General features: G+C 57.3%; 45 protein-coding genes (2 of these 45 cut by a window edge). 23 read left to right on the forward strand and 22 right to left on the reverse strand.

Going from position 1 to position 57671, the window contains the following annotated elements; all coding sequences use genetic code 11:
- Together M0412_RS19975 and M0412_RS19980 are read right to left on the reverse strand one after the other, a co-directional pair.
- Nucleotides 1–771, reverse strand: partial view of a proline/glycine betaine ABC transporter permease gene (locus M0412_RS19975; protein ID WP_142842558.1) — the 5' portion only. It extends 87 nt beyond the left edge of the window; the window shows 771 of its 858 coding nt (coding positions 1–771); it begins with the start codon at nucleotides 769–771; its stop codon lies beyond the left edge, outside the window.
- Between the two features lie 104 nt (nucleotides 772–875).
- Nucleotides 876–1913 (reverse strand): ABC transporter substrate-binding protein, encoded by a 1038-nt coding sequence (locus M0412_RS19980; RefSeq protein WP_269701430.1) that lies wholly within the window; start codon nucleotides 1911–1913, stop codon nucleotides 876–878.
- A gap of 636 nt (nucleotides 1914–2549) precedes the next feature.
- Between M0412_RS19980 and hutC the strand changes: the two genes are divergently transcribed.
- From hutC to M0412_RS20005, 5 genes are all read left to right on the forward strand, one after another.
- A complete protein-coding gene (hutC, locus tag M0412_RS19985) occupies nucleotides 2550–3290 on the forward strand; it encodes a histidine utilization repressor (RefSeq protein WP_142842560.1) in 741 nt (246 codons plus the stop codon).
- Between the two features lie 329 nt (nucleotides 3291–3619).
- Nucleotides 3620–4117, forward strand: a complete 498-nt coding sequence (locus M0412_RS19990) for a spore coat U domain-containing protein (protein ID WP_269701429.1) — start codon at nucleotides 3620–3622, stop codon at nucleotides 4115–4117.
- A gap of 21 nt (nucleotides 4118–4138) precedes the next feature.
- Nucleotides 4139–4858 carry a molecular chaperone gene (locus M0412_RS19995; protein ID WP_142842562.1) on the forward strand — a complete coding sequence of 240 codons (720 nt, stop codon included), beginning with the start codon at nucleotides 4139–4141 and terminating at the stop codon, nucleotides 4856–4858.
- Nucleotides 4830–7268 carry a fimbria/pilus outer membrane usher protein gene (locus M0412_RS20000; protein WP_305765277.1) on the forward strand — a complete coding sequence of 813 codons (2439 nt, stop codon included), beginning with the start codon at nucleotides 4830–4832 and terminating at the stop codon, nucleotides 7266–7268. Before M0412_RS19995 ends, M0412_RS20000 begins: the two co-directional genes overlap by 29 nt.
- Nucleotides 7265–8215: a spore coat U domain-containing protein gene (locus M0412_RS20005; RefSeq protein ID WP_269701427.1), complete on the forward strand. Its 951-nt coding sequence runs from the start codon at nucleotides 7265–7267 to the stop codon at nucleotides 8213–8215. The genes M0412_RS20000 and M0412_RS20005 overlap by 4 nt, the downstream gene beginning before the upstream one ends.
- 17 nt (nucleotides 8216–8232) lie before the next feature.
- Here M0412_RS20005 and M0412_RS20010 read toward each other — a convergent pair whose 3' ends face one another.
- The gene (locus tag M0412_RS20010) at nucleotides 8233–8556 is read right to left on the reverse strand and encodes a hypothetical protein (RefSeq protein ID WP_237681436.1); all 324 of its coding nucleotides are present in this window, start codon (nucleotides 8554–8556) and stop codon (nucleotides 8233–8235) included.
- 91 nt (nucleotides 8557–8647) lie between these two features.
- Here M0412_RS20010 and M0412_RS20015 point away from each other — a divergent pair, with 91 nt between their 5' ends.
- From M0412_RS20015 to M0412_RS20045, 7 genes are all read left to right on the forward strand, one after another.
- The gene (locus tag M0412_RS20015) at nucleotides 8648–9916 is read left to right on the forward strand and encodes an extracellular solute-binding protein (RefSeq protein WP_269701426.1); all 1269 of its coding nucleotides are present in this window, start codon (nucleotides 8648–8650) and stop codon (nucleotides 9914–9916) included.
- A gap of 12 nt (nucleotides 9917–9928) precedes the next feature.
- Nucleotides 9929–11017, forward strand: a complete 1089-nt coding sequence (locus tag M0412_RS20020; RefSeq protein ID WP_269701425.1) for a carbohydrate ABC transporter permease — start codon at nucleotides 9929–9931, stop codon at nucleotides 11015–11017.
- Nucleotides 11014–11895 (forward strand): carbohydrate ABC transporter permease, encoded by an 882-nt coding sequence (locus M0412_RS20025; RefSeq protein WP_269701424.1) that lies wholly within the window; start codon nucleotides 11014–11016, stop codon nucleotides 11893–11895. The genes M0412_RS20020 and M0412_RS20025 overlap by 4 nt, the downstream gene beginning before the upstream one ends.
- Before the next feature lie 239 nt (nucleotides 11896–12134).
- A complete protein-coding gene (locus M0412_RS20030; protein ID WP_142842569.1) occupies nucleotides 12135–13730 on the forward strand; it encodes a peptide ABC transporter substrate-binding protein in 1596 nt (531 codons plus the stop codon).
- Nucleotides 13731–13784: 54 nt separating this feature from the next.
- Nucleotides 13785–14708 (forward strand): oligopeptide ABC transporter permease OppB, encoded by a 924-nt coding sequence (oppB, locus tag M0412_RS20035; protein ID WP_035265000.1) that lies wholly within the window; start codon nucleotides 13785–13787, stop codon nucleotides 14706–14708.
- Nucleotides 14701–15831 carry an ABC transporter permease gene (locus M0412_RS20040; RefSeq protein ID WP_142842571.1) on the forward strand — a complete coding sequence of 377 codons (1131 nt, stop codon included), beginning with the start codon at nucleotides 14701–14703 and terminating at the stop codon, nucleotides 15829–15831. The genes oppB and M0412_RS20040 overlap by 8 nt, the downstream gene beginning before the upstream one ends.
- 1 nt (nucleotide 15832) lies before the next feature.
- Complete coding sequence (locus tag M0412_RS20045) at nucleotides 15833–17443, forward strand: ABC transporter ATP-binding protein (protein WP_269701423.1); 1611 nt, start codon at nucleotides 15833–15835, stop codon at nucleotides 17441–17443.
- Between the two features lie 236 nt (nucleotides 17444–17679).
- Here M0412_RS20045 and M0412_RS20050 read toward each other — a convergent pair whose 3' ends face one another.
- From M0412_RS20050 to M0412_RS20060, 3 genes are read right to left on the reverse strand one after another with little or no spacing between them, the layout of a single operon-like run.
- Nucleotides 17680–20835, reverse strand: a complete 3156-nt coding sequence (locus M0412_RS20050) for an efflux RND transporter permease subunit (protein WP_269701422.1) — start codon at nucleotides 20833–20835, stop codon at nucleotides 17680–17682.
- Between the two features lie 4 nt (nucleotides 20836–20839).
- On the reverse strand, nucleotides 20840–22039 hold the full coding sequence (locus M0412_RS20055; protein WP_269701421.1) for an efflux RND transporter periplasmic adaptor subunit: 1200 nt from the start codon (nucleotides 22037–22039) through the stop codon (nucleotides 20840–20842).
- A 44-nt stretch (nucleotides 22040–22083) separates the two neighbouring features.
- The gene (locus tag M0412_RS20060; RefSeq protein WP_269701420.1) at nucleotides 22084–22638 is read right to left on the reverse strand and encodes a TetR/AcrR family transcriptional regulator; all 555 of its coding nucleotides are present in this window, start codon (nucleotides 22636–22638) and stop codon (nucleotides 22084–22086) included.
- A 103-nt stretch (nucleotides 22639–22741) separates the two neighbouring features.
- On the opposite strand from M0412_RS20060, the gene M0412_RS20065 reads away from it, so the two are divergent.
- Both M0412_RS20065 and M0412_RS20070 read left to right on the forward strand, forming a co-directional pair.
- Nucleotides 22742–24235 (forward strand): MFS transporter, encoded by a 1494-nt coding sequence (locus M0412_RS20065; RefSeq protein ID WP_269701419.1) that lies wholly within the window; start codon nucleotides 22742–22744, stop codon nucleotides 24233–24235.
- Between the two features lie 197 nt (nucleotides 24236–24432).
- Complete coding sequence (locus tag M0412_RS20070; protein ID WP_142842576.1) at nucleotides 24433–24894, forward strand: ribonuclease H; 462 nt, start codon at nucleotides 24433–24435, stop codon at nucleotides 24892–24894.
- A gap of 258 nt (nucleotides 24895–25152) precedes the next feature.
- Here the strand turns inward: M0412_RS20070 and hutH are convergent, their stop codons facing one another.
- From hutH to M0412_RS20100, 6 genes are all read right to left on the reverse strand, one after another.
- Nucleotides 25153–26817, reverse strand: a complete 1665-nt coding sequence (hutH, locus tag M0412_RS20075; RefSeq protein WP_269701418.1) for a histidine ammonia-lyase — start codon at nucleotides 26815–26817, stop codon at nucleotides 25153–25155.
- A gap of 140 nt (nucleotides 26818–26957) precedes the next feature.
- Nucleotides 26958–28265 (reverse strand): MFS transporter, encoded by a 1308-nt coding sequence (locus tag M0412_RS20080; RefSeq protein ID WP_142842578.1) that lies wholly within the window; start codon nucleotides 28263–28265, stop codon nucleotides 26958–26960.
- A gap of 107 nt (nucleotides 28266–28372) precedes the next feature.
- Nucleotides 28373–30031 carry a urocanate hydratase gene (locus M0412_RS20085; RefSeq protein ID WP_142842579.1) on the reverse strand — a complete coding sequence of 553 codons (1659 nt, stop codon included), beginning with the start codon at nucleotides 30029–30031 and terminating at the stop codon, nucleotides 28373–28375.
- Nucleotides 30032–30033: 2 nt separating this feature from the next.
- The gene (locus M0412_RS20090) at nucleotides 30034–31125 is read right to left on the reverse strand and encodes a DUF917 family protein (protein ID WP_142842580.1); all 1092 of its coding nucleotides are present in this window, start codon (nucleotides 31123–31125) and stop codon (nucleotides 30034–30036) included.
- A gap of 2 nt (nucleotides 31126–31127) precedes the next feature.
- Nucleotides 31128–32366 (reverse strand): Zn-dependent hydrolase, encoded by a 1239-nt coding sequence (locus tag M0412_RS20095; protein ID WP_142842581.1) that lies wholly within the window; start codon nucleotides 32364–32366, stop codon nucleotides 31128–31130.
- Nucleotides 32366–33748, reverse strand: coding sequence for a dihydroorotase family protein (locus M0412_RS20100; RefSeq protein ID WP_142842582.1), 1383 nt, complete (start codon nucleotides 33746–33748; stop codon nucleotides 32366–32368). The genes M0412_RS20095 and M0412_RS20100 overlap by 1 nt, the downstream gene beginning before the upstream one ends.
- Nucleotides 33749–33889: 141 nt before the next feature.
- Between M0412_RS20100 and M0412_RS20105 the strand changes: the two genes are divergently transcribed.
- The 5 genes from M0412_RS20105 (at nucleotide 33890) to mctP (ending at nucleotide 39292) form a co-directional block, all read left to right on the forward strand.
- Complete coding sequence (locus tag M0412_RS20105) at nucleotides 33890–35041, forward strand: LysR family transcriptional regulator (RefSeq protein ID WP_161991412.1); 1152 nt, start codon at nucleotides 33890–33892, stop codon at nucleotides 35039–35041.
- Nucleotides 35042–35499: 458 nt separating this feature from the next.
- A complete protein-coding gene (locus M0412_RS20110; protein WP_142842584.1) occupies nucleotides 35500–36870 on the forward strand; it encodes a cache domain-containing protein in 1371 nt (456 codons plus the stop codon).
- Nucleotides 36867–37511: a response regulator transcription factor gene (locus M0412_RS20115; RefSeq protein WP_142842585.1), complete on the forward strand. Its 645-nt coding sequence runs from the start codon at nucleotides 36867–36869 to the stop codon at nucleotides 37509–37511. The genes M0412_RS20110 and M0412_RS20115 overlap by 4 nt, the downstream gene beginning before the upstream one ends.
- 112 nt (nucleotides 37512–37623) lie before the next feature.
- Complete coding sequence (locus tag M0412_RS20120) at nucleotides 37624–37827, forward strand: DUF3311 domain-containing protein (RefSeq protein WP_161991413.1); 204 nt, start codon at nucleotides 37624–37626, stop codon at nucleotides 37825–37827.
- Nucleotides 37817–39292, forward strand: a complete 1476-nt coding sequence (gene mctP, locus M0412_RS20125; RefSeq protein WP_269701413.1) for a monocarboxylate uptake permease MctP — start codon at nucleotides 37817–37819, stop codon at nucleotides 39290–39292. The genes M0412_RS20120 and mctP overlap by 11 nt, the downstream gene beginning before the upstream one ends.
- Before the next feature lie 409 nt (nucleotides 39293–39701).
- On the opposite strand, the gene M0412_RS20130 is transcribed toward mctP, so the two are convergent.
- The 3 genes from M0412_RS20130 to M0412_RS20140 all read right to left on the reverse strand — a co-directional run bounded on the left by M0412_RS20130 (nucleotide 39702) and on the right by M0412_RS20140 (nucleotide 43201).
- A complete protein-coding gene (locus M0412_RS20130) occupies nucleotides 39702–41456 on the reverse strand; it encodes a lipopolysaccharide assembly protein LapB (protein WP_269701411.1) in 1755 nt (584 codons plus the stop codon).
- 190 nt (nucleotides 41457–41646) lie between these two features.
- Entirely contained in the window at nucleotides 41647–42024 is a 378-nt protein-coding gene (locus M0412_RS20135) for a hypothetical protein (RefSeq protein WP_142842589.1), read from the reverse strand.
- A 301-nt stretch (nucleotides 42025–42325) separates the two neighbouring features.
- On the reverse strand, nucleotides 42326–43201 hold the full coding sequence (locus M0412_RS20140) for an ArdC family protein (RefSeq protein WP_142842590.1): 876 nt from the start codon (nucleotides 43199–43201) through the stop codon (nucleotides 42326–42328).
- 1005 nt (nucleotides 43202–44206) lie between these two features.
- Between M0412_RS20140 and M0412_RS20145 the strand changes: the two genes are divergently transcribed.
- Nucleotides 44207–44458: a hypothetical protein gene (locus tag M0412_RS20145; protein WP_142842591.1), complete on the forward strand. Its 252-nt coding sequence runs from the start codon at nucleotides 44207–44209 to the stop codon at nucleotides 44456–44458.
- A gap of 338 nt (nucleotides 44459–44796) precedes the next feature.
- Nucleotides 44797–44961, forward strand: a complete 165-nt coding sequence (locus tag M0412_RS20150) for a POTRA domain-containing protein (RefSeq protein ID WP_142842592.1) — start codon at nucleotides 44797–44799, stop codon at nucleotides 44959–44961.
- Nucleotides 44962–45218: 257 nt separating this feature from the next.
- On the opposite strand, the gene M0412_RS20155 is transcribed toward M0412_RS20150, so the two are convergent.
- Nucleotides 45219–45728 (reverse strand): hypothetical protein, encoded by a 510-nt coding sequence (locus M0412_RS20155; RefSeq protein WP_269701406.1) that lies wholly within the window; start codon nucleotides 45726–45728, stop codon nucleotides 45219–45221.
- An 811-nt stretch (nucleotides 45729–46539) separates the two neighbouring features.
- Here M0412_RS20155 and M0412_RS20160 point away from each other — a divergent pair.
- Nucleotides 46540–47664: a hypothetical protein gene (locus tag M0412_RS20160; protein WP_269701404.1), complete on the forward strand. Its 1125-nt coding sequence runs from the start codon at nucleotides 46540–46542 to the stop codon at nucleotides 47662–47664.
- Between the two features lie 146 nt (nucleotides 47665–47810).
- Here M0412_RS20160 and M0412_RS20165 read toward each other — a convergent pair whose 3' ends face one another.
- From M0412_RS20165 to M0412_RS20190, 6 genes are all read right to left on the reverse strand, one after another.
- Nucleotides 47811–49535, reverse strand: a complete 1725-nt coding sequence (locus M0412_RS20165; RefSeq protein WP_269701402.1) for a M48 family metallopeptidase — start codon at nucleotides 49533–49535, stop codon at nucleotides 47811–47813.
- Between the two features lie 1122 nt (nucleotides 49536–50657).
- A complete protein-coding gene (locus tag M0412_RS20170) occupies nucleotides 50658–52058 on the reverse strand; it encodes a CehA/McbA family metallohydrolase (protein ID WP_142842595.1) in 1401 nt (466 codons plus the stop codon).
- Nucleotides 52059–52071: 13 nt separating this feature from the next.
- Nucleotides 52072–53172 (reverse strand): ABC transporter ATP-binding protein, encoded by a 1101-nt coding sequence (locus M0412_RS20175; protein WP_142842596.1) that lies wholly within the window; start codon nucleotides 53170–53172, stop codon nucleotides 52072–52074.
- A gap of 15 nt (nucleotides 53173–53187) precedes the next feature.
- The gene (locus tag M0412_RS20180; RefSeq protein ID WP_142842597.1) at nucleotides 53188–54018 is read right to left on the reverse strand and encodes a carbohydrate ABC transporter permease; all 831 of its coding nucleotides are present in this window, start codon (nucleotides 54016–54018) and stop codon (nucleotides 53188–53190) included.
- Nucleotides 54018–54926, reverse strand: a complete 909-nt coding sequence (locus M0412_RS20185) for a carbohydrate ABC transporter permease (RefSeq protein ID WP_269701397.1) — start codon at nucleotides 54924–54926, stop codon at nucleotides 54018–54020. Before M0412_RS20185 ends, M0412_RS20180 begins: the two co-directional genes overlap by 1 nt.
- Before the next feature lie 83 nt (nucleotides 54927–55009).
- Nucleotides 55010–56374, reverse strand: coding sequence for an extracellular solute-binding protein (locus M0412_RS20190; protein WP_269701395.1), 1365 nt, complete (start codon nucleotides 56372–56374; stop codon nucleotides 55010–55012).
- A gap of 286 nt (nucleotides 56375–56660) precedes the next feature.
- On the opposite strand from M0412_RS20190, the gene M0412_RS20195 reads away from it, so the two are divergent.
- Nucleotides 56661–57671: the 5' portion of a LacI family DNA-binding transcriptional regulator gene (locus M0412_RS20195; protein WP_153793600.1), read on the forward strand. The gene runs 30 nt beyond the window's last position; only the first 1011 of its 1041 coding nucleotides appear in the window; it begins with the start codon at nucleotides 56661–56663; the stop codon falls past the right edge of the window.

A 57671-nucleotide genomic window follows, 5' to 3' on the forward strand; every position in this document is an offset into this window, starting at 1 on the left:
ACCTGCCTCGAGACCCTTTCCGACATCCAGTGTCTGAATCCCGTTCAGGACCTGTTCGCCCAGACCACGCGCGCCGATCATCGAAGCGACCACCACCATGGAAAGAGCCATCATGATCGTCTGGTTCAGGCCGGCCATGATCGTGGGTGTGGCCAGCGGTAGTTCGACGCCGAACAGGATCTGCGACGGGCTGCTGCCGAAAGCGGTTGCCGCCTCCACCACTTCGCGATCCACCTGGCGGATGCCGAGATCGGTCAGGCGGATCAGCGGTGGTACGGCGTAGATGATGGTCGCGAGCACCGCCGGCACCTTGCCGAGGCCGAAAAGCATAATTGCCGGGATCAGATAAACGAAACTCGGCATCGTCTGCATGACGTCGAGGACAGGCAGCGTGATACGCCGCATGATTTGGCTCTTGGCGAGCCAGATGCCGACCGGAACACCGATGATGATGGAAATCAGGCTGGCGATGAGCATCAGCGCCAGCGTCTGCATCGTCAGGTCCCAAAGCCCGAGGGCGCCGACGACGAGCAGCATGACCCCGACCATGACGACAAGCGAGATCTTGCGCGCGGCAAACCATGCGAGCACCAGGAAGGCAAGCAGGACCAGCCACCATGGCAGGCCGCGCAATATCCATTCCATGAACAGGATAACCTGCAGAATGGTCTGCGAAATAGCCTTGAAGACGAAGCCGTAATTGACCACCAGCGACTGGACGAAGTCGTTGATCGGGCCACGAATGGAAATATGAAGAGTTTCAGGAAACATCGGGTGGCGTCCTCGCACTTTGCCGTCTTCCGTCCCCGACGGTCACGGCTCTGACGGGAAAAGAGAAAAGCCGCATGCCAATCCGGCATGCGGCCCCGTGATTACTACTTGATCGCGGCTTCGATACGGGTCTTGGCCTCTGGCGACACCCATGCGCCCCAGATGTCGCCCTTGGTCTTCAGGAAGCGCGTCGCTGCGGCCACTGCATCGGCCTTTTCGTCAACCATATAAGCGAGGCTGGAATTGACCTCTTCGAGCGGGAAGGTCGCCTTGCCGAGGATTTCGATGATATCCGGCGCGGCCTTCGCGAAGTCGCTGTTGACGCCATAGGCGACCTCAACCGCCGGGAAAGCGCATCCGGCCTCCCGCTTGCCATCGGCGCTTGTCAGGTCCTTCCAGCAGGCTTCGGTGTAGGCCGGCTCGGAAAGCTGCACGAGCTTGTATTTGCCCATGATTGCGGTCGGGCTCCAGTAATAGAACAGCAGCGGCTCACCCTGAAGATAGGCGGCGCTGATCCCCGCATCCAGCGCTGTACCAGTGCCCGGGCGGAAGTTCACGTAGGTCGTGTCGAGCTTGTAGGCCTGAAGCTTGGCGGTATTGACACCCTCACAGGTCCAGCCCGAAGGGCAATTGAGAAAACGTCCCTTGGACGGCTCTTCAGGATCCTGAAAAAGGGCGGCGATCTTCGGATCGGAAAGCTGCTCGACACTTTTCAGGTCGGGGGCCTTTGCCTCTATGCCCTTTGTCGCGTCACCCTTGATCAGATATTCAGGAACGAACCAGCCTTCGGAAGCGCCGACGAAGGTCTTGCCGACCGAGGTAACCTGTCCTGCGGCAGCAGCCTTGTTCCAGACGTCAGACCGGCCGATCCATTCCTCGGCAAAAATCTGGACGTCGTTATTGGCCGTGGCCTGTTCCAGGGTCACCGAATTGCCGGGAATGGAATCGACCTTGCAATCATATCCCTTCGACAGGATGGCCTTCATGACTTCGGTGATGAAGGCGCCGCTTTCCCAGTCGATGCCAGCGAAAGTGACAGTCTTTCCCTCGCCGCAATAGCTGGCTGCATGGGCCGAGCCCAAGGGCAGCGCCGCAAACAGGGCCGTGGCGGCGAGCGCGAATTTAAATTTTACATTCAACATCTTATTCCCCTTTTTGATTGATGGTTGGCATGTTGTCGGCACAAATTCATGCGGTGCCGGCGCAGGATCTCCCTGAAAATATAATGAAGGAATGTCGACCTTTCGCCCGGTCAGCGAGACTGTTTGGCGCAGGTCCGATCAAGACACCTACCCCCTGCCGGCAACGAAAATAGCTCTCCTTAAGTTCACTATACAACTTTACGAAATCGGCTTTGATGGCGGAGAATGGCGGCAAGCAGGAAGGGCGATGAAAGAGCGCCTGGAGAACCGGCACCGCTCGAACCCTGAACGCGGCCAATCCAGCTGTCTCGCGCCGAAACATATGCGGCCGCCTGCAAACCAATAAAGCCGTAAACGGTTCATAACCACGCATTCACAGCCCTTTCTCCCGATATCGGCGAGCCAGACTGCATTCCCCTTTCGGAGCGGGTCGGCACGCAAACATCCTCACTTCAGCCACTTACGAGAAAAATGCGCCTGCAAAAGATCGACTTTTCAAGTCCCATCGATGTTTCACAAGTTGTATATGTAACTTTGCATGGTTTTAGGAGACAAGCAAGCGCAAAGATGATATTTTGCATGCGTCCGAAATGCTGGTTATATTTTAGGCAGCATGCCGATTTTCAGGGAGTTTAAATGCCGTCCGTGATCGAAAGCGACCTCGCAACATCCAGCGAGTATCCTTCTCTGCCGCTCTATGAGCGTGTGAAAACGCAAATCAAGGCAAAGATCGCAAGCGGCGAATGGCCCCTTCACCACCGGGTTCCTTCCGAGAACGAGATGGTGGAGATGCTGGGCGTCAGCCGGATGACGGCAAACCGTGCCCTGCGGGAGCTTGCGACCGAAGGTGTCATCGTGCGTGTTCAGGGACGCGGCTCATTCGTCGCATCAAAAAAGAGAAGCGCCGCGATGATGGGTGTGCGCAACATCGCCGACGAGATCAAGGAACGGGGCTCCTCCCACCAGGCCAGCCTGATCCTGGCGCAGACCGAAGTATGCGGTCCCGATCTTGCTTCCGCGCTGGAGATCGACGTTGGCGCTACGATTTTCCATTCGATCATCGTTCATCACGAAGACGACGTGCCGATCCAGCTGGAAGATCGTTTCGTGAATGCCGCGGTCGCCCCGGACTATCTGCGACAGGACTTCAGCTTGACGACGCCAAATGCCTATCTGACGGCATTGGCGCCAATTTCCCGGACCGAACAGTTCATCGAGGCAGCAGCGCCCCAGCCATGGGAATGCAAGTTGCTGGCGATCGGCCGTCACGAACCCTGCCTGCAGGTTCGGCGACGGACATGGTCTTCAAGCCGTGCGGTAACATCGGTACGGTTATTATATCCCGGAAGCCGTTATCGACTCGAAAGTCAGGAATAAGGGCTCCCTATATGGCCATCGGCCAAAGGTCACAATCTGGCGTCTTCATCCAAGTGTGCACCATCACATCCAACCTCACTGCGAGGAAATGGACAAGCCACTGATTATCTAAATTTTTTCGAGGATTTATCTACTCTCTCATCCGCGAATACCACAGAATTTACGGTTGTACTTTATGCTGTATTTCATCCTGTAGTTTTCTAGGCCCCGCCGTTAAGGATTTGTTAACCAAATCGAAGCGAGTATTAGATTATTCTAATTACCCGCTATTGGGGTGATCCTGCGTTGTGACCGAGGAAATCTGCAGCGCAGCCGCTTGGGGAGAGAGCATGAAGTTCGCAACATCAGGCTACCTATTATCACTTGCGGCGTTCGCCCTTGCGCCGTCATCAGGCATGGCGCAGGTCGCCACTTCAAACTTCACGGTACAGATCACCATTCAGGCGGCATGCCAGATCAACTCGGCCGGCAATCTGAATTTCGGCACCAATGGTGTCATCAGCAACAATATCGACGCGACCAGTCAGGTCGTCGTTCAATGCACCTCCAGCACACCCTTCAGCCTTGGCCTGAGCGCCGGCGCCGGTTCGGGCGCCACTGTCGCCAGCCGCCTGATGACGTCCCCGGCGGGTGCCACCATTGCATATTCACTCTATACGACTGCGGCACATACCACGGTGTGGGGCAACACCGTGGGGACGGATCGCCAGACAGGAACGGGAACCGGAGCGCCGCAAACATTCACGGTCTATGGGCGCGTACCTGCCCAGACGACACCTGCGGTCGGCGTCTATACCGATACGGTGACGGCCACGCTCAATTACTGATCGCCATAGGGAGGATCGCGCATGCGTCTTTTTACCTTAGCGGCTGCGTTTATTGCCGGTTTGAGTGTCTCACCTTCACACGCCGCATCTTTGCGGGTTTCACCAGTCATTCTGGATTTAAGGGCGCCGGCGGCGGCGTCCAGCCTGCGCATATGGAATGATGCGAAAACGCCGATCAACGTTCAGGTCAGGATATTCCGCTGGACCCAGCAAAACGGCTCGGACGTCTACACCGCGGCGGAGGACGTCGTCGCCAGCCCGCCGATGACGCAGCTGAAGCCGGGCGCCGAGAACCTTATCCGGATCGTCCGGCTTTCCAAAACACCCATCAGGGCGGAAGAGAGCTACCGCGTCATCGTGGATGAATTGCCCGCTGCGGGAAGACCCCAGTCCGGCACGGTCAGTCTGGTCGTTCGCCACTCCATCCCGGTTTTCTTTTCGCCCGCTTCCACAGGCGATGCCGAGCCGGTCTGGTCGATAACGCCACAGGGCAAAGGTTACAGGGTATCCGTTTCCAACAATGGTCAGAAACGGATACGGATCGCCAACCTGAAAGTTCTGGGTGGCAACGGGCAAGCAATTGCCCAGCAACAGGGCCTGGTGGGCTATGTGCTTGGCAAATCCGGCGCAAGCTTTCTTGTTCCGGCAACCGGCAGCAAAAAAGCTGGTGGCACACTGAAGATTTCGGCTGAGAGCGAAGGCGGCCCCGTCAATGCGACGGCGCGCGTCAACGGCGGCTGACCTTGCCGTTTTGACGATTGCAGGTTTGACGATCTTTTCATCGAGCAGTTTATCCGTGGCGCAGGATTTGCCCCCTGCGACGCCGCCCACTTCTTTTGCTGCAAAAGAAGCCGGGCAATTGCAGCTCGAAGTCTACATCAATGATGTTTCAACGGAACTGATCGCCACATTTCGTCAAAACGACGCCGGGTCGCTTCTTATCGAACCGGAACAGCTGAAAAACATCGGGATTTCTCCGGTTGAGAGCGCGGCAGGCGATGATGGCTGGATCGATGTCTCCAGGCTGCCGGATGTGGTGACCCGTTATGATGAAAGCACGCAGTCGGTCCATTTCACCCTGCCCACGGCGGCACGGGCGAGCAAGGTCATTGACGCATCCGGCAGGAGCGTCGAGGAGGAAAACGAGGATGTGCAGGACAAGGCCACTGGCGATTTTGGAGGTCTGGTGAACTACACGATCTACGGCTCGTCCGGCGGCAACAAATGGTCGGATCTGACCGACTTCAACGGTGTCTCCGCCCTTTTGGAAAGCCGGGTGTTTGGCCCGCTGGGCGTGCTGTCTTCGTCTCAGGTCCTGAGCACATCACGCCTGTCGCAATTCGACACTCAGCGCCTCGACACCACCTGGAGCTACTCCGATGAGGACAGCCTGACGACATACCGGGCCGGAGACCTGATTACCGGGGGGCTGAGCTGGACACGTCCAACGCGGTTGGGCGGCGTGCAGATCCGCCGAAACTTCGATCTGCGGCCGGATATCGTCACCATGCCGATGCCGGAATTCGCAGGCTCCGCTGCGGTGCCCTCCACCGTCGATGTCTATGTCAACAATATCCGCCGCCTGTCGCAGGATGTTCCCGAGGGACCATTCTCCATCACCAATCTTCCGGTCATCAGCGGCGCGGGCAATGCAAGACTGGTAGTGCGGGATGCGCTGGGGCGTGAAACCGTGTCCGAAACGCCTTTTTACACCTCGCCGGATCTGCTCGCGAAGGGTCTCATCGATTTTTCGGCCGAGCTTGGCTTTGCCCGGAGCAATTACGGCACCTCGTCTTTCGATTATGATGACAGGCCACTCGGCTCGGCGACGGTGCGCTATGGATTGTCGGACGGGTTGACGCTGGAGGGCCACGCCGAAGGCGGCGAGGATTTCTACAATATCGGCTTCGGCGGCGTCTTCACGCTTGGAGCCCATGGACTGGCGGCGATTTCGGGCGCATCGAGCCGGTTTGGCGCAGAAAGCGGTTATCAGCTTTCCGCAAATGTCGAAGCCGAATTGCTTGGAGTACGGTTAAACGCCCGCTCGCAACGGACATTCGGCGACTATAACGACATGGCATCCGTTTCCGCCGATACATCAAAAGTCCGCACGATAGCCGGCCTGCTCAGTGCGCGGCCACCGCGCGCGCTCGACCAGATTTCCGTGTCCACGCAACTCGGCTTCGATGAGACGAGCCTTAACTTCTCCTACACACAGCTGGAAACCTTCGATGAAAGAAAATCCCGGCTGCTTGGCCTTTCCGCCACGCGGCCCTTCGGCGAAAACGGCAATATCTTCATCACCGCTTATAAGGACCTCGAGGACAGCAATTCCTATGGCATCTATGCCGGCCTCTCCTGGTCGTTTGGCGGCGGCGTCTCCGGTTCAGCCGGCATGTCCTCCGATGCGGACGGATATTCCATGACGGCCGAAGTCGGAAAATCCGAGGAGCAGGCGGAAGGAAGTTATGGCTGGCGCCTGCGCGGTTCGATGGGCGGCAACGATATCGCCTCCGCCTCCGGCAGTTATCGCGGCAGCGTCGCGCGTGTGTCGGCCGGCGTCGATCAATTCAACCGCACGACACAGGCCTATGCCCAGATCGACGGATCAATAGCGCTGGCCGGTGGCGATGTCTTTATTGGAAACCGGATCGATGACGCCTTCGCCGTCGTGGATGCGGGCGCACCCGGTGTCGATATTCTGCTGGAAAACCGCCCGATCGGCCAGACGAACCGACGCGGAAAGATACTGCTTCCGAACCTGCGATCCTATGACGTCAACAACATCACGCTGGACCCCAGCAATCTTCCCGTCGATGCCCGCATCGACACGACAAAACAAACCGTCAAACCGACAGAACGCGCCGGAGCAGTCGTCAACTTCAAGGTGGAAACCGAGGGGCAGGTGGCGCTGGTGACGCTGAAGGATGAAAGCGGCCAGTTTATCGAAACCGGATCGACCGGCAAGATCGACGGTGAGCGTGACTTCATCGTTGGTTATGACGGACAGGCCTATCTCGATAATATCGGCGAAACACATCGGCTTTCCATCACGCAACCCACAAAGGGAGAGTGCGAAGCGCAGATTACCGTCTCCCCTGCCGCCAAGACACGCGCCACCCTTGAAGCCACATGCAGGAGCGTTCAATGAAGGATCTGACCCGCGCTGCCCTTGCCATCGCCGCTTTCCTGTCCGGGACACCGGTTCTGGCGCAAAGCTGTAGCTTCAGCATGTCGGACATGAGTTTCGGCTTCGTCAACCTTACAAGCGGCAGCGCCGTGGATACCACCGCCACATTGTCGGTGACCTGCTCCAACCCTTTGTCGCTGGCGCTTTCCATCCGCATTTGCCCCAACATCAATGCCGGTAGTGGCGGGCAATCGGGCGGCATCCGACGGATGCTGCAAGGTAGCAACGTCCTCAATTATCAGCTGTACCAGAACTCCGGGCGCACAACGCCATGGGGATCGGTCACCCAGCCCGCGCTTGGATCACCTCCGCCCATCGATATGGCGCTGCCCCTCCTTCTCAACAGCACAACCCGTACCGTTTACGGCAGGATTACCGCCGGTCAGGCCGCTGCCGCCCGTGGCCCTTATCTCTCCAGCTTTGCCGGTGCCGAGACCAGCTTCACCTATACGTCATTTCTTTTATTGGCACCGAACTGCTCCGACATAACCCAGAACCCGACACAGGTGCCCTTCAATGTTACAGCTGCGGTCTCGCCGACCTGCATTGTCTCGGCACAGAACATCAATTTCGGTAGTCATGGCGTTCTCAACACCGCAGTCGACGCAACGGGGGCCATCGGGCTAACCTGCACCAGCAACCTGAATTACAGCGTCGCGCTCAACGGCGGCCTGAGCAACAGCCCGCCGGCGTCGCGCCGGATGGTGCTGGCTGGCGGATCGATAACCTACGGGCTCTATCGCGACGTCAACCGCACGAATGTCTGGGGAAGTGCGGCCGGCCAAATCACCACGGGCACCGGAACCGGTACCCTGCAAACACTGACCGTCTATGGGCGCGTCCCGGCGCAGAATACACCGGCACCGGGAGTTTACAGCGATACTGTCGTTGTGACGGTCAGTTACTGAGCGATGTATCCCGCCGTTTACCCATGCAGCGCCGCAGTAAGCCAGGCCGCCGCGCGGTCGATCGCCATTGTCCTTCGCGATTTGATCGGCAGGACAATGTTGTAACGGGCGCCGGAAGGCATGCGGGTGTCATCAAAGGGCACCAGCGTCCCGTCGTCCAGGAAGGTCTTGACCAGAAGCCCCCAGCCAAGCGCCAGCCCCTGCCCTTCACGTGCGGCAAAGATGGTTTCGGTATAGTGATTGAAGCGCAGCGTCGGCTTTATTTCGAACCTGACATCGAGGTTGGAAAGCCATGACCTGTCCTCAACGTCCGTTTCTATAAGATCATCCGATGCGACCAAGGGTCCCATCCCGCGCTTGTCTTTGCAGCTGATTTTCTTCGGAACAATCTCTGGATGGTGAAGTTACCCTTCTTCAGGAGGAGGACCACCCATGAGCACCAAAGCCATTTTTGCGGGCGCATTCACCGCCCTGTCGATGTTTTTTTCCACTGCAGCACTGGCGCAGACCGACCTGACGATGTGGTATCACGGCGCGGGCAATGTTGAAGAACGCAAGATTTTGGCCGGCATCATCGAGGACTTCAATTCGTCCCAGTCAGACTGGCGAGTCTCGCTTCAGGAGTTTCCGCAGAGTGCCTATAACGAATCCGTCACCGCCGCCGCACTTTCCAACAAGCTGCCCGACATTCTGGATGTCGATGGGCCGAACATGCCGAACTGGGCGTGGTCGGGTTATTTGCAGCCACTGCGGATCGATGAGGCAAAGCTTGAAAATTTCCTGCCCGGCGCCGTGGGCAAGTGGGGAGACAAGCTCTATTCCGTCGGCCTGTGGGATGCGGCCGTTGCGGTCTTCGCCCGCAAATCGGTTCTCGATGAAAACGGCATTCGCATTCCCACACTGGAACAGCCGTGGACCGGCGAGGAGTTCAATGCGGCGCTCGAGAAAATCGCGGCCGGCGGCAAGTTCGAATATGCGATAGACCTTGGCATGGCCGATAAAACCGAATGGTACAGCTATGCCTTCAGCCCGTTTCTGGAGAGCTTCGGCGGCAGCCTGATTGACAAGAAAGATTATCAAACCGCCGAGAACTTCCTCAACGGCGACAGTGCCGTCAAGTTCGGAGAATGGTGGCAGTCTCTGTTTGAGAAGAAGCTGGCACCCGGAACGTCACAATCGCCTGCCGATCATGAAACCGGTTTTCTGGAAGGTCGCCACGCCTTGCAATGGATGGGCAACTGGGTTGCGGTGAAGGCGCTGGAGAAATATGGCGACGACCTGCTGTTCCTGCCAGCGCCTGATTTCGGGCAGGGACCGAAGATCGGTGCCGGATCCTGGCAGTTTGGTGTGTCGGCCACCAGCAAGCATCCGCAAGGCGCGTCCGCCTTCATCGAATTCGCCATCCAGGACAAATATCTCGCGCAGTTCTCCGATGCGGTCGGCCTCATCCCGGCCACCTCCTCGGCTGCCCAGATGACGAAGAATTACAAGCAGGGTGGCCCGCTCGAGGTTTTCTTCGAACTGTCCAAGCGCCAGGGAACGTTGCGTCCGGTCACTCCGGCTTACGCCTTCATCTCGCCGGTCTTTTCCAAGGCTCTTTCCGATATTGCCAACGGTGCGGATGTTGCCGATACGCTGGACAATGCAACGGATGAGATAAACAACAACATTGAGCGCAATTCCGGTTACCAACCCAAATAGGGGTCGTGATCGATGGCGTTCTTTTCTTCAAAGGGAAAACTCACCCGGGACGGCGTCACGGGCTGGCTCATGGCTGCACCGGCGATGGTGCTGATCGGGCTGTTCCTGATCACGCCCTTTCTGCTGGGGCTCGGTTTTTCCTTCACCAACCAGCGGCTGACGTCTCCCAATCCGACCGAGTTTGTCGGCCTTGAAAATTACACCCGGCTGCTGGGTATCGGCGTGCTAACGCTCGAACCGGAGAAAGAGGCGGACGGCAGCATCAGCCGGGATGCGGATGGTTCCGTCTCCTATCCGAGAATTCGCAGTTTCACCCGCAACAATCCCGACTATCCCCATCTGGAAGGGATGCGGGAATATAAGAGTTTCAGCTGGGGCGAGGACCAGATCGTCATTCTGGCCAGCGACGTCGTATTCCTGACAGCCCTTGTCAACACGCTTTCCTTCGTGGCCGTCGTCGCGCCGATTCAGGCTGCACTGGCGCTGTTTCTTGCCCTGTTGGTGAACCAGAAGATCCCCGGCATCACGATTTTCCGGGCGATCTACTTCATGCCTGTCGTGCTGTCGGTGGTGGTGGTGGCGCTGCTCTGGCGGTTTATCTATGCAGCCGATAACGGGCTCCTGAACAGCCTCCTGAGTTACATGAGCTTCGGGCTCTTCCAGCCCATCGACTGGCTGGGCAGAACTGATACCGCCTTATGGGCCATTCTGGTGATGTCGGTCTGGCAGGGCGTTGGGTTCCACATGGTCATATGGCTCTCCGGCCTGCAAACCATCTCTCCGGATCTTTACGAGGCAGCCGACATTGAAGGCGCGAGCCGCTGGCAGAGGTTCAGCATGATAACCTGGCCGCTGCTGCGCAACACAGCCGTGCTGATTGTCATCGTCATCACCATGCAGGCTTTTGCGCTTTTTGCGCAGATCGATGTGATGACCAAGGGCGGACCGCGCGATTCCACGCAGAGCATCGTCTACCAGGCCGTTGAGCGAGGATATCGACAGCAGGACATCGCAGCAGGCTCCGCAATCTCCGTCGTCCTGTTCCTGCTCGTTCTGTGCATTTCCTTGACCCAGCGATACCTGACAAGGGAGAAGCAATGATGCAGGCCGGACAACGTAAAAGCCTCGCTTTTCTCATCGGCAACTATGTGCTCATGCTCGCCTTCGCGGCGATCTTCATTTTGCCGCTGTTGTTCATGGGGTTCTCGTCGCTGAAACCAAATGACCAATTGCTGAGTGACGCGACGTCGATACGAGCCTTCCTGCCGGTGGGATATCTCTCGCTTGAAAACTACACGGCAGCTTTCGCCCGGGCGCCGATTGCGACCTTCATATTCAATTCGGTTCTGGTCACGGTCGTTACCGTGTTTCTCGCCCTGCTTTTTGGCTCGCTTGCCGCCTTCGCCTTCACCTTTTTGAACTGGCGCGGAAAGGATGTTTTATTCTCGATCATCCTCGCCACGCTCATCATTCCCTTTGAAACAATTGCCGTGCCACTCCTGCTGGAAGTCAACAATCTGCCATGGATAAGCAGCGGTGGATTTACCTGGGGCTGGCTCAACTCCTGGCATGTGCAGATCATTCCGTGGATCGCAGACGGGCTGACGATTTTCCTATTCGTGCAATATTTCAAGGATCTGCCGAAGGAATTGCTGGAGGCGGCGCGCATCGACGGCGCCAGCTGGCTGCGGATTTACGCGCAGGTAGTGATGCCGCTCAGCGGCCCGGTCATCGCGACGGCGGCAATCCTCAAGTTCCTCGTCATGTACAGCCAGCAATACCTATGGCCGCTTCTCGTTACCCAATCCGAGACATACAGACCCGTAATGGTGGGGCTACAATATTTCTTCCAGCTCAATACGCCCTGGGGTGAAGTCATGGCCTATCTCACTATCATCACCCTGCCGGTGCTGATCTTTTATCTCTGCCTGCAGAGGTTGTTCATCTCCAGTATCGCGGCAAGCGGGATAAAGGGATAGTGCGTCGACGAGGTTTCGGCATGAACCGCTCGGTCGTCGGAGGGCAGTTCCCTGCGGGACAACCTGGCGCAGGATGGCTTCAGCCAAAGTGTTTTATAAGAAACCACTGGGTCTACCGCGAAGATGTCAAGTTAAGTGAAACTTGTGGCTTTCGCATCAACTCACAATTTATTGTGGTTGCACTTCGGAGAAATTTGGCCTTGTTTGTGCACTCAAAATACTCACGGGGAAAGAAAACAATGTCGATAAAAACAACAGCTCTCACCACTCTGCTGGTAGGATCGCTTCTGATTGGCGCCAGTTCCGCGCTTGCGGAAACAGTTCTGCATCGCGGCAACTCCGGCGAACCGCAGACGCTCGATCAGGCACAGACCTCCATCAACATCGAAGCCTTTATCCTGAAAGACCTTTATGAAGGTCTCACCATTTACGATGCCGCCGGCAAGATCATTCCCGGTACGGCGGAAAGCTGGACACTGTCTGAGGATGGTACCGTCTACACCTTCAAACTGCGTGCGGATGCGAAGTGGTCGGATGGCACGCCGGTAACGGCCGGAGATTTTGTTTTCTCCTACCAGCGCGTCGAAGATCCGAAGACCGCCGCAAAATATGCAAATATTCTTTACCCGATCAAGAACGCCGAAAAGATCAACAAGGGCGATGTTCCGGTTGACCAGCTTGGCGTCAAGGCGGTGGACGACAAGACCCTTGAGATCACACTCGAGCGCTCAACACCTTTCTTCCTTGAGCTTCTTGCTCACCAGACGGCGCTGCCGATTTCCAAGGCGAGCTACGAAAAGAACGGCACGAACTTCGTAAAGCCGGGCGTCATGGTTTCGAACGGTGCTTACAAGCTCGAAGCGCATGTTCCCAATGACAGCCTGACGGTCGTCAAGAACACCAGTTTCTGGGATGCATCCAACACCAAGATCGACAAGGTCATCTTCTACCCGATCGATGACCAGGCCGCATCCGTTCGTCGTTTCGAAGCAAAGGAAATGGACCTCGCATACAACTTTTCCGCGGATCAGATCGACCGTCTGCGCAAGGCCTATGGCGAACAGGTTCACGTTTCGCCGACGCTTGCGACCTATTATTATACCTTCGATACCCGCGAAGCGCCGTATAATGACGTGCGTGTCCGCCAGGCGCTTTCCATGGCAGTGGACCGCGATTTCCTCGCCAAGGAGATCTACAGCGGCTCTCAGGTTCCGGCCTACTCCATGGTTCCGCCGGGCATGGATTCCTACGGCGAGCCGGCAAAGGCCGATTTTGCCACACTGTCGCAGCTCGACCGGGAAGACGAAGCCCTCAAGCTCATGAAGGAGGCTGGTTACGGTGAGGGCGGCAAGCCGCTTTCCATCGAAATCCGTTACAACACCAACCCGAACCATGAACGCGTCGCGACGGCTATCGCTGATATGTGGAAGAACACCTTCGGCGCGAAGGTGTCACTGGTGAACCTCGACGTCGCCTCGCACTATGGCTACCTTCAGGAAGGCGGCAAATTCAACGTGGCGCGCGCCGGTTGGGTTGCCGACTATGCCGATGCCGAAAACTTCCTGGCGCTTTCGGTATCTTCCAACAAGACCTTCAACTATTCCAAGTTCAACAACGCCGAATATGACGCGCTGATGCAGAAGTCCTACGACGAGAAGGATCCTGCTGCCCGTTCCAAGCTGCTGCATGAGGCAGAAACCATCCTCATGAAGGAGCAGCCGGTCGCTCCGCTGCTGACACAGGCCGATCTCTGGCTGGTTTCCAACCGTGTCAAGGGTTGGGCCGACAACGCTGCCAACGAACACCTCAGCCGCTTCCTGAGCGTTTCCGAATAAGCAGCGTCGGCACGGTGGCTCACACCACCGTGCCATGCCGGAGCCCGAAAAAGCATGATCTCGTTTATCCTGCGCCGTTTGGCGAGTGCGGTGCCGACGTTGTTTATCGTCGTCACGATTTCGTTTTTCCTGATGCGTTTCGCACCGGGTGGTCCGTTCAATCTTGAACGTCCCCTGCCGCCGCAGACGATGGAAAACCTGATGAGAACCTATCATCTGGATGAACCATTGTGGCGCCAGTATCTCATCTATCTCGGCAATGCCGTCACCGGCGATTTTGGCCCGAGCTACGTCTACAAGGACAATACCGTCGCTCAATTGATCGGCAAAGGTCTGCCTTATTCGCTGGAACTCGGCAGCTATGCTCTTTTGCTGGCGCTGGTAGGCGGCGTTCTTGCCGGCACTCTGGCCGCACTCAGACAGAATAGTGCCTTCGATTTTTCGATCATGTCGATTTCGACGGTTGGCGTTACCGTGCCGAACTTCGTCGTGGCGCCCGTTCTCACTCTTGTCTTTGCCGTCATACTCGGGCTTCTGCCCGCCGGCAGCTGGGGCGACGGATCGCTGCGATATCTCATCCTTCCGATGATCGCGCTTGCTTTGCCGCAGCTCGCGGTCATCGCGCGCCTGACACGCGGCGCAATGATCGAGGCTTTGCGGATGGACCACATTCGCACCGCCAAGGCTTATGGCCTTCCGGCGCGCAACGTGGTGGTATTCCACGCCATGCGTGCGGCGATGCTTCCGGTCGTTTCCTATCTGGCTCCGTGCGCCGCGGCGCTGTTGACGGGTTCGGCGGTCATCGAGACGATCTTCACTATTCCGGGTGTCGGCCGCTACTTCGTTCTCGGCGCGATCAATCGTGACTATACCTTGGTGATGGGAACCGTCGTTCTCGTCGCCATTTTTGTCATCCTGTTCAATCTCGTGGTCGATATTCTCTACGGCCTGCTCGATCCGAGGGTCAGACATGACTGATATCCCCGGCAATATTGCCCCTCAACCATTGGTAAAAAGCCGAAGCCTGTTCCAGCTGGCAGCCCTGCGTTTCAAACGAAACAAAGCCGCCATGGCAGGCTCCGTCATGCTGCTGCTGATCACGCTTTTCTCGTTCATCGGTCCGCATTTCCTCACGCACACCTATGATCAGGTGTTTTCGTCCTATGTCTCCGTCCCGCCGAGCCTTGAGCCACGCCCGGATGTGAACAACCTGCAGGACGTGATGGAGGGCGTTGCCAACCGGGCGCGCGTCGAGCTGAAGGAATTTTCAGTCGAAGGGCAGACCTTCACGGCAACCGTCACCTCCAGCAGCCCGATTGACCCGCGCACCACACGCTATTTCGACCGCGCCAACGAATTCGAAAACACAAAGGTCGTCGCCACCGAAGATGAGGGCCGAACGCTGAAGCTGGAAGGCGACGTCAACCGCGAGTACTTCTTCTTCGGCACCGATTCCAACGGTCGCGACATGCTGGCGCGCGTGATGCTGGGTGGGCAAATCTCGATCGCCGTCGGCGTTCTGGCCAGCCTCGTTTCACTCGGGATCGGCGTGCTTTACGGCGCAACCGCGGGGTATATCGGTGGGCGTGTCGACAATGTGATGATGCGTTTCGTCGAAATCCTCTATTCGCTGCCCTTCGTCTTTCTGGTGGTCGTCCTGGTGGTGTTTTTCGGCCGCAGCTTCATCCTGATCTTCCTGGTCATCGGTGCCGTGGAATGGCTGGATATGGCGCGTATCGTTCGTGGCCAGACGCTTGCCCTGAAGCGGCGGGAATTTGTGGGCGCCGCACAGGCCTTGGGTTTGAGCGACTGGCAGATCATCCGCCGCCATATCATTCCCAATACGATCGGGCCCGTCGTCGTGTTCGTAACGGTCGTCGTACCCAAGGTCATTCTTCTGGAAAGCTTCCTCTCTTTCCTCGGCCTTGGCGTGCAGGCGCCTCTTACGAGCTGGGGCGCGCTGATTTCCGAAGGCGCCAACAATATCCAATCAGCCCCGTGGCTCCTGATATTCCCGGCGATCTTCTTCGTGCTGACCCTGTTTTCGCTGAATTTCGTGGGTGACGGGTTGCGTGATGCACTCGATCCCAAGGATCGTTGACATGAATACGACATCTGAAACCATCCTCACCGTCCGCAATCTCAAAGTTGACTTCACGACGCCTGACGGCACGGTGAGTGCCGTCAAGGGCATCGATCTCGACGTCAAACAGGGGGAAACGCTTGCCGTCGTCGGAGAATCCGGTTCCGGCAAAAGCCAGACCATGATGGGCATCATGGGACTGCTTGCATCCAACGGCATTATCGAGGGTTCGGCAAAATATCGTGGACGCGAGTTGATCGGCCTGCCGGTCAACGAGCTCAACAATATCCGGGGTGCGAAAATCACCATGATTTTCCAGGAACCGATGACTTCGCTCGATCCTCTCTACAGGATCGGCGCGCAAATCGCCGAACCGATCATTCACCACAGGGGTGGCAGCAAAAAGGAGGCGCGTGCCCGCGTTCTCGAACTCCTGAAGCTCGTGGGAATTCCTGAGCCGGAGCGGCGCATAGACAGCTACCCGCATGAACTTTCCGGCGGTCAGCGCCAGCGCGCCATGATTGCCATGGCTCTCGCAAACGAGCCGGACATCTTGATTGCGGATGAACCGACCACGGCGCTCGACGTGACGATCCAGGCACAGATCCTCGACCTTCTGAAGTCATTGCAGAAACGCTTCGGCATGGCCGTCGTCCTGATCACGCATGATCTCGGCGTTGTCCGCCATTTTGCCGATCGCGTCGCGGTTATGCGCCGCGGGGAAATCGTCGAATCCGGCACGACGGAAGATATCTTCGATCGCCCGCAGGCTGACTACACCAGGATGCTTCTCGATGCAGAACCCAGCGGGCACAAGTCGCCAGTCGGCAAAGAGGCGCCTGTCGTTCTCTCCGGGCGGAACGTGACGGTCGATTATAAAATTCCGGGTGGTTTCCTGTCGAAGTCGAGCAAGTTTCGGGCTGTCGACGACGTCAATCTCAGCCTTCGCCAGGGACAAACCATCGGCATCGTCGGTGAGTCCGGATCAGGCAAATCCACCCTCGGTCGCGCGCTTCTACGCCTTGCCCATTCCAAGGGCCGCATTTTCTTTGGCGAGACGGAAATCAGTGACCTTGACCGAAAGGCCATGCGGCCATTGCGGCGGCATTTGCAGCTTGTGTTTCAGGATCCCTATGGTTCGCTTTCGCCAAGACAGACGGTCGGAGAGATAATCACTGAAGGTCTGTTCGTGCATGAGCAACGCTTGAGCCGTGCGGAGCGGGACAAAAGGGCTATCGAAGCACTGAAAGAAGTCGGTCTCGATCCAGCCACCCGCAACCGCTACCCGCACGAGTTTTCAGGCGGGCAACGCCAGCGTATCGCAATTGCCCGTGCGATCATCCTCAAGCCGGATGTCGTCATTCTCGATGAACCTACCTCTGCGCTGGACCGGTCCGTTCAAGGACAGGTTATCGACCTGCTACGTGATTTGCAGAAGACGCACAGCCTTTCCTACATCTTCATCAGCCACGATCTCTCTGTCATCAAGGCCATTTCGGACTACGTCATTGTCATGAAAAACGGGACGATCGTGGAAGAGGGAGAAACCGACGACATATTCAACAGGCCAGCCGCTGAATATACCGAAACACTCATCAAATCGGCGTTTTCGGCGGAACTGGCACCCTAGATTATCGCCCGGCCGGCCGAGCGATCTCTGGCTCTTTCAGGAAAAGCTGCCTGCCGTATATGTGACCGCTCATCAACGCGCTTGGTGATTGGTTCACTGAAAAAACGTGCCTGCTGTTTTGTGTCGAATGCGCATCCGATCACCTAGGACTGGATTGGAACAATGGCTCCCCCCCTTGGGGAAAGGGGTGGAGCCTTGCGGTGCAGAGGAGGATACATCTCGAACTGCGATTGAGGTTATGTGCGCGAACCATGCGTGCCTGGCATAATCTCGGAACTCGCGGCTGCATCGTCCGCCTCCGGCCGCTTCGTCCTGAACAGTTTCAGCACGAAGACGAAGAAGGCCGGGACGAAGAACACACCTAGGATTGTCGCCGAAATCATGCCACCAAGAACGGCGGTGCCGATGGCGTTCTGGCTGGCGGCACTGGCACCGGAGGCGATTGCCAATGGTACGACACCGAGCGTGAATGCAAGCGAGGTCATGATGATCGGGCGGAAGCGAAGTTTTGCGGCCTCGATCGCTGATTCCAGCAACGGCTTGCCCTCAGCGTAATTATCCTTGGCAAATTCGATGATCAGGATCGCGTTCTTTGCCGACAGGCCGATGATCGCGATCAGGCCCACCTTGAAATAGATATCATTCGGCATTCCGGCAAGCATGACCGCAAGTACACAACCGATGACACCGAGCGGCACCACGAGCATGACCGAGAACGGGATCGACCAGCTTTCGTAAAGACCTGCAAGAAGCAGGAACACGAAGAGAAGGCTGATGCCGAACAGGAAGGGCGCCTGCGAACCGGACTTGATTTCTTCCAACGACTGACCTGTCCACTCAAATCCGATGCCTTCAGGCATTTCGCCCGCCAGACGTTCCATCTCGGCGATGGCCGCGCCGGACGAGTTGCCGGGAGCAGGTTCACCCGAGATGCGTATCGTCGGATAGCCATTGTAACCAACGATCTGCGGTGAACCTTTCTGCCACTGTGCAATTGCAAAGGACGACAGCGGAACCATGCCGCCGCTGGCATTGCGGACGTTCAGCTTGAGTAAATCCTCGACCTGAAGACGGCTCTGGTCCTTGGCCTGCACGATGACGCGCTGCATGCGGCCGGCATTCGGAAAGTCGTTGATATAGGACGATCCGAGGTTAGCGGTGATCGTGTTGTTGATGTCGGAGAAGGTCACACCAAATGTGTTCGCTTTTTCGCGGTCGATCACCAGCAGAACCTGCGCCGCATCCGGAAGACCTTCCACACGCATGCCGGTCAGCACCGGACTTTGCCCGGCCTTTTGCATCAATTCGGCTCCCGCAGCAGACAGGGCGGCCTGGCCGACACCGTTGCGGTCCTGAAGGCGGAATGCGAAACCGCCCGTCGCACCGAAACCTTCGATAGCCGGAGGGGAAAGCGCAAAGCTGGTCGCATCCTTAAGGCCGAACAGCGACATGTTCACGCGGTCTGCAATGGCTTGCGCCGAGTTTTCCGCATCGCGTTCACTCCAGTCCTTGAGAGTGACGAACATCAGCGCGGCGTTGGCGCCGCTACCGGAAAAGCTAAAGCCCTGGATCGCAATGACATCCTTGACGCCGGACTCTGCTTTCAGGATTTCTTCGATCTGCCTGACCGACGCCTGCGTGCGATTGGCGCTGGCTTCCGGTGGTCCCTGAATGTCGACCAGCAATGTTCCCTGGTCTTCCGCGGGCACGAATGCCGAGGGGAGATTGATGAACAGGTAGCCAAGACCAACGACGAGGGCGAGGTAGATCACCATCATCCGGCCGGCGCGCTTTGCCATGCCGTTGGTCACCTTGACGTAGCGGTTTGTCAGCCCGTCGAAATTGCGGTTGAACCAGCCTGCCAACCCCTTTTTGTCGTGATGCCCCTTGGCAATTGGCTTGAGGAAAGTGGCGCAGAGCGCCGGGGTAAGCGACAGCGCCAGAAAAGCGGAGAAGCCGATCGACACGACCATCGTCAGCGAAAATTGCCGATAGATGATGCCGGTCGAACCCGGAAAGAAAGCCATCGGGATGAATACGCATGCGAGTACAAGGGTGATCCCGAGGATCGCGCCGGTAATCTGCCCCATCGCCTTGCGGGTTGCGGCCTTGGGTGAGAGGCCCTCCTCAGCCATGATGCGTTCGACGTTCTCCACTACGACGATAGCGTCGTCGACGAGAATGCCGATGGCGAGGACCATGGCGAACATGGTCAGCACGTTGATGGAGAACCCGGTCGCGAACATGATGGCGCATGTGCCCAACAGCGCAACGGGCACGACCAGGGTCGGGATGACGGTGTAACGGAAATTCTGCAGGAACACGAACATCACGACGAAGACGAGCACGACGGCTTCGATCAACGTGCTCAGCACCTTCTCGATGGAGGCCGACACGAATGGGCTGGTGTCGTATGGCGTGGCGTATTCAACCCCTTTGGGGAAGAATTGCGACAGCTCGTCCATCTTCGCCTTGACGGCGTTCGAAGTCGCCACCGCGTTGCCCGTCGAGGAAAGCTGAATACCGACCGCAGCACTCGGTTGCCCGTTCAGGCGGCTGGTAAAGTTGTAGTTCTCCGCGCCAAGTTCGATCCTGGCTACATCCTTCAGAAGCACCGCGCTACCATCGGGGTTTGCGCGGAGAATGATCTCGCCGAACGCCCTGGGATCAGACAACTGGCCCTGTACAAGAACCGTGGCGGTCAGATCCTGCGAGACAGGGTTTGGGGCAGCGCCGATCTGGCCGGCGGCCACCTGGGCGTTCTGGGCGGTGATGGCGGCATTGATGTCTGCCGCCGTCAGGTTCAGGCCGACCATCTTGTCCGGGTCGATCCAGACGCGCATGGCGCGCTGGGCCGCGAACATCTGGGCGCGACCGACGCCGTCAATACGGCGAATTTCACCAAGAACGTTTCGGTTTAGATAATCGCCAAGTGCGACTTCGTCCATGCGACCATCGGTGGAGGTCAGCGTGATCATCATCAGGAAGCCCGATGCGGCTTCTTCGACGTTTACACCCTGCGAAGTGACCGCAGACGGAAGACGGGACTCCACGCGCCGGATGGCGTTCTGTACGTTGACCGATGCCTGATCGATGTTGGTGCCAGCCTCGAAGGTGGCGTTGATGCTGACGGCGCCTGATGTGTCCGACGTCGATTCGAAATACATCATGTTGGCGACGCCGTTCAGCTCCTCCTCGATCAGGCGCGTCACACCCTGATAGATTTCCTGCGGGGAAGCGCCGGGATAGGAGGTGGAAATGGTGAGCTGCGGCGGCGCAACCTTGGGGTATTGCGCAATCGGCAGAAAGGGCAAGGCGATGATGCCCGCTATGGAAATGAACAGGGCGAAGACCCAGGCAAGGATCGGCCTGCTGATAAAGAACTGTGCCATTATATTACCTTGAATTTCCCGAGTTGGCGGGAATTACGCCGCCAGATTGCTTGTGTTCTTCCGCCGACCAGGATTCGGCGGCGACCCTGGTGTCCGGCTGAACCTTCTGCACACCGTCGACCACGACTTTCTCGCCCTCCTTTAGGCCGCTCTCGACCACCCATTCCTGGCCAAGCGCCTGTCCAAGCTGGACATCCCGCAGCGTTGCAATGTCGTCAGCCTCGACAACGTAGACCTGTGCCTTGCCGTCCTGGGTTCTCAGCACGGAACGCTGAGGAATGGTGATTGCGTCCTGACGGACGGCCTGCTCGATGCGCACGCGCACATACATGCCGGGCAAGAGATCGCCATTCGGGTTGGGAAACTCGGCGCGCAATGTCACCTGACCGGTCGTGGAATCCACGTTGGCGCTGGAAAACAGCAGCTTGCCTTTCCCGCCGTAGACATCACCGCCATCAAAAACCAGTTCTACGCTTGCCTGCCCGGGAGCGGGGCTTGCCAGCTTGCCGTCGGTAACGGCGCGGCGTAGCGCCAGAAGATCCTGCGCGGACTGGGTGAAGTCGGCATAGACAGGGTTGATCTGCTGAATGAGCGCAAGGCTCGATGTACCATCCGCGGTAACAAGCGCACCTTCGGTGACGAGCGCGCCGCCGATGATGCCGGTGATCGGAGCACGAACCTCGGTATATTCGAGATTGATCTTTGCTTCCTCGAGAGAAGCCTGCTGGAGCGCTACATCGGCCTCTGCCTGAGCAAGATTAACGGCCGCGGTGTCATAGTCGATGCCGCTCGCAACATTGCGTTCACGCAGCATCCTCTGCCGTTCCAGCTGAACCTTGGCATTGTCGCGCGTGGCTTCCGCCCGGCGAAGGGTTGCCTGTGCGCTGGCAACCCGGACTTTGAAGAGACGGGGATCGATCCGATAAAGGACGTCACCTTCCTTCACGAGCGCGCCCTGTTCGAAAACGCGCTCCTGCAAGATACCGGAAACGCGGGCACGCACTTCGGAGACCCGAGTGGCGGCCACGCGGCCCGGAAGCTCACTGATAACCGGGATCGCATGGGCCTTGAGATCGATGACACCGACGGCGGCGGGCGGCATCTCTCCGCCCTCCTGCGCAAGGGCAGTCGTCGCCGTCAGAGCGAGAATAGAGGTTGCAATAAGGCACGCCCTTAGGCGCGGCAGTTGGCTGCAGCGGTACATGTTTCTTCCTTGAATCGGCTGTTATTGGCCCCTACGGGCGATGATTACTTCTCGGGATAGGATGTGTAGATCGTTCGTACACCTTCGAGAATTCTGGCTTGATCATCCTCGCTCCACTGGTGGAAGCCGAAAAGTTCGGTAAAATAGAAGCCCGAAAGGGTAAGATAAGCCATCAGCGCCGCTTCGGGACGGGCACCCTCGCCCATGGCCTTGAGGTCTGCCAACGTCCAGTCACGCATCTGCTGCTGGAGCTTCTCCTCGGACGAAAGGGAGGCGCTGATCGCCATGGCAACCGCGCGTTCGGTATCATCCACGACACGTTCGGCAAGCTTGATCCGCCCGAAAAGCTCGGGATGAGGGGTATCGGCAGCATCTTCGACTGATTTTGCCTGCCGCTCCAGTTCCTGCGATATACGGCGGTCGATCAGAGCCTCAAGCAATGCGCTCTTCGACTTGTGATCGTAAACGACTGTCGACTTGCTGACACCCGCCTCCTGGGCGACGGCATCGATTGAAAGCCCGGCGGCGCCGAGCTTCAATACCACGCGCTCGGCGGCATCCAAGATGTCATCTTTCTGAATCCTGCGAATACGACCCACATCATTCTCCAATTTGTCACTTGATTGTTTTACGAACGATCGTGTATTAATGCAATAGTGAAACGATCGTTCTGATAAAAAATTCGCATTGCAGGTGTCTCGCATGTCCTCCGCCAATCGTTGGCTTATTCTCTCTGCCGTCATGATGGCCTTTCTGCCCGTCGTGCTCGACCTCACCATTCTCCATATTGCGGTGCCTTCACTGACAATCGCACTTGGTGCTTCCGGTACCGAGGTGCTCTGGATCATCGATATCTATGCGCTTGTCATGGCCGGCCTGCTGGTGCCGATGGGAACGCTTGCAGACCGCATGGGCTACCGGCGGATGCTTTTGACCGGACTTGTCGTGTTCGGCATAGCATCGGCTGCGGCCGCTTTCTCGACCTCGCCCGCGATGCTGATCGGTTCCCGTGCCATCCTTGGCGTTGGCGCTTCGATGATCATGCCCTGTGTCCTTGCCATCATTCGCACGACATTCGAGGATGATGGCGAGCGGGCACGGGCACTCGGTTTGTGGAGTGTGGTCGGCATGGCGGGCGCCGCCATCGGTCCGCTTGTCGGGGGCATCCTGCTCGAGCACTTCTGGTGGGGATCGGTCTTCCTCGTCAATCTTCCGGTGTTGGCTGTCGTCATCGCCCTTGTCTGGTTCCTTGTTCCGAAGAAGGTTGGTACCGGTCTCGGGGCCTGGAACATCGGGCAGGCGGCATTGCTGGTCGCGGGTCTGGTTCTGACCGTTTACGGCATCAAGACCGGGATGAAAGGCGGCATCAACGGTACGGTCGCGGCATCACTGTCTTCGGGTATAATTCTGCTCGGCTGGTTTGGCAGGCTGCAGGTCTCGTCGCGCAATCCGATGCTCGACCTGTCGCTCTTCCTCAAACCAGCGATTGCTGCCGGCATGCTGATGGCGTTCGTCGCCTCCGGCGCATTGGCAGGATTTGAGCTGGTGCTTGCGCAGGAACTCCAGTACGTGCTCGGCATGTCCCCGCTCGATGCCGGCCTGTTCATGCTGCCACTGGTCATCGCGGCCGCCGTGGGTGGCCCACTCGGTGGCAATCTGGCGAACCGCTTCGGCCTTCGGCCGATCGCAACGCTGTCGATGACGGGAGCCGCCGCGGCGCTGTTCGGTCTTGCATCCATCGATCTGATCGCTTCGCAGCCGATAACCGCAGCGCTTCTGGCGATGCTTGGTATTTGCCTCGGCATCGGTCTTTTGGCATCGTCCATCGCCATCATGGGAAGCGCGCCAGCCGATAAGGCAGGTGCTGCAGGTGCATTGGAAGGTACTGGCTACGAACTCGGCGGCGGCATCGGGATCACCTTCTTCGGAGTACTTGTGAACTCAATCTATTTCTCCGCAGTTTCACGCTCGTTTTCCCCAGCAGCCGACGCAGGCGGATCCATCGGTGAAGCGATGACGGCGGCGGCGCGGTTGGGTGGAGATGAAGCTGAGGCAATACGGACAGCGGCGCGCAGCGCCTTCACTCAGGCGCATGGATCGGTTCTGATTATTACGGGCACGATGATTGCCGTGCTGGCAGCGGCCGTATTCGTCGCGCTTCGCGACGTGAAGCGCGGAGGCTATGTCTCTCATTGAAGCTGTGGAGTGAAGGTTACCGCGCTGGAGACCTCTCTATCTGGTGCAATCTACTCTGTGAAAGCGAGACGTTTTCTGCCCCGATACAAAGAACAGCAGGTTCTGATTCGAAGAGGACATGGTAAACGCCATCTGGAGAAGTGACTCAAAGGCATTGCCATTTTTTCAGGCGGTTTTGACACGGGAAAACGAGTTCGATGACTGCGCCACTCACAATCTACACGGACGGCTCGTACGACCCCGTTGAAGTGTCGGGAAGCTGGGCATTCGTCGTGCTGGAGACGGGGCAGCAGCTCCATGCTGCGCGTGGGACGGAAATCGGACTTACAAATAATTCTTTTGAAATAATGGCAGTCATGAACGCACTTTTATGGCTGGATGCTCACGCTCCAGGCCGGACAACCGTCCTTTGGACCGACTCCGCTCATGTCGTCGAGGGTTGCCATCGCCATCGCAAAATCTGGCGGACCAACGGTTGGAAACGCATCAACCCCAATTCGCGAGCTCGGAAACGACAAATACCGGATGAAGCTCTTTGGCGGAGTGTGGATAGCTTGCTCCTTCGCAATCCGAACGTGGACATAGAGTGGTGCAAGGGACATTCCGGTATAGCGGGAAATGATTTCGCGGATGCTTTGGCTCGTAACCTCATAGCTTAAGCCAGCGCGATCAGTGGTGGATGTCGAGCCATTCGATCCTGATCTGTCCGATACGGGAAAATGAAAAAGCCGCTCGCCAGGTGACAGAGGCCACATCCAGGCTGATCTAAAAAATGGCGACGCCCCATCCTATCCAAGGCTCCTCATGGATCGAATGGCCGAGGTCTTCGAGTCGTGCCGCGCGTCGCGTATTTGCTTTGCGAAACGGCCCAAAGACGTCGGTCCTCTCATTTGGTTCAACGCCAACACAACAACCGCTCAACGGGCCTTCAGAAAACGATAACCCGTATTGAAATCATTGCTGTATATTCGGTCCGTCGCCACAAAGGGCACATCCCGGCGATAGTCTTCAAACAGTGCTTTTGTTTCCGCTCCCAATTGCCCGGGCTTGCGCAGATCAACAGCTTGCGCCGCATGTAGCAGCTGGATTGACGACATCCAGTAAAGGTTATCCAGAATCCGGCCGAGATTGGCGACCGAAAGCGGGGCGTGGCTGTCCAGATCCTCGATATTTCCTGCCATTGCGATCGAACCGACGGGGGCTTGCGCGCCGATCTGCTGATTTTCGGCCAGAAGCGCAACAAGTGGCTTCTGGATCGCACCAAACGCGTGTCCTTGATTGGTTTCAGCAGCGAGGAACCGCGAAAGATGCGTCAAATCCGGGTTCTCGAAGCGGATCGTCTGCATCGTAATGGCCTGTGACAGGCGCACCAGTGCCGTGTTCAGTGCTTCAACCCTTGAAGCCACCGGCAGCATCTCAAAACCTGCACTCGGATAGATCGCTCCAGATACCTCTCCTTCGATAAAATACTGGGAGACCTGCATGGAAGCCTTGTCGTCCGAGGCACCCGCAACCACGACAGGATTATCATCACTGTGATTGATCTGGATTTCCAACGCCTTGGTCAGATCCCGCATCGCAGTTTCGGCTCCGCCAAGCACATAGGCCATGGTGCGATAAGACAGAGGGTCCTGCAGCGCCCGATCTTTCGAGGGTGACCAGAGATAGCTGCCGCCAAGGGCAGAGCGAACCATCTGTGCCCCGGATGTATTTTCAGCGAAGGGGCGCAGATCGTTCGTCGCTTCGAGGAAAGGGGCGACATTGCCGTTAAAGCCTTCCAGTGCCAAACCGAAGACGACAGCTTCCTTTTCGAGATATCCCGCCGTATCACGCGCAAGCAGCGCAGCTTGCCCGGCGGTCAGTGCATTCGTGCTGAGGATCGAAAGAAAATCCTTGCCGACCGGCTCAAGCGGAGTGATGCCGGCGTCAGTCAGCGCGCGCGCTGCGGGAATGCGGTTGCCGTTCATGAAGACCTCACCCTCACCAACCATCGCCAGACCGATATGGGAGGCAAGGGTGATGTCCGCCTCTCCAACAGAACCACGCGAAGGAACCACCGGGGTGATCCCCTGCTCCAGGAACTGTCGATACATTTCCGCGACGGCGCTCTGAACGCCGGTTCGACCGGTGGCAATCTGATTTAGACGGATCGCCATGCCCGCCCTCACCGTTTCGATCGCCATCGGTTCACCCACGCCTGCGCCATGAGCGCGAAGAGACGTCGAATTGAAAGCGCGTGACAGTTTCAGCAGATCGTCGTCCAGAACGCGCTTGCCGTCCTTCATCGCAAAAACAGGGCGATCCTTGTTCCAGCCAACGCCGACCGTGAGACCGTAGACCGCCTTGCCTTGCAGGGCAGCCTCCATCACCAGATCAAAGCCTTCGGCGATCCGTTTGTCCGCACTCTCGGTGAGAGTGATTTTGGCGTTATTGTCCCGCGCCAGGCCGACAACCTGTTCCACGGTCAGGTTTTGACCGTCGATGGACCAGTGTTCCGCCCGCGCATTTGAAGCAGTAAGCCCGACAATCGCCAAAGCTGCGGCAATGGAGAGGCAAGATATAGTCCCGGTTTGAGCAGACATGATGTTCCCTTGAGTTGGTTGTTATTATGCAGTTGTCTTTGCAGCAGTGTCCGGCCATCGAAGCGGCTTCGCTTCGACTGTAATTTTCCAGACATGGTGGGTTGAGCTATGTGGGAGCTGGGCCTTTGGCGGCCCATCTCTTAGTTCGTGGAATATGGTTTTGGCAGGATCAGAACCGCTATCAGCGATATGAATGCGGCGGCCATGACGTAAAATCCCGGTGCGTGATAACCGATTTCCGTGCTGCCGAGCCAGGTCAGCGTCGCCGGGGCAAATCCTCCGAAGATCGTGACAGCGGCGTTATAGGCCAATGACATGCCGGTGGTGCGGATATTCGTCGGGAAAAGCTCGGACAGGGTAGCGGGCGCAACCCCGACATATCCCGAGACCATGATGCAGAACAGGCTTTGCACGATGATGAGCGTCGTCAGCGTCGGCGAAGATTGCAGCCACCAGATCAGGGGGTAGACGGCAACCAGCATTGCGCCGGCCGCAATAGCAAGCATCAAGCGCCGACCGATCCTGTCCGAAATACTTCCAGCGCTGACGCAACCCACCGCAAGGAAGACGTTTCCAATCAGCGATGCCGTAAACGCCTCCGAAGCACTGAAACCGAAAGCCCGCTGAACGAAGATCGGCATGTAGATGATCAGCACGTAAACGCAAACGGCCCACAGGATCGAGAAAGCAAAACCTTTGATCAGATGGCCGAAATAGTCAGAGAAGACGAGCTTCAGGGGTGTTTTGGCGGACTGGTTCTCGAGACTTGCCTGTTCCGCCTGAAAAGCCGGTGTTTCGTCCAGCGTCTTGCGCAGCCAAAGGCCCACCGGCGCGATCAAGACCCCGATGAAGAACGGAATCCGCCAGCCCCAGTCTCCAATCTCCTGCTCCGTCAGGAGCGAGGTAACAGCAAAGGCGACGAGTGCACCCATGATATTGGAAATCGCCATGCTTGCCTGGAGCCAGGAAGCATATTTGCCTTTTTTGTCGGCTGGCGCATGTTCAACAAGAAAGGCGGCTGCTCCGCCGATTTCTCCGCCCGCGGAGAAGCCCTGAAGGACTCGTCCGGCAAGGATCATGAGTGGCGCTCCCACACCAATCGCGGCATAGGTCGGGGCCACCGCAATCAGCAGGGTGCCCACCGCCATGATCATGATGGTCAGGAACAGTGCGGCCTTTCGACCGGCCTTGTCGCCATAGACCCCGATCACGATGGCTCCCAGGGGGCGGATGACAAAGCCCAGCCCGAAGGCAAGAAAGGCTTTCACGAGTTCGACCGTGTGATCGCCGCCGGGAAAGAAATTATGGGCGATATAGATGGCAAACAGCGCATAGACGGTGAAGTCATACCATTCGAGGGCGTTGCCTATCGATGCTGCAGCAACGGCGCGCTCCGGTGATGACCGTCTGGCCGGTGTCACTGACAAATTTTGATATGTTTTTTCCATTATTGTCCCCTCTTGGCCTGCCGACAACGGCAGGCAGTGTTGATTGGTGATCGTAATTTTCCGCCGCTCGTGGCGATTGATGGCCTCTCCTCGCTGCTTTGATCTCGTCAGATCTTCACGTGATGTATGCCCTTGCTGGCAATTTCATCCTGTGCTTCGGCATAGCCCGCATCCGCGTAACGGATGACGCCAAGCCCGGTATCATTGTCGAGCGATTGCGAAAGCCGGTCGTCGGCCGCGTTGGTTCCATCAGCGACGATCGTGACCCCTGCCGAGGTCATGAAGCCCGCATAACCCCCGCCGCCGGAATGAAGTGCGACAAGGTCGGCGCGCGAAGCGCAGAGCAACATCGCGTCGAGAAGCGGCCAGTCGGCGATGGCGTCCGAACCGTCGAGCATGTTCTCCGTCATGATGTTTGGATGCGCCATGCCCGCTGAATCGAGGTGATCGCGAGAGAAGGCAACCGGCCCCTTCAATTCGCCCGAAGCGACCAGACCGTTGACCCGCCGTGCGAGCGCGCTTCTTTCGCCATGGCCAAGCCATGCGATACGTGCCGGCAGCCCCTCGAACGGAACATGCTTGCGCGCCAGCGAAATCCAGTTGGTGACGATCTTGTTGTCCGGAAACATCTCCAGCACCAGCTCGTCTATCCGCGCAATATCAGAGGCGTCGCCGGAGAGGGCCATCCAGCGGAAGGGACCAATCGCCCGGCAGAACAGCGGGCGCAGATAGGCTTCGGTGAAGACCGGAATATCGAAGGCGTCGGCAACCCCACCGGCCTGCGCCTGCGTTCGGATCAAATTGCCATTGTCGAAAACCTCCGAGCCGGCCCGCTGGAATTCCAGCATGGCTGTTACCTGTTTGGCAATCGACGCCCTGCCGGCCTCGATTAGCTCATCCGGGTTCTGGCTGCGCAGGCGGCGTACCCGTTCCAGATCGTAACCGATTGGAATATAGCCATAAACAAGATCATGGGCGGAGGTCTGATCGGTCACGATATCCGGGATGATCCCGCGCGCGGCTATTTCGGGATAGATTTCCGCTGCATTGCCGACAAGCCCGACGGACAGCGCCTCACCCTTGGCGCGGGCCTCTTCAATTCGCGCCAGTGCGCTATCGAGGTCATCGGCAATCTCGTCGAGATAGCCGATATCCTTGCGAGTGCGGGCCCGTTCCGGATTGATCTCTATGCACAGGATGGCCGCGCCTGCCATGCGACCGGCAAGCGGCTGCGCTCCTCCCATACCACCAAGGCCCGCGGTCAGTACGAAACGCCCATTGAGCGTGCCACCGAAGCGGCGTTCGGCAATGCGCATGAAGATTTCGTAGGTACCCTGAATGACGCCCTGCGAGCCGATATATTGCCATGCCCCCGCAGTCAGGCCGCCCCAGCATATGAGGCCCTTGCGTTCGAGAGCATAAAAATTCTCGGCCTTGGCCCATTGGCCGACCATGTTGCAATTGGCCATGATGACCATCGGGGCCTCGGTCGAAGTCTTCATCAAGCCGACCGGCTTTCCCGACTGGATGACGAGTGTCTGATCCTCATCCATGGTGGTCAATGCACGCACGATGGCATCATATGCGGCCTTGCTGCGCGCCGCCTTCCCGAGTGCTGCGTAGACGACGAGGTTCTCGGGGTCTTCACCAACAGCCAGCACGTTTTCCATGAGGCGCAGCAGGGCTTCCTGCCGCCAGCCCTTGGCTCGAAGGTCCGGGCCTGAAGGGATCGGGAAGCCCGGATTACGGGGATTTTCTCTCGGCATCTTCAGGCCTCCAATGCGTAGTCGGTCAGGTTGATGCCCATGACCTTTTCGGGGTGGACATAAATCGCCGGGTCCATCAGGCCCGCGCCGATCGGAATGAGGGTCTTTGGGACATGTAGCAGATGGATCTTCATGCCGACCTTCAGCTCGCCGACCGACAGTGGCTCGATCTCCTGCGACAATGTGGTGATGACATCCGGAAAGGTCGCAAGGCGACGACCATCGACCGCATCAACAGCCATGTATTCGTTCATCACATGCAGGGTCAGCGCCCTCTCGCCCCTGCCGATGGTGACGGTACCGACGTCGAAAGCCTCATTCGTATAATGGACATCCTTAGCGGTGATCTCTCCCTCGATCATGATCCTGCCGCCCGTGGTCGCAAGGATCGCATCGAGGACTGCCGCATGCCCTCGAGGCTCGGCAGCGAGGATTGCATGGCCAAGTTCCAGCGCCTTGGAAATTCCGCCGAGTGCCGCATTCTTCGCGACGTAACCGGCACGAACCGGGTTGCGAGCCGAGGCAATGAAACCGCCCGACATGTCGGAGGCGGTGCGCAGGATAGGAGAGATCCGGCCGGTTGCGCCGCGCGTTACAAGCTCGATATAGCGGTTCTGATCGCGATTTCCGCCAACGGCCGTCTGGATCGACTGGTCCGGTTTTCCAGCCATACCGATCGCGCCCATATCGCCGGTCGGATGGGCGCGCATGTCACCCACCGCGTCCAGTACCTTGCAGCCGAGGATAGCGGAAGGCAGCCATGCATTGAGGGTCGAGGACTTGCCGTTCTGCCCGATCATCAGGGCCGCGACCTTCGCACCAAGCTCATCCTGCAAAAGCTGCACGGCCTTGACATAATCAACGCCCCGCATTTCCCAGGGCGTGGTGGAGGCAGGCGCGCCGATGGCGGCAGCCGTCGCCACCCATTCGTCTTCGTTCAATTCGTTAATCGAGACGAGTTCCGGCGCACCGGCGTTCACCGCGGCGTAGCCCAGCATCCGTCCATGGTGGACCCAGCCGCCGCCGCCGGCCGCATAGACCGCGCCTCCCCGCACTGCGGGTTCCACATCTTTTTCCGTCAGAATTCTGGCCACCTTCAGCCCTCCCTTTTTCTGTCCAATTCCATAATCGTGTTTGCCAGAACTTCAGCCGCCAGAGCGAGGTCGGCCGCATCGGCCCACTCTTCCGGGCAATGGGAACGGCCGTCGCGGCATGGAACGAAGAGCATCGCCGAAGGGCACAGCCGTGCCATGAACGCCGCATCATGGCCCGCACCCGACACCATCTTGCGATAGGGCGTGTCCAGCCGGTCTGCGGCCTTTGCCAGCATCTCCTGCAATCCATCATCCATCTGCACGCCGGGATTGCCGGAAATCAGCCGCGCTTCGATCGTATTTTCACCGTCCGCGTCAAGTCCGGTCAGCCAGGACACGAACGCCTCCTTGTCCTCGGCCCGTTCGGCGCGGATATCGACCAGCATGCGGACCCGCCCCGGCACCACATTGGCGGCGTTGGGGGAGATTTCGAACTCACCCACGGTTGCGGTAAAATGCCCGGGACCACCGGAAAGCTCCGTCGCGTACCGCTCGATCTCACTTACGATCCGCGCCGCAGCGACGAGGGCATCGGCGCGCAACCCCATCGGAGTCGTACCGGCATGATCGGGACGACCCTTAACCTCGATCTCGACGCGATTGATGCCGACAATGGTTGTCACCACCCCAAGCGCAATTTTTTCCCGTTCGAGAACCGGCCCCTGCTCGATGTGCAGTTCCAGAAAGGCCTTCAGGTCATCAGCCAAGGGAGCTCCAAGACTTTCCGGCTTGCCGCCCACATCACGCATGGCCGTCGCCAGATCGCGCCCGTCGCTGATGCGCCTCAGCCAGTCCTGCGGCAGAACACCCGCCATCGCCCGCGAACCGATGCAGGAAACGCCGAAAATGGAGACTTCTTCAGCAAGAAAATCGACGACGGCCAGGTTGTGCCGCAAGGCAACTCCGCGCCGTGAAAGAATGCGTGCGACCTCCAATGCAACGACAACACCGGCAACACCATCAAAACGGCCGCCATCCGGCACGGTGTCGGAATGTGAACCCAGCATGATCGTTCCGGCCTGCGGCTCGGTGCCTTCGCGTCGACCAATCAGGTTCCCGCCCGTATCGATCGAGACGTTTAATCCTTCACTCAGGAAACGTCGCCGAAGATAGTCGCGCCCTTCATCAAAACGGGGTGAGAAGGCGCGGCGGGTCCAGGGGCGTTCCGGATCGGTAATCTGCGCCAGTGCGTCGAGATCCGCTTCTATGTCCTTTATTGACGCGTCGAGATTGCGGCGCATCACAACAGCACCTCGCGCAGACCAAGTGTTTCGGGCGGCCGCACAAAAATACCTGTTCCCGGCGCAGCAAGCACGTTTTCCCCGTCGAAGACCATCTCGCCTCGCCGCCAGGTGGCTGCAACCGTCCAGGGCAGCTCCATGCCGTGATAAGGTGACCACCCCGCAATCGAGTGAGGGCTGGTGGCTGCGTCATACACCACGGGCCGATCGACAAGCACCATGACGTCGGCATCACGCCCAACCTGCAACCCGCCTTTCTGGTGGTCCAGACGAAAATGCCGGGCCGGATTTTCGGCCATCAGCCGGGCCGCCCACACCAGCGGCACGCCGCGCGCGATCGCGCCCTTGACGAAAAGCGGCACCATCACCTCCAGCCCGGGCACGCCAGAGGCATTTTTCAGCATATCGGGGTTGGTCTTGCGATCTTCGCTCCAGCTCACATGATCGGTAGACACCATCGACACCCGCCCTTCGGCCAGATGTCGCCAGATCGCCTCCACTTCTCGTCGGGCGCGTATCGGCGGGTTGATCTTGGCCTTGCCGCCAAGCCGTGCAACATCATTCTCCTCATCCAGAACAAGGTAGTGAATGCAGCATTCGATGGAAGAATACCGGCCATTCCTGCGATACATCTCGGCGATCTCGTAGCCGCGGCTGACGGAGCAATGGACGACATGCGCCGGGCAATCTGTCTCGGCGCCGGTTTCATAAATCTGCAGCGTCGCCAGCGTCTCGGCCAGTTCAGGACGTGACAGGCCGTGCGCTCGCCAGTCGGTGATGCCGGATGCCTCCACCTCGGCAATCGCGGCGCGGACATAGGCATCGTCCTCATTGTGCACGCCTGCCGCAAGCCCGGTCTTTGCAACCTCGGCGAAGCAGGCCCGCAGCAGCGCTGGCGGGATGCGCGGAAAGCGGTGGGGATCCGTGCCGAAGGTCGAGAATTTATAGGCGCAAACTCCCGCCGCCGCCTGTTCAGCAATGCGGGCAGGACCCTCTTGCGGATCGACGGTACCGTAAAGTGCCACGTCGATGCGCGCCTCATCGTCGATCATCGCGACCTTACGCGCCACGGCCTCGGCGGAACATACAAGATTGCCCTCGTCGTAGGGCATGTCCACGATTGTCGTAACGCCGCCTGCCGCCGCCGCACGGGTCGAGGCGGCAAATCCTTCAGCCCCCTTTTGCGACAGCGAATGTACCTGAGCGTCGATGGCACCAGGCAATAAAAGGCCGGTGCCAAAATCATGATTTTCTCTTCCAGCCGGTGCCGGGCCTTCTCCGATGAGTGCCGTTTTCCCATCGCGAATGGCCACGAAACCTCGCGAAATCTCGCGGTCCGTCAGAATGACACGCCCCGCCAAAACCGTATCGAAATCCGCCATATCGTCCTCCTGTCATATTTCGACTATGAGGCACAATGGAATTAGTGGTATATCCCAAAATCCGGACGGCTGATGCCGGAATGGGAAGGTCAAAACGAGACGCGGTAAGTGAAGGTTTCGACAATTCTTTTATGTGATCAGGTGGTTCGCCTCGGCGGCATCCATCTTGCGTCCAGCGCGACGGGCATTCCAGTTTCGACCGTATCGGATGCCGTCAGTCGTCTGGAGAACGCCCTCTCGGTCAAGTTTTTCGTTCACGGCGCAAAAGGTCTGATACTGACGGCGGAAGGGGGCAGGCTCAGCCCATATCTCGCGCGGGCCGCCGATGAAATCTTCGCGATCCACGGCAAGTGCGGTGATGACCATGCGAAGGGTATTTATCAGAAAAGCGTATCGCTAATTGCGCTTTTCCGCTTCGTGGACATTCTCGAATCGGGCTCGATCCGCAAATCCGCGTTGAGACTGCAAATCGGACAACCACAGCTTACACGGATGATCGCCATGCTGGAGGAAAATCTCGGCGTCCGACTTTTTGAACGGACCCGCGACGGTTCGCGCGCATCGCCCGAGGGGCTTCGCATATCACCTCACGTCAGCAAATTACGCGATATCTGGGCTACGCTGGATTCCACATCGGCGCTGCGTTTCAAGCGGCATCTACGGCATTGGTCATTCGGCGGCATTCCTCCAGCAACAACGGACAGCCCGTCGGCAATCATTCTTGCGCGAATTGCCGCCAACTGGGCACGCCGTTTCGACACACCGCTGCTGATGCAGCCGGGGCTTGCAGACAGCCTGCTGGAAGGGCTTGAACAGCAGCGGTACGATGCAGTGCTTGTCGACATGCCGCTAAACAATTCCAGGCTCCGCAGCCGCGAGGTTCTGCGCAGCCACCTTTCCTGTTTCCTGCAGCATGACGCGGCTGATCCGGCGGACCAGGATTCGCCGGCACAGATGCGCGAGGCGATCCTCAAGCACCGCCTGGTACTGCCTTCCCGCGCCTCCGGACTGCGCCAGACCGCCGAAAGCTTCCTCGAGCATCTGCTTGGACCAACCTGGCTGTCAAAGGTGCAGTTAATCGAGATCGACAGCATACCGGTGGCAGTGCAGCTGATTGTCGGCCACGGCTACTGTTCGATATTACCTTCAGCCGTGGGGATAACCTCTCCCAAGGTGACAAAAATTCCATTGCCGCTGACATTTTCGGTTCCATTGCTGTTGGCATGGCGCAACGACGACAGAGGCACAGATATGGCTCGGCGCGTTCTTCAGCTGCTTGATATGACGAACTAATGGCGGCGGGACGAGTTTCGCTTCTGCGACTCGGGTTCAAGTATATCTATCGCCAGACAAGAGGGTGGTCGTCTATACGAGCGATGCACAACCGGAATGTTTCGGGGGCGATCTTCTTGAAATCTCGCTCATCTATGTGAACACCTGCATGCTGCAAACGTTGCTCTCTAAACCAGCCTGACACGGCCGTATTTCACCGGAAGATTATCGCGGCCTCACATCACGAAAATCACTACGGCCGGTTCGACCTCGATCTGGACAGCCATATAGATTTCGGCAAAATCGCCGCATGAACAGCGCTGCCAAAATGCGCCTTGCAAAACTTAGGCGCAAAATTCTAACCTTTGTCGGGATTAAAGCGACATTGCAGAAACTGGCAGCATTTCCTGAATGCCGTAAAAATATGCGCTGATCTTACTGTTAAAAACAACGTGCCGGTGAAAAGGGCCTTCATTTCCATGAATTTTCGGCAGCAGATCATCGCCCTTTCCATCTTACCGCTGGTCTTGGCGGTGCTCGCCATCTCGGCCTTCATCACATGGCAGTCCAGGACGTTGGCCGAGAGCAGCATATCCACGTTCGAGCGGAATATGCTGAAAGCCAAAGAGAGCGAAATCGTTCATCTCACCTATGTGGCCATGTCAGCCGTCCGCGGGATCATGGCGCAGAGCGGCCTCTCGGACGATGAGAAGCAGAAAAGGGCGATCGAACTTATCAAGAGCCTGGACTATGGAGAGGACGGATATTTCTTCGTTTACGATTATGCCGGCAACAGCATCGTCCATCCCCGACAAAACGAGTTCCCCGGCCGTAACTGGCTGGATCTCATCGACGCAGATGGCAAGAAGGTCATCGCAAGCCTAATCGACACCGCGAAGGCGGGCGGCGGTTTCGTCCAATACAAATGGGAGCGGCCGGCGACGGACCAGGTCGGCGACAAACTTTCCTACGTGGCCAAACTTGACGACTGGCGCTGGATTCTGGGAACGGGCATCTACCTTGATGAAATCCATGTACAGACCAAGACAGCACAATTGGACTTTCGCAACACCATCGGCTGGACATTCAAAGTCGTCGCATTGGTGACAGTACCGGCGGTCCTGCTGGTATTTGCGACGGGCATGGTCCTCACGGTCAGCGAGCGACGACTTGCCGATCGCAAGCTGCGACAGTTGACGCAGCGAGTAATCGATACACAGGAGCAGGAACGTACAAGGCTTGCCCGCGACCTACACGACGGTATCTCGCAAAGTCTGGTCGGTGTTCGTTATGCGATGAATTTGGCCGAACGCATGGTCAAGGCAGGCGACAATGACGTCTTGGGAGCGATCGAAGGTGGCATCAAGACACTCAACGATGCGATCCGTGACGTACGCCAACTGTCACATGCACTGAGGCCGCCTCTGCTCGATGATCTTGGGCTTATCGCGGCGCTGCGGGCCTTGTGTGAGGGTTTTCGCGTCAGGACAGGCCTGCAGGCAACGCTGGACGCCAGCTTTTTTGCGGACGGCCTGAAAGCGGAGGCCAGTACGGCCCTCTACCGCATCGCGCAGGAAGCACTCACCAATGTCGAGCGGCATGCCGGTGCGACCACGGTTTTCATCCGCCTGCGCAGCGAGCGTGGCCGCAGCCGAATGACGATCGGCGACAATGGCACGGGATTTAATAGCGAGAGCAACACGTCGCCGGGCCTCGGTTTGCGCAACATGCAGGAACGGGTGGCACATTTCCACGGTATTCTGCTGATCAAAAGCGACGATAAGGGAACCGTACTGACCATCTTGATGCCGCGCTCGGCGCATCGTGTTCTGACGGAGTCAGTGGCATGAATAAACCCCATACCATCCGGGTCTTGCTTGTCGATAATCATCCAGTGGTTCTGGATGGGCTCCGGGCCATCCTTCAGACCTATGCGCATTTGAACGTCGTGGGGATCGCCGCCGATGCGCAGGCGGGGTTGGACCTGGCAGCCGGGCTTCATCCGGACGTCATCCTGCTGGATATCAACATGCCAAGGATCAGCGGCATAGACGCGATAGGCCTGTTCAAGAACGCTCTGCCCGCATGCGGCATCATCATGCTCTCGATGCACCATGACAAAGAATACATCTCGTCGTCCGTGCTGCGTGGCGCTTCCGGCTACATCCTTAAGGATGTCTCGACCGACGAGATCGCAGCCGCCATCGAAGCGGTCGCGAAAGGCGGCACCTATTTCTCGTCCGGTGTAGCAGACGCCATATTGGAGGCGGCACGTATAGATGAATCCGAGCTTTTGACCACCCGGGAGCGTGACGTGCTGCGCGAGCTGGTTGCGGGGAAGAATAATCGCGAAATTGCCGATGCTCTCGGAATCACCATCGCGACAGCCGAAACCCATCGAAAGCACCTGAAAAAGAAGCTGGCGCTGAAATCAACAGCGGAATTGGTACGCTACGCACTCGATCGGGGCATTGGCGTTTTGGCTCCGTGACCCATACCCACTTCTGGGTATTCGCGTCCAAGTTTGCCGGCGGCGCGATTGTAACCATAAATCAATGACCCTACGACCTTCAGGCGTACACGCCAAGTTGGGAGGAAATACCATGGCGCAAAAGTCTCTGCGCAAGAAGGCGGCTTTGTCGCTTCTTGCTCTTCCGTATATCGGTCTTCTCTGGGTTCCCTTCTACAATATCGAGGAGCCGGCCCTTTTCGGTTTCCCGTTCTTTTATTGGTATCAGCTGGCCTGGGTACCGTTGACGGCCTTCCTCACCTATGTCGCCTATCGGAGTGTGCGCAATGACGACTGAGATCGACGTCACGGCACTGTCCGTTTTCACCTTCTTCTTCGTTCTGGTCACCGTGCTCGGCTTTGTCGCCTCCCGCTGGCGCAAGCCCAAAGACCTCGACAATATCGACGAATGGGGCCTGGGAGGGCGCTCTTTCGGCACCTGGATCACCTGGTTCCTGGTTGGCGGCGACTTCTACACCGCCTATACGATCATCGCAGTACCGGCGCTTGTCTATGTCGTCGGCGCATACGGTTTTTTCGCCCTGCCTTACACGATTATCGTCTACCCCTTTGTTTTCGCGGTCATGCCATTGCTCTGGAAGCGCGCCCGTGATGCAGGTTACGTGACCGCTGGCGACATCGTCCACGGCCAGTTCGGCTCACGGGCCCTCGAATTGGCCGTCGCGGCAACCGGCGTTATTGCCACCATGCCCTACATCGCCCTGCAGCTGATCGGCATGACGGCCGCGCTCAAGGCGCTCGGACTTCACGGCGAAATCCCGCTGTCGATCGCCTTCATCATCCTGGCGCTTTACACCTATTCGGCAGGGCTGCGCGCACCGGCTCTGATCGCCTTCGTCAAGGACATCATGATCTATATCGTGGTGATCGTCGCCGTCCTGCTTATTCCTTCAAAGCTTGGTGGATATGACAACGTCTTCGCATCCGCCAAGGCTGCATTCGATGCCAAGGGCACCGGGAGTTTGTTGCTCGGCGGAAACCAGTATGTCGCCTATGCTACCCTTGCCTTGGGTTCGGCTCTGGCGGCCTTCATGTATCCCCACACCCTAACAGGGATATTCGCGTCCAACAGCGCCAACACGATCCGCAAAAACGCTGTGCTTCTACCTGCATATACGTTGCTGCTCGGCCTCCTGGCACTGCTCGGCTATATGGGGCACGTTGCCGGCCTGAAGCTGGATAGCCCGAACGACGTCGTGCCAGCCCTATTCCAGATGCTGTTTCCGAGCTGGTTCGCCGGCTTCGCTTTCGCTGCCATCGCGATCGGCGCACTGGTCCCGGCAGCCGTCATGAGCATTGGTGCCGCCAATCTGTTTACCCGGAACTTCTGGAAGGCTTATGTCAATCCGAACGTGACCACGGAAGGAGAAGCCAAGGTGGCCAAGCTATCGTCGCTCGTCGTCAAGGTCGGCGCGCTGCTGGTCATCCTTCTCCTGCCCACGCAGTTTGCCCTTGATCTGCAATTGCTGGGTGGCATCTGGATCTTGCAGACTCTACCGGCGCTGATCTTTGGTCTTTATTCCAACTGGTTTCGCGCGCCGGCACTGCTGGCCGGATGGGTCGTTGGCTTTGTCGGCGGAACATACCTTGTCTGGGATGCCGGCTGGAAACCCCTGCACGCGGTCAGCCTGGGCGGCGAACCCTTCACCGTCTATACGGGACTGTTGGCCTTGGCGGCGAACATCGCGATCACCTGCCTGATCAACCTGGCCCTTCGCGCTTCCAAGCCCCTGGCCGCTTGAGGGTCACCGACTAACGCAAGCCGCCTCATCGGGGCGGCTTGCAATCGCGAAAATTCTGACTTTTCACCGGAAATGCCGTGAGTCTTGGCCGCTCTACCCGCGACGGGCTCAACCTCGTTGATGAGCGTGACGAAAAGGACGCATCGTTCCGCGTCCTCGAACCGGAGGTAACGACACGGCGAAAGCTGAGGGCGTCTGTGACGCGAGAACTCGATATCGCCAGGTCCAACGCGGGCGACCTCGAACAATTATCTCGGATAACGGAACCGAACCGACTTCGATGGCAATTCTCAGATGGTGCCAGCAGACATGTGCGTCCTCTCATAAGACAACTCCGACTGCAATAATTGTCGTTCAGAGACAGTTCACGAACCTGCGGTCCGAATTGGCACGCTGATAAATCAAATATTTATCTCGTATTCCCTGCCGGAACTGGCACGGCGAGGCCAGCTTCGCGTAGCCCCTCGGCGAGCTGCTCGATCCTTGAATCGGCAACATTGTTGTGTCGGAAATCTGCGTATAGGTTATTTTCGTAGCCGGGGCGTTTCTCATGGAGTTTATCGATAGCCGCTCGAGCGGCTTCGGTTCGCCCTAATTTTGCAAGTGTCGCGGCTCGAAGAAGATAGAAGCGGTAAAACTCCGGATTGATGATCCCGTCAAGTATGTTCAAAGCCTCACCGAAATCCTCGTTCTCGTAGCGGTCAAATGCCAATATCAGGTCTGCTAGAGTTCCCCGGCGATCCATCTCCTCCCTTCCTTCCTTGACGAGCGTCGTACCCTCGGCGGTACGACCGATATTCCAAAAAGCGTTGCCAATGATTATTTTAAAATGGGGATCTCTAAATTTCTTGAGCATGTCCCGCGCTATTTCCTGAAATAATTCCACCTTTCCGTGATTATATACGTCAAAGGCGACAGCCAATTGAGCACCAAAGGATTGAGGGAGCAGCTCGTACGTTTTCTCCGCCGCAACGTGCAAAAGCTCGCCGTAGTCGCTAGGGTCCTCGCCAACGGAAGCAGCATGTCTCGCTAATCTGAAATATACACGAGCCAAGCTTGCCCAGGCTTCCGCATGACGCGGGTGGCTCGCAACCAGATTTTCAAGACATTCGCGAGCATTTGGAATCAATCCGGCATCATAGATAATCGCGACGCGTTGCTGTGGACTTAGGCAGCTAAGTTCTCCCTGATACATCGACTCAAGGCTGGGGATAGCGCCGTCCAATCCGAATACGCCACTTACCAATGCATCTGCTGCCGAGTCTGCAGTACTCCCATTCAGATTCACGCTCCCCAGCGATACCTGGTCGGCCCATGACACCTCCCGCGTATGTGCATCGTTGAGTTTCCAGACTAACGCAAACTCCTCGCCATGTCCGACGATAGCCGTGTCGAGCGTATAGATGACACGCGAGGGATTTCTCTCGGCGAGGTCCCGCGCGAGACTTTGGGCGTCATTCGCCACGTCAACGACCCGGGCCATGCCATGAGCGGCAAGTTTGTTCGCCGCTAGCGCCGAAAGATCATGTGCCAACTTCTTTGCAACAGCACTACCAGGTGAGAACCGGGTATCCTGTACCAATAACATCGGGGCACCGGTCGCCTCTGTCACCGTTGATCGCCCAACCTGCGGAAACCACTCGCGAAGTCCCACAAGCGCCGCAAATAAGCAGATCAGTAAAAGGCCTGAGAGAATAAGTGACAATCGATATTTTTGGCGGAAGTTGACAAACCCTTCAGACAGCTGCTTCCGCTCGTTGTTAGTTCCTACTGGAACGCAGGCGGGATTGTTCTCAAAGACCGGGACATACCTCCCACGTGGCAGGCTAATTAGAAGAGGTGACCTTCTGCTGTCGGGTGAAGCGTTGTAACGTTCAAGGGAATTGCGGAGACGGTTCGCAGTTGTGCGCACGATTGAGTCGTCCGATATGGCGAAGTCATCTTTACGGCCGAAGACTTCGAGAGCGATGCTGTAAGCCTTTATACGATCGCCACGTCCCTCCATTGTTTCGGTAACGATGTACTCGAGAAAGGTGCGCATTCTTCCAGAATTAATAAAAACCTCCGAAGCGAACACATGCTCGAGCGCTTCTCTCACCATGTCAGGATCGGGATGATGTTGCTCAATCTTCGGACTTAAAACCACGGTCAACTCCTTCTTCATGCGTTTGATCCAATAGCTTTCGTCTGAGGTTGCCGGCACTGACGGGTCATAGGCGCCGTTGCGCGACCTATGACGGCAAAGCGCTAAAGGGATGGAAGTGTGGGGAAAGGAAAAATCTTTCCGCCAGATACAAGGCCCGGCGATCGATAAGCCGCCGGGCTGCGATACTCTTGGTTAAACCGGATCCATCTCAATCACGATACGAAGCGCGATCAGCTTGAGGCTTTGGCAATACGCGAATTTTGTAACTGAGCGCGTCAGCCACTTTTGCAATCGTCACGAGTTCGGGGTTGGCTTTGGCGCCCGCGCCGGCAACCTTCGTATCTGCAAAGGGATCTGCAAACCGCATGAGATTGTCGCGCGTCCTAAACTCCCGATGGCCTGTCCATGTCCCATCATCGAGCACGTCGACTTTGACATTTTGGCCAAACGCACCGAAATCGGCTGGACCGCGCTCTTGGGCAAAAGCCGACTGCGTGGACAGAAAAGCTGAAAGCAAGGCCTTCATGCATACGCCTGATTTCACCAGCGACAGGCGCTTCTGCAATACTTTTCCGCGTTCGTTCATCCCGTACTCTCACCGACATTTTTTGTTGGTTCGAGGCTTATGACAAAACTTGCATCGACGTGGAGTGACGTGACCGTATCAAACGGTATGCAACGTTCTCGTTGAAATGGCGTCCTGCATTATTCGAAACGCTGGCTAGTCTTAATAGGCTGGTAGCAGCTGTTAACCAGCCAGTACCGAGCCCGCAGCCCGCCAGCTGCGGGCTCTTTCGTGATCAACAACGAGCCTATCCGTTGATAAGGGGACTGGGGATCAAGCCTTTAGGGTCCGCCATTTTGTTGCGATCACAAAGTAGAAGTAATTATAGACGGTAAGACGGCGCGACATCGGTAAGTGGTTGTAGGTCTTGCATGAACCCAACGGCCTTTTCGGCGGCACTTGCGGCCTGAAAGATGGCCCGTTTGTCACCCTTTAAGATTTTCATCCACAGGCCGATATGGGAGGCATGATCCTCGCGGGGCCTGGCCTTGATGCCCAGATCGCAGCACAGAAAACACGCTCCAAGCTCGGCAATCAATGCCTCGCGCGCGTAAGCGTCTTTATCCTGACCGCAGCGTAACAAATCGCGGTTAAGGCGGCCTCGGCTTGATGTCCAACGGATGAGCTCGTGCGCAAGTGTCCCTGCATATGCCTCTGCTGAAGAAAAAGCATCAAACCGCGGCATTTGAACATGATCAGTTTCCAGGCTGTAATAGGCTGAGTTTCCGCCGTTGCGGATGTCCGCTCCCAAGTTCGCGAAAAAGATGTCCGCGTTCTTGATCGCCTGTTTTGGCTCGTCCGTCGGCGCAGGCTTATAATAGTAATATACGGGCAATCCATCGATCTGTTGGGCGTTGAAAACAGCGTAGCCTCTCGAGAAGGAAATTTTTCGGTCGACTGTCGTGCCCTTCTCGATTGCGCGTGAATAGACGACTAGCGTTGATTTTTCACCTTTTCTGACCGATGCTCCAAGTCCCAGCGCTTGCTTGAATGTCAGCCAGTAGGCCGAATTGTAGCCCTGTTCCGCCGCGGCTAACCAAAGCACGATGGTGTTGACCCCATGATAGGGGATGCCGTTGTGACGTAACGGCCGGTGTGGCCTAATACCTTTGCCCCACGGCTGCAACCAAGGGCATACACCAGTTTCGAGCACAGCCACGATCTTGTCGGTAATGAACTGATAGGTATCGCGCTTCATGTTTTATCCTTTCACGATTCCCGCATCGGCAGTGCACCGCCTCGTGTCTTCCTTGGGTCAGCGCGTAGCAGAACAGAGGCGCCATGAATCTGCCCATAATGCATTGTGTCACGCCACGGCTGACACCTACCTACGGTTAACTGAACGATCGGAAAGTTAGGATTTGACGACCTAGTGCCGTTCTCCCCGTTTCGCGTACCCTCGAAACAATGCGTCTGCTGCCTGCAGGCCCTTGAGCTTGGCGAAATGCCAAAAAAAGGCGAAACAGAAAGCCTTTACTTCCTAGTCTCGCCTTTGAAGGTCGGTGATTTTCACTGGTACATCCCAGCAATAACAAATTTGCTGTCGATGGCTAGGCGATAGGCAGTATCAAACGGTTACATCAACTGCGTTGCACCCATTAACGAATCCAGACTTTCGTTAGAGCCGCACAAACTCGGAATAAAGCACTCCGCTGTAATCTTTGAATCGAATAACCACTGTTCGTATGCCAGCGCCCATGGACACGGAGTTGCGATATCTGATCTCCGATGGCTGCCGGGAGCGAAATGAGCGGCCGAAATCCCGTCTGGGCATAATTGACTCACCTGTTGCACCGGAGGTTTGGGACATACAACGACCCGGTCGCCAGACGTTGGCGCTGTACAACATCATACAGTTCATTCCGCGATACGAATGCATCATCACGATAGAGGATGCGGCGGAATTGCTGTCGACACAGCCAAACTCTGCATGCCTGATCGCGGACCGCAATAGCAAGTACCAATCGCCTGACGAGTTGTTTGTTTCGACGGCCACGGCCGCTTTATAAAAGACGCTAGATCCAGTCTGTTGATTGTGGCCGGCATGCCTGTGCGCGATGATGCGCAACTGCGGCAGTGTTCATGGGGCGGAACTATGGTCGACGACCAGAAACCGTTTCGTTGCAAAATGTAACGGTATGGTTCTTAATTTGCAATTTGGGATCTCATTGAGTGATCGCGTTGATTATTCCATGAGGCGTTTATGTTTTTCAGGGCATATGGTGCTGCGTTTTGGCTTCTAGCTCTTCTCTCGTCAGCGCAGGCGAATGCTGCCGAAGGCGTCAAGCTGCTTGATGGTGGCGACATTCCAGGTTCTGTGAAGCAGTTTGAGGCAGGCTTTGAAGCCGGAGAGGCAAATGGTGCCTTTTATCGAGGACGCCTGTTCGAGATTGGCATTGGCACCAATCAGGACATGGGGCGCGCTGGGGGAACGGCTCAGGATTTGGTCCGATAACCGCGAAGCCCTCGATTTTCGGGTCTCGCTGATCGGATTCTCGGGCGCACTTACAAACCTCAACAAGGAGCACGCCCGATGAATGTGATGCGGCTTGCACCCCTTGCCTTTCCGTGGGCCAGCCTGTCTTGGGCAGCCCTGTCGTCCGCTTCAGCCCAGGATCTTGATCGTGCAACCCGTGCCCTTCAGGACACGCTTCACAATCAAAGTTCCAGTCAGGCTGAAGCTGAGCGGTCAAGACGCGAGCGCGCCCGCCAGCGCGCCAACGCACCCTTGACCCTCCCCCCGGAGCCGAGCATCGTCCCGCCGGCCCCGGGGGGCCCTGTTTTGACATCAAGATGATCAAAATCACAGGCTACGAGCCGTTCGGCAAAAAACTCTACGGCTTTGAAACACTACGGGGCGCCAGTGTGGCTGCCACCGACATCGCGGTCGCACTCAACCGTATCAATGCATTTTATCGGGCGGCCGGTTTCATCACGACCGATGCCGATCTACCGTAGCAGGATATCTCAGGCGGGACGCTGGAGATCGCAGTCACACCGGGCCGCATCGAGACCTTCGTATATACCGATGACCCGCCAGTGTACCCGGGCAGGCCCCCGACGAATTTCCTCCGATGGACATCGCTATTCAAGGGTGGGAATCATAGTGAATGAGAAGGTGCCCACCCAACCGAGACCAGTCGGACCGGCTGGTGAGCGCGTACAATATCGTGAAACCGAAGCTCAACGCCGTTCGCCTCGCTACACGACCAATATCAAGGAACTGCCATTGCGGGCCCCGGCTCGCCTTTAGGCCCGGCAGGCCCGACAGGCCCAATCGGACCCTGCGCACCAACTGCACCTGCGGTTCCGGCAGGGCCAGCTGGACCATTTGGCCCGGCAGGACCCGCAGGTCCTGCGTTACCACTCTTGCCACCATCGCCGGTACGTTTGATGCGCTGGTTATGAAGTCCGATGGCAATCGGAACGCTGGAAGCAAGCCCGCCCGCCACAGCCGCACCAACGGTGCTGACCGCACTCGGGTCATACCCGGCCGCATCCGTCACCAGCACGCTACGACCGGATTTCTCCAGCGCAAAAGTCTTCACTTGCGTAACCGTCGGCGCCGTCCCCTTGCCGTTGGCCGCAATCGTGACGACATCCTGGTATTGCGCACCATTTGCCAGCTTGTAGGGTTCCAGCACCTTCGTTTCGGAAGTCGCGCACGATGAGAGGCTTGCGGCGACCGCAAGGGTAGCCGCCAGTCGAATGGAAAGGTTTCTCAAGGGGAGGTCCTTTTTGAATTGCGTACAAACTTGAGTGGTGAGCCCCGCACGCAAAACTAAAGCCAAGGCGGCTACGACGGAATTTCGGAACAGCTAGCTTGAAACCCCGAACGCAGCTGCGAGCTCTATAAATAGGATACAATGGCTCTAAAGCTGCCATTTGGCAGGACCATCGGCTCTTTGGCGTCTTATTTTGCGAACAGCAAAGACGTTGGGATACTAGGCCGCAGCGGTGCCTAGCCTGTTGATCATAAATGAGGACAGCTGCGAGCGCTGCGACTAAAAAAGGTTCACGTTCGGCGGCAAGGACATGTGCTTCGATCAGATTATCAAGTGACCTCAATGCTGCGGCACATGTTTCAATCTGGTCGCACAGCGTCTGTCAGCTGAGGCCGACGCCTTTACCGACATAGCGTTCGCTTTGGCGGTTGAGGGCTGGTGCCAGCCGAACTTCTTGGACAGGATCATCGCCAGCAGGCTGTGCTCTACGAAACCGAGGTTGAGAAAGCCGTTTGTGACGATCTCTGCCGGAACCGCCCCACCTTCGATAAATTCAACCCCACACCGACGGTGAATACGCGCACCTTGGTGCATTATGGGCTTGGTCCTTGCGTTACAATCGTACTGTTACAGCCGTTATTGTATCCGGATCAAACCGTTCGCAACCTACCGCGGCGAGCCCTTATGTTCGATGCTCCAATCGAACAATATGAAGCGTCATATGAACTCATTTTCCGGGGATGCAGTCCGCATAATGACATTACACCACATATCTCGCTGACCATCTAACCCACTGTGTCCGGTATGCGAAATGAGCCATTTAGACCCTGCACTGCGGACACAGCTATACGAAGCAGCGTTCATACCTGAGCGCTGGGTAGAAGTCCTTAACGAGTTGCGCGTCGCTATCAATGCTGATGCCGGATATCTCTATTCGGTGGGACAGAAATGTGGCGTTCACACGGAACAGCGTCTGTTGCCGGTGAACCAGGACCGCATTCATTGGGGCAATGATTTTCACAGCTGGGTCAAAAAAAGCGCACCTGAAGCAGTCTTCGGACGCTTCGCGTCTGGTGCGAGCTATGAGGACGCCATTCCCCCCTATCTCAAGGGATATGTGGATTTGTGTAGAGAGCATTCCATCGGTGATGATATCGCAACCATCGTCGCTCCCCCCAGCGGCAATATGATTGTCTGCGGTTTTGACCGCCATGTCCGCAATGGTGCTTTTGCTCAACAACAGGCTGAGCTGCTTAATACCATTTACCCCGATCTTGTGCAGTCAGCATTCATTGCCGCGCGCTCGCATTTGCAGCAGCAAAACAGCGTCGTGCAAGTCATGGAGGGGCTCGGGACGCCTTGCATAAGCATCCGCGCCGGCCGGCACATACATGCAATGAACAAGCAGTTCGAGACCAGATTTGCTAAAATGTGCGGCGCCTGGAACCGCCTCGATCTGAGTGCCTATAATGAACATCTGGATGCATTGCTACGCAATGTTGAAACGGATCAGGACTACGCGCCCCGCTCCATGGGGATCCGGAACCAAGCCGGTGATCTCATGGTCCTGCATCTTGTTCCGATCCGCAGGGCAGCCCACGATATTTTTGCAACCGCATCCTGCTTTGTATTCGTTACCTCGGTGAATGGCAACGGTATCGGCCCCGACCCCGAACTTCTTAAAAGCCTGTTCGGTCTGACAAACAAGGAGGCGCAATTATCCAGTGAATTGACCGCAGGGTACCCGCTCAGGCAGACAGCGGAAAAGCTCAATATCAGCTTTGGTACCGCGCGCTCTTATTTGTTGCGCGTCTTCCAAAAAACAGGCACCACACAGCAGTCCCAACTTGTCGGCCTGCTCAGTAAGGTATCGCCAATCTTCATTACCTCGGTTGAACCGGACGCTAGCAAACCACCACCTGGTTTGACAATTTAACGTGCTTTGTCTTTACAGCATTCCGCGATCCGACAGGTCCAATTTGGGCGGGAACACGACCGCAAATCAGCGCCCGGCTCGACGGCCTCGCGATGGTGCTCCTTCCACCGCTAGCGGCGTCACCTGACAGGTTCGAGCGACGGTGGTTATTTCGGATTTTCCACCGGAATCGGCACGATCAGGCCCGCCTCACGAAGCCCCTCAGCAAGGTGCTCGATCATTGGTTCGGGAAAATTGTTGTGACGGAAATCGAAGTAGAGGTGGTTTTCGTAGCCGGGACGTTTATCATGAAGGCGTTGGATCGCGGCACGGGCATCGTCTTTCCGCCCCAGTTTCGCCAGCGCCGCCGCCTGAAGAAGATCAATTCGATAAAATTCTCGTCTATAAATCCGCTCAAGCATCTCCAGGGCCCCAGTAAAATCCTGACGCTCATAGCGGTCTGATGCCAGTACAAGGTAGCCTAGGCTCCCCACATCACCAGTCTCCTCAATGCCTTTCGCAACCAGTTCGACGCCTTCGCCTCTTTGTCCGATACTCCAAAGCGCGTTTCCAACAATTAACTTGAGATGAGGGTCCTGAAACACTGTGAGCATCTTTCGACTCAGGCGCTCATATGTATCCAAATCACCGGCACTGTAAGCGACATAAAGGGCAGCTAGTTGAGGAGCGAACGAACGAGGTGACAGGTCCATTGCTTTTTGCGCTGCAGTGCGCAAAAGCCCTCCATATTCGCTGGGATCTTCGCCGCGGGATGCGGCGTCTCTGCCGAGACGGAAGTAGACACGAGCCAATATTGCCCAAGCCTGGGAATTCAATGGATACTTTGATACTACACTTTCGAGGCAGGCGCGTATATCAGGAAGGGACTGATCCACATATACCAGCGCGACACGTTCCATTGGTGTAAGACAACTGATCTCGCCTTGATGCGTCGATTCAAGGCTCGCTATCGCACCCTCCATGCCAACTACTCCGCGAACTAAAGCATCCACTGCGTTGTTCACAGTATCTTCATTCGGGGTTCCCAGCGAAACATGGTCAGTCCACGACACCTCTCGCGTATGAGCATCGTTGAGTTTCCAGACTAAAGCTAGCTCCCCGCCTTGATCGACAATGGCCGAATCCAGCGTGTAGACGACCCGCGTCAGATTTCGTCCTGCAGTCTCGTAGGCAACATTGCCTGGCTCCCTCGCCAAGTCCACAACCCCAGCGCTGCCATGGGCAGCGAGCTTGATTGCGATTAGCTCCGAGAGGTCATGCGCCAACCGCTTGGCAGGGTCGCTGCCCGGTGTGAATTGAGTATTCTGAACAAGAAGCAGCGGAACGGTAGCCCCTCGCGATGCGGTCGCCTTGTTAAACAGGTTAGGTAGCAACTGAATTGAGCCGAGTATCGTTACGGCGATGAAGCTCAAGACTATGACAATAACGCGCCAGGAGAGGTATCGGCGCGGGAGCGCAAGAGTACTGACCTCGTTTTTCTCTTGTGTGTCAGCATTAGGCTCCTCATCGGAGTTGGACTCGAAAACGGGCACATATCTGCCGCGTGGCAAGCTGATGAGAAGAGGAGACAACTTGCTCTGAGGCGAAGCGTTATAGCGCTCGAGAGCATTGCGAAGGCGGTTTGCAGCTGTGCGTACTATTGGGTCTTCCGTCCCATCAAAGTCCGCCTGACGACCAAAGACTTCCAGAGCGATACTGTAGGCCTTTATGCGATCACCGCGCCCCTCTATCGTCTCGGTAACGATATATTCAAGAAAGCTCCGCATCCTTTCGGATTTGCTAAAAACATCTGAGGCAAACAACTGATCAAGTGCTCGTCTCACCGTGTCCGGGCCAGGAAGTTGTTGCTCGATCTTAGGCCCTAAAATCACTACCCACCCCTTTGCGGTCGTAGTTTACTCCAGAGATATCGCCGTAACTGCTAACGCTGCTATGGTCATTTGGGCGAGACAATGGGGAAAGATTGGACACCCGGCGAATTCAGTTACACAGGCTGCTTGCCCAAAAACCTGAGAAAAGCGACGTCAGCGTTGAATGCCATTACCGGCCAGGAATTGCATGACACTTGCAGATTTCGTCGGTCAAACGCACTGTGGTTCCTGTTCTCACTCGGCAACCCGATCATAGAAATGTCGCGAACTCTATCATGTTCGTCAGAAATCGTTAAAATCTGGTTGCCGTTGGCGGCTTGTCTGGGGCGTCAATACTTCCGATGGCGCGTGCTTGCATATATGCTTCGAGTTTGGCAAAGACCGCTTCAATTGCGCCTGGGTCGCGCGTCACCTTGACGGTTTGTCGCCAACGAGTTCGCATAATACTGCGCTTCGGTAAGCAGCCCCCAGCCTCGAGCTTGCGCGGTCACCAAAGCAAACGTGTCGGGTGCAGAAAGACAACTGCGAGCCTATTTACCTCAGTTGCCCTGCTGACATCCACAGAAGTCAGCGCTTCCACTCCTAGCTCCAGCCTCAAAAGCCTTTCGCCCATTTCCCAGCCAGTTCCTGCTCATAGAGGCGACGGAGGCAGTGCTGATCACTGGCGAGATCGCCGAAGCTGCTGCCCGGGCGACATTGGTAATGCCAGCTGCTGCAACGCGTTCAAAACAATTGACGTGACGGCCATATACGATTGGCCCGCCCTGCGCGTGGATCTGCGAAACCAGCATGCACCCGACAAGCAGGGCAACGGCCATTTCAACATTGGGCACCAGAGGCACCATCATCAGCATGATACTGGATGGAGCATGGGTCTATATATCCTTGTGTTGAGCAGTCCGATCCTTTCCGCCATGCCGGAGCGCGCAGCACGAAGAGACCCGTCACCGATTTTCACAGTGAAGAACACAGCCCCGATGAGAACAGATTGAGGTTCCAGCTCAGGTGGAACCGGTAGGCCACCACCAATACACGCCCCGTTCGAACTTATCGCAGCATTTTGCGCTGCTCTTGTGCCCGCGCTCCGGGGACGAGCCAGCTACCTTCACCTCACGAAGCAACCTATTCTTCAAGGTAAACCGGATTACTAATTGCCCGGCAGACCTGTTGATCCTGTATGTGGGCGCCCTGAAGCTGCCAAGGAAGTGAGTGTCCTACTTGAGCTGCGATGAAATCGGTAATCAGTCTTTCGCGGCTACGCACAGCGACGATTTCGGTACGAAGGAAGGTCTTTGCTTCGCCGGAGAAAGTGCCTTTCCACATATCTGTTTCAATGGTCTGGGTGGTGAGAATGCCGCTTGCGTCAATCCAGACGAGCAGATCGCCAGCGGCCTCCCTCACATCGGCTTCTGCAATGACCGGCCCTGAAACCGTCGAGCCCATCGGCTGGCCGTTCACCGTCAGCGCAAGATGCGGCCCCGTCGGGCTTTCCGTCACATAACCGCGACCCGCCTTCATCGCAGCGAGGATAGCATCTTCCGACAGTTCCTCCAGCCAGAACACCGTCGTCGGGCGGGCAAGCACGAGCGGGCCCTCGGGCATGAGTTGCGCAGGCTGGTGAAAATCGCTGCCTCCGATCGCGGAGATCTTCAGACCCGAAGCCAGTCGCTGCTGATAGCGGCCGAGCGACACCCAGTTCCATGCCATCCAGTGTGACTGCCAGACCTCCATGCAGTCGATCTCGGGCAGGTCGTAATCCCATTGAATGGTGGGTTTGTCGTGATTGATGGACAAAAGCCCACCGCGCTCATGCACCAGCCGGGTGAGCGTATGGGCATGTTCCGGCTTGGTCATGCGGAAATCGATCCATTCATCGACACCATAGACATTGGCGTGGCCGTTTGCGGCCGTTATCTCCATCGCCCGGATGAAGACAAGGTCCGCCGAGGATTGCGGATGGAAGTAGCGACGCTGCGTGATGGTGTTGTGGTCGGCAATAGCGAGAAAATCGAGACCGGCCTGCAATGCAGCCTGATGCAGCAACTCCGGCGAGCCCAGCGCATCGGAATGGAAGGTGTGGCAATGCAGGTCGCCCCGATACCACCCCGCCCCTTCCCGCCGCGGAAAGCGGCGCTCCGGCTGCGGCTCCAGTCTGCGCGGCGCGCTGTCGCAATGGATAGTTACGACGACATCGGCGCCGTTTTCCGGCAATTTATGCAGGCCGAGCATGATTTTCCATGTGCCGGCCGGCATCTCGCCGTGGATATAGCCGGGCGTTGCATCATCGGTCGCAACAAAGAAGCAATCGCGTGCACCACCGCTCCAGCCACGGAAACCGGCAACTGACGGGTAGTCCGTCGCCGTGGCATCGAGCACGCCGAGATCGATGACGCAATCCTCGGCCTTAGGATAGGCCATCGTCACATCGATACGTGTTACACCCTGCAAGACATCGAAGGGAACATAGAAGTAGGGATCGGCCGACTGGTCGGCGCGACTGACGTGAACCCTGATTTTGGTCATCACACTTCCCGTCTTACTCACCGACGTCCGGAATGCGTATGCCGGCGCCATCGAACAATGTGACGTGGCGGATATCGAAGGCGAGCGTCACGACGTCGTTCACCCGAATCTCATCGTCCGTGAAAATGCGGGCGGTCACCCGGCCGGCATCCTCACGTTCCATCGTGACAAGGCTTTCCGGGCCCATGTTCTCATTGGCGAAAAGCTTGCCCGTGATGGTGTTTTCATCACCGGCCTGGGCGATCCGCAAATGCTCGGGCCGGACGCCAAGCGTCATCCGGCCGCTGCCTGCGGCCGCCGCAATGGCGTCGGAGACAGGCAGGCCCGACAGTGCCAGGCCATCGGCGCGCAATTGCAGTTTGCCATCGGCAACCATGGCGTCCGCCGACACGAGGTTCATCGGCGGGTTGCCCACGAAGTTGGCAACGAAGGTCGTGGCCGGACGCCGGTAGATCTCGATGGGCGGTGCGAACTGAACGATGCGGCCCTTGTCCATGACTGCGATGCGGGTCGCAAGCGCCATGGCCTCGGCCTGGTCGTGGGTGACATAGACCGCCGTCATGCCCATGTCGCGCTGCAGGTGGTTGAGGAAGCCGCGCGCTTCAAGACGAAGCTTGGCATCGAGGTTGGAAAGCGGCTCGTCGAACAGATAGACTTGGCTGGGATAAACAAGCGCACGTGCCAGCGATGTACGCTGCTGCTGTCCGCCGGAAATCTGGCTCGGCAGGCGCTTCATCAGATCACCGATCTTGAGCACGTCGGCCACCTGCTTGGCGCGGGCATGGCGCTTTTCCTCGCTCTCACCGCGCACTTTGAGCGGATAGGCGATGTTGTCGGCAAGGTTCATGTGCGGATAAAGCGCATAGTCCTGAAAGACCATCGATATCTGGCGGTCCTTGGGGTGCAGATAGGTGACGTCCTTGCCGCCGATCAGCACCTTGCCCGAGGTCGGCGTTTCGAGGCCGGCGATCATGCGCAGGCTCGTCGTCTTGCCGCAGCCGGACGGGCCGAGCAGGCAGACGAACTCGCCGTCCGATATTTGAAAGCTGATGTCGGGCACCGCATGAAAGTGACCGAAGCTCTTGGAGACATTCTGGAATTCGACAGAGGCCATGAAACTGATTTCCGATTACGACTTGATGCCACCAAAGAACCGGAAACCAAACTTCCAGTTCACGAAGAGGTAAAGCACGATGACGGGGAGCGAATAGATGAGCGAATAGGCAGCAAGCAGCGTGACGATCGGTGTGCCCGCCTCCGAATAGAAGGAATAGATCGCGACCGAGGCCGGCATCAGGCTATCGCTGCGCAGCAGGATGAAGGGGATGAGGAATGAACCCCAGATATTGACGAATGCCCAGACCACGACGACCACGATGCCCGGCCGGATGACCGGCAATGCCACGTCGAAGAAAGCCTGCAACGGTGAGGCACCGGCCACCATGGCGCTTTCCTCGTAGGAACGCGGGATGGCATCGATGAAATCGCGGAGAATGAACATTGCCGTCGGCAGCAGCCCGCCCGCAAAAACGAGAATGACGGCGATATGGGTATTGATGAGACCGGCCGCAGAAATGATCAGGAAGATCGGCACCATCGCCGCCGAACCCGACACAACGGAAGAAAACAGCAGAAGCGTGTAGGTGACCGCCCCTTTACCGGGAATTGACGAGCGAGAAAGGGCATAAGCAGCAAGCGTCGCTGCCGCGCCGATCAGAATGACCCCGCCGAAAGACTGGATCAGGCTGTTCAAAAGGGCCCGCATTGCAAAGGTGTTCTCGAATACCGTCATGAAGTTCGAGAGCGTGAACGGTTCGGGAATTGCAAGTCCGAGTTCGGCGCGGGCGTTGAACGGTGCGAAGATGAACCAGACGAGCGGCAGGGCGAAGGCCACTCCGAGCAGGGATGCTGCCACGGAAAAGAGAATACGGCGTTTAAAGGCGCTTCCGGAGATCTGCATCACTCAGCCTCCGCCGTTTTCTTGCGCGCGATACGGAGATAGACAAGTGCAAAGGCGAGGTTGACGAGCATGATGATGACGCCGACCGCAGCACCCTTGCCGAACTCGAAATCCTTGAATGCGATACGATAGGTGTAGATTGACAGCAGTTCCGTTCGGTAGGACGGCCCGCCATTGGTGAGCAGGAATGGCGTAAACACGTTGAAAGTCCACATGGTGATGAGGATGAGGTCGGTGACGACATGGCCGCGGATGAGCGGCAGCGCGATGTCGCGAAGTTTCTGCCAGGAGGTTGCACCCGCCACGTCCGCTGCCTGGAAATAGCTCGGCGGGATGGACTGAAAGGCGGAATTGAACAGCATCATTGAGAAGGCTGCGCCGCGCCAGGTGTTGAAGAACACGATCACCCAGAAAGGCTGCTGCAGAAGCCAGTCGCCGGGTGGCAGGCCAAGGCCGCGCATGATCATGTTCAGCGTGCCGTTATCATAATCGAGAAAGGCGAACCACGCGAAGCCGATGACCACTTCCGGCAATATCCATGCGGCAATGACCGCCGTCTGCAGGAAGGACTTCAATGCCGGCGATACGGCCTGGCTGAGCCAGGCGAGCACCAGGCCAATCAGCGCCTGGCCGGCAAGCGCAGAAAGCAGCACGAATTGCAGCGTAAGGAGGAAGGAAAAGCCGAACTGACCGCGTGTGAAGAACGTATCCGGATTAAACAACGTGAAATAATTTTGCAGGCCGACGAAATCCGGATCGACTGCCGTGCGCCCAATGAGCGTTCGGTTCGTGAAGGAAACGAAGATCACCCAGAAAAACGGGACCATAACAAAAATGCCGACCAGCGCGGCGGCAGGAGCCAAAAAGACAGCGCCTGCCCGCGTGGAAAGCAGCGAGAAGTTTTTCATGCTTTTTTACCTCATGGCGGATCACATCGATCCGTCGCAAATTGCGTCTGACCGGCAGTCGGTCAGACGCAGTCCGTTATGCCTCAGAGGCGGCTAACCGTATTTTCTGCACCGACGATACCGATCACGGCGGTCTTGAACTGAGCCATTGCATCCTCCGGCGAGAGCTCGCCGGAAACCACGCGTTCGGTCATGCGCTGAATTTCAGCGGAAACCTTGTTGTAGTTCGCGTCATTCGGGCGCGCGGTGGTGATCGGCAGCAACGTCTTGGCGGTTTCCGTCAGGAAGGGTGAATTCGGGATCGGTACGTCATTTCGGATGCGGATCGCAGGCTGGATCGCCTGAAAGGCATCAAGCTGTTCCTTGCTGTTCATGAAAGAAAGCAGTTCCCAGGCTTCCTGCGGCGTATCCGTATTGGGATTGATGACAAAACCGGTGCCGCCAGACATGGTGACAAAATCCTGACCACGCAGGCCACGGCCGGGCTTTTCGGAAGGCATCTTCTTCCAGGTCATGACATTGTCGCGGTCAGCGACTTCGAATTCGGCGCCCGGCTTGGTGACGGAGCGATAGAACCAGTCGCCTTCGACCAGCATGGCGGTTTTTCCATTGCGGAAATTGGCAAAGCTGCGGTTACGGCCATCGGCCAGAAGCTGAGCCCGCTGGTCTCCGAGCTTCTCGTCCAGATAGATTGTCTTGTAGAGTTTCAGCGTATCGAGGATACCCTGGCTGGAAACGATGTATTTGCCGTTTTCATCGGTGACTTGCTCCCCCGTGCCAAGCAGCGCCATCCAGTAGCCCTGCATCGTTGTGGCTTCGCCCATGGAAACACCGGCATTCAGCTGCAGCGGGAAGCTTTCAGGATCGGCAGCCTTGATCTTGCGGGCGGCTTCGAGGAGTTCGTCCCAAGACTTCGGTTGCCAGCCGTCGGCGTCTATGCCAGCCGTCTTGAACACGTCCTTGCGCACGAAAATCATGCGTGCGTCGGTACCAAGCGCAATGCCATAGGGTTTGCCCTGATAGCTCATCAGGGCCTGAGAACCTTCCGAGATGTGATTCCAGCCCTCCCAGGAGGCCGCCGCGGGGCCGGCAATCTCCTCGAGCGACTTCAAAAGACCGCCCTGCACGAAGCTCGGGATCATAAAACCGTCGAAATTGGAAATATCCGGGCCTGCACCAGTGGAGAAATCAAGCGCGAGCTGCTGCGTCAGCTGCTCGTCCTCGCCACCAAACTGGGTCAGCTTGACCGTGACGTCCTTACCATCGGCCTTCATTTTTTCCGCGAAGGCGGGAATAACGGCCTTCTGGATCCATTCCGCCATGCCGGAATTAACACCGCCGATCACGCAGCGGCAGGTAATGTTGAGCTCCGTCGCGGCCAAGACCGGGCCCGACAGTGCGATTGCTGCTGTGGCACCCAACAACAGAGTTTTGATGCTCCTGCGCATTGAAAGTCCTCCCAAAAAATAGTTCGGCGCGACGGCGCGCGCTTTTTGAGGATCCGGCAAGCTAGAACTCCTCCGGTCCCCGCCTCATCCCATCATCAAGAATGAACACGCTTTCATTTTTGTCAACAGGGCGTCCGTCAGAAAAAATTACAAACCTGAATACGAACCATAAAAATGAAGAATTTGACCAGATTTATCGTAATTTCACCACATCAAGCTTGACGGACATCGCCAAAAGGGCAATTCATAAATGAACACGTTTTCATTTTGGCGCCGAGTGCGATCTATGGATGAACTGAACAGCAAAAAAGCAGCCCGCGCGACCGCCGACCTCGTGGCGCGCGAAGCCAATGTTTCCCGGGTCGCTGTATCGCGTGCATTCAACCCGAATGCCTCGCTGAAGCCGGAAAAGCGCGACCGCATCTTGCAGGTGGCGCGCGAATTGAATTACACGCCCGACATGGCCGCGCGGTCGCTGGTCACGCGCCGCTCGCACCTTGTCGGCATGATCGTGCCTGATGTGTGCAGCCCATGGGAAAGCCAGGAAATTGACGCGCTGACGACGGCATTGCAGGCAGAGGGCTTTGCCACATTGCTTTTCAAGGCCAAGGCCGATTTCAGCATGGACCAGACCCTCTTGACCTACATGCGCGGCTTCAACCCGGATTCGGTAATCGCGTTCACGGAAAATATCGCACCTGACGTACTGACCGGCTTTCTCGACCGCGCGGTGCCGATCTACGTTATCTATGACGACGCTACGGAGTTTTCCGGAAAACCTGCCTCCAGCATCTATGACCGTCTTCTGGTGCGCCAGAGAGAAGGTATCGAGCAGGCGGTTGCATTGTTGCAGGGTTATGGCGCGCGCCGTGTTGCCTATCTGGGTGGCAAGCAACAATCGCTCGCAAACAACGAGCGTGAGCGCATGATTACCGAAATTCTCGCCGAACGGGGCATGGAGCCACCGATCGTCGTCGCTGGTGACTATACCTATGATACCGCCTACCGCGCGACACTCGACCTCTTCCGTGTCGGTGATGGCGCGGATGCCATCTTTGCCGCCAATGACGTCGGCGCCTTCGGCGCGATCGACGCACTGCGCCATGATCTCGGCCTTTCTGTTCCAGGCGACGTGAAGGTCGTCGGCTTCGACGACATCCCGCAGGCCCACTGGAAGAGCTACAACCTCACCACAGTCCGGATCGATCTCGAAGATCGCGTCCGGGCCCTCGTCCGCCTCATCCTGAGGCGGCTCAAAACTCCCGACGCAGACCCCATGGTCGAAACGCTCGGCACG

The sequence above is a fragment of the Agrobacterium sp. O3.4 genome, assembly GCF_041414895.1.
Lineage (GTDB): Bacteria > Pseudomonadota > Alphaproteobacteria > Rhizobiales > Rhizobiaceae > Agrobacterium > Agrobacterium cucumeris.

Coding starts and splice junctions, on each gene's coding strand:
- M0412_RS20015 (WP_269701426.1), top strand. CDS start 8,648: ATGAGCACCAAAGCCATTTTTGCGGGCGCATTCACCGCCCTGTCGATG.
- M0412_RS20130 (WP_269701411.1), bottom strand. CDS start 41,456: ATGAAGAAGGAGTTGACCGTGGTTTTAAGTCCGAAGATTGAGCAACAT.
- oppB (WP_035265000.1), top strand. CDS start 13,785: ATGATCTCGTTTATCCTGCGCCGTTTGGCGAGTGCGGTGCCGACGTTG.
- mctP (WP_269701413.1), top strand. CDS start 37,817: ATGACGACTGAGATCGACGTCACGGCACTGTCCGTTTTCACCTTCTTC.
- M0412_RS20120 (WP_161991413.1), top strand. CDS start 37,624: ATGGCGCAAAAGTCTCTGCGCAAGAAGGCGGCTTTGTCGCTTCTTGCT.
- M0412_RS20055 (WP_269701421.1), bottom strand. CDS start 22,039: ATGTACCGCTGCAGCCAACTGCCGCGCCTAAGGGCGTGCCTTATTGCA.
- M0412_RS20135 (WP_142842589.1), bottom strand. CDS start 42,024: ATGAACGAACGCGGAAAAGTATTGCAGAAGCGCCTGTCGCTGGTGAAA.
- M0412_RS20170 (WP_142842595.1), bottom strand. CDS start 52,058: ATGACCAAAATCAGGGTTCACGTCAGTCGCGCCGACCAGTCGGCCGAT.
- hutH (WP_269701418.1), bottom strand. CDS start 26,817: ATGTCTGCTCAAACCGGGACTATATCTTGCCTCTCCATTGCCGCAGCT.
- M0412_RS20085 (WP_142842579.1), bottom strand. CDS start 30,031: ATGCCGAGAGAAAATCCCCGTAATCCGGGCTTCCCGATCCCTTCAGGC.
- M0412_RS20145 (WP_142842591.1), top strand. CDS start 44,207: ATGTTTTTCAGGGCATATGGTGCTGCGTTTTGGCTTCTAGCTCTTCTC.
- M0412_RS20040 (WP_142842571.1), top strand. CDS start 14,701: ATGACTGATATCCCCGGCAATATTGCCCCTCAACCATTGGTAAAAAGC.
- M0412_RS20115 (WP_142842585.1), top strand. CDS start 36,867: ATGAATAAACCCCATACCATCCGGGTCTTGCTTGTCGATAATCATCCA.
- M0412_RS20025 (WP_269701424.1), top strand. CDS start 11,014: ATGATGCAGGCCGGACAACGTAAAAGCCTCGCTTTTCTCATCGGCAAC.
- M0412_RS19990 (WP_269701429.1), top strand. CDS start 3,620: ATGAAGTTCGCAACATCAGGCTACCTATTATCACTTGCGGCGTTCGCC.
- M0412_RS20065 (WP_269701419.1), top strand. CDS start 22,742: ATGTCCTCCGCCAATCGTTGGCTTATTCTCTCTGCCGTCATGATGGCC.
- M0412_RS20005 (WP_269701427.1), top strand. CDS start 7,265: ATGAAGGATCTGACCCGCGCTGCCCTTGCCATCGCCGCTTTCCTGTCC.
- M0412_RS20185 (WP_269701397.1), bottom strand. CDS start 54,926: ATGAAAAACTTCTCGCTGCTTTCCACGCGGGCAGGCGCTGTCTTTTTG.
- hutC (WP_142842560.1), top strand. CDS start 2,550: ATGCCGTCCGTGATCGAAAGCGACCTCGCAACATCCAGCGAGTATCCT.
- M0412_RS20080 (WP_142842578.1), bottom strand. CDS start 28,265: ATGGAAAAAACATATCAAAATTTGTCAGTGACACCGGCCAGACGGTCA.
- M0412_RS20020 (WP_269701425.1), top strand. CDS start 9,929: ATGGCGTTCTTTTCTTCAAAGGGAAAACTCACCCGGGACGGCGTCACG.
- M0412_RS20030 (WP_142842569.1), top strand. CDS start 12,135: ATGTCGATAAAAACAACAGCTCTCACCACTCTGCTGGTAGGATCGCTT.
- M0412_RS20100 (WP_142842582.1), bottom strand. CDS start 33,748: ATGGCGGATTTCGATACGGTTTTGGCGGGGCGTGTCATTCTGACGGAC.
- M0412_RS20095 (WP_142842581.1), bottom strand. CDS start 32,366: ATGCGCCGCAATCTCGACGCGTCAATAAAGGACATAGAAGCGGATCTC.
- M0412_RS20150 (WP_142842592.1), top strand. CDS start 44,797: ATGATCAAAATCACAGGCTACGAGCCGTTCGGCAAAAAACTCTACGGC.
- M0412_RS20070 (WP_142842576.1), top strand. CDS start 24,433: ATGACTGCGCCACTCACAATCTACACGGACGGCTCGTACGACCCCGTT.
- M0412_RS20045 (WP_269701423.1), top strand. CDS start 15,833: ATGAATACGACATCTGAAACCATCCTCACCGTCCGCAATCTCAAAGTT.
- M0412_RS20050 (WP_269701422.1), bottom strand. CDS start 20,835: ATGGCACAGTTCTTTATCAGCAGGCCGATCCTTGCCTGGGTCTTCGCC.
- M0412_RS20180 (WP_142842597.1), bottom strand. CDS start 54,018: ATGCAGATCTCCGGAAGCGCCTTTAAACGCCGTATTCTCTTTTCCGTG.
- M0412_RS19995 (WP_142842562.1), top strand. CDS start 4,139: ATGCGTCTTTTTACCTTAGCGGCTGCGTTTATTGCCGGTTTGAGTGTC.
- M0412_RS20175 (WP_142842596.1), bottom strand. CDS start 53,172: ATGGCCTCTGTCGAATTCCAGAATGTCTCCAAGAGCTTCGGTCACTTT.
- M0412_RS20140 (WP_142842590.1), bottom strand. CDS start 43,201: ATGAAGCGCGATACCTATCAGTTCATTACCGACAAGATCGTGGCTGTG.
- M0412_RS20190 (WP_269701395.1), bottom strand. CDS start 56,374: ATGCGCAGGAGCATCAAAACTCTGTTGTTGGGTGCCACAGCAGCAATC.
- M0412_RS19980 (WP_269701430.1), bottom strand. CDS start 1,913: ATGTTGAATGTAAAATTTAAATTCGCGCTCGCCGCCACGGCCCTGTTT.
- M0412_RS20000 (WP_305765277.1), top strand. CDS start 4,830: ATGCGACGGCGCGCGTCAACGGCGGCTGACCTTGCCGTTTTGACGATT.
- M0412_RS20110 (WP_142842584.1), top strand. CDS start 35,500: ATGAATTTTCGGCAGCAGATCATCGCCCTTTCCATCTTACCGCTGGTC.
- M0412_RS20160 (WP_269701404.1), top strand. CDS start 46,540: ATGAGCCATTTAGACCCTGCACTGCGGACACAGCTATACGAAGCAGCG.